Here is a 57671-nt window from a genome sequence, read left to right on the forward strand (position 1 = left end):
CTTAATGGCAGTGACGCAACGCGTGGGAACCAGAGAAACGGTGGGCAAATAAGCATTGCTCACCCTGGTTATGAGCATGATCATGATCAATTTTTAGCACTATCCAATAAGCTTTTTAACTCTGACACACAGGAGCCACAGCCGGTGCCGGCGCTCAAACAACTGCCAATATCGGCTACACTGGCAAGTTGATGTGTTTTGATGGCTTGCAAGATAGTCTTTTCGCCGACGCTAAAACAGGAACAAACCGTTCTTCCCACCTCAATTTCACCTTGCGGCGGCAGACCACTCAGTAGACTGAGACGCTCCTTGCGATTGAGTTCAGTTTTGGCAAACAGACTGCAGAGCCAGCCGGGCTCTGGCAGTTCGCCTTTATTAGTAATAAACACATAAGTCGATAACTGTTGAGCCTGTAGGCGTGCCAATCGATAATCACCCACATCGATATCCCTGAATTCCAACAAATCGTCTGCTTCCTCTGAGCAACCCGGAAAGTTTGCTCGACTCCAGTTGGGTAAATCGGCAATAGTTGTTTGCCCGGCCAGTTGATAACGCCAAAAGCCATCACCTTTAATTTTGACCTGATATTCACAACCTCTTATATCCAAGGGCTGCCTTGACAGAACTAATGCTTGCCATTTAGGTTGCCAAACTTCAATGCTAACAGGGGTTTGTTTGCTTTCTGGTTGGCCGGATAAGGGATCAACAACCGGATTAACCAAAGCGTTTACCCTGCCTAGACTGCTGAGTTGTGCTGTCCAGTGCATAGGCACAAACAAACTACCGGGCTGTTGGGATAGGGTGATATCCACCCGCGCCAGCATTTCGCCCCAGTGGCTTTTGATTTGCGCCAGCCCCAGATGCTTTAAGCCCAAGCGAGTCGCATCGTCCGGATGGATTTCTACCAGCGGCTCCGGGCGATGGCTATTGAGTTTTGCGGCTAAAGCCGTACGCGTCATGGTGTGCCATTGATCACGCAGACGACCGGTATTTAAGATAAAGGGATAGTCGATATCGGGCTGATTGACCGGACCTCGCGGAACAATAGCCATAAAACGGGCTTTACCTGTATCGGTATAAAATTGTCCATCGCCAAACAATCGCACGCTACCGGCACTAGAAGTTTTTGTTACCGGCCATTGTATGGGAGGCAAAGCATCATATTGATCTTGCTCGATATCAGCAAAGGCAGAAATATCAAAGCCGCGTTTGCCATATTCACTGTTATTTTCAAAACCGGATAATGCGGCGTGCTCTCTAAAAATATCGGCACTCGTTTGGTAGGCAAACCCGGCAAAACCCATGCGGCTGGCAACCTGGCTGATAATCCACCAGTCGGGCCTGGCTTCGCCGTACGGGTTAAATATTGGCCGCTGCCGAGAAATACGCCGTTCCAGATTGGTGACGGTGCCGTCTTTTTCACCCCAGCCACTAGCAGGTAACTTTACCTGTGCCAGCGCGATGGTATCGGTATTGGCGATGCAATCCGACACCACCACAAACTCGCATTGTTGCAAAGCTCGTTTCACTTTATCAGCATCCGGCATCGATGCGACTGGATTGGTCGCTATGATCCACACGGCTTTGATGCTGCCTGCAGCAATCGCATCAAATAAATCAACCGCCTTCAAACCTTGCTGGTTAGCAACCCGATCGCTGCCCCAGAATCGACCCACTCGATCGACATGCAGCGGATTTTCCAAATCCATATGCGCCGCCAAAGTATTCGCCAATCCGCCGACTTCCCGCCCACCCATGGCATTCGGTTGACCGGTAAATGAAAACGGCCCGCTGCCGGGCTTGCCGATTTTACCGCTAGCCAAGTGGCAGTTGATGATGGCATTGCATTTATCCGAACCGGAGCTGGATTGATTGATGCCCTGCGAATACACGGTTACCACTTTAGATGTACTGGCAAACCAGGCAAACAGTTGCGCCAGATCATGCGTCGCTAAGCCGCAGTTGGCGGCCAACTGTGCAAAATCGCCCGCACTGGCTTGTGCCGCAGCCAAGCTTTCGGCAAAACCTACGCAGTGAGTATTGATAAAATCTTGATCCAGCGTATCCGTTTCAGCCAAATACGCTAACAAACCGTTGAACAACAAGCCATCCATACCGGGCTTAATGGCCAGATGTAAATCGGCAATATCGCAACTGCTGGTCATCCGTGGATCGATGACCACAACCTTCAAAGCCGGATTTTGTTCCTTAGCCCGCCGAATACGCTGAAAGGCAATCGGGTGGCACCAAGCAGCATTGGAACCCACCAACACGATTAACTTGGCCTGTTCCAAATCTTCGTAAGAACATGGCACCATATCGGCGCCGAAAGCACGCTTGTAACCGGTGACCGCCGAGGACATGCACAGCCTGGAATTGGTATCGATATTGGCCGAACCGATAAAGCCTTTCATCAGTTTGTTAGCAACGTAATAATCTTCAGTCAGTAACTGCCCCGAAACATAAAACGCCACCGCATCCGGGCCATGTTCGGCAATGATACGGTTAAATCGTTGCGCAACCAGCGTCAGCGCACTGTCCCAATCGCTGCGCTGACCGTTAATTTCCGGATACAGCAAGCGATTTTCCAGACTCACCGTATCTCCCAAGGTTGCACCTTTTGAACACAGCTTACCGAAATTAGCCGGATGCTGATCATCGCCCTTGATGCTAACGATATGTTGTCCGGCATCCAGCACAGTCGCCTCAATGCCACACCCCACGCCGCAATAAGGGCAAGTGGTTTTAATGCTATTCGGATTCATCCTGGGGTCCTCAGGCAGCCAACTCGATCGGCTGAAAAATCAATTTATCGCGAATGGCGGTAACATTGATATTGTTTTTTATCAGCCTCAAATACCAGGCGCTATCACTAGTATCACCATACATGATCATGCCTACGATGATATTGTTTTTTAAAACAATTTTGCGGTACACACCTAACACATGATCAACCAGCACCTGCTGCTGACAATCTGCATCGCCTTCAAAGTCGCCAACCGAAAATAGATCAATGCCGGTGACTTTTAACATGGTTGCCGCCAGCAATGTTTGGTAAGCAGCGGATGCTTGTCCGGCCAATTGTTGCGCACAAATCTTGGCCTGTTCATACACCGGCGCTACCAAGCCAAATACTTCGCCGCGATGTTGTACACATTCTCCAATCGCATAAATTCTGTGATCGCTGGTTTGTAGATGATCATTGACGATAATGCCATGCTCGCAGGCTAAACCCATCTCCATTCCCAAGCGGATGTTGGGTTGAATCCCGGTGGCCATCACCAGGATATCAGCCTCTAAGAGAGTGTTATCGCTGAGCCTGACTTTGCAGATATGCTGGTTTGCGCTGATCACTTCTGTAATCGTCACCCCCAAGCGAAATTCTATCCCCTTACTTTCTAGTTCTCGCTTTAGAAAACCGGCGGCCTGAACATCCAATTGCCGATTTAATAGATGTCCGGCCCGGTTGACTACCGTAACCTGCATACCGCGTTGCATCAGACCGTTGGCCGCTTCCAGCCCCAGTAAACCACCACCCAGTATCACCGCGTGCTGTTTGGTCTGGGATTTTTCAATCATGGTTTCGACATCGGCAATATCGCGAAACCCCATGACACCTTCTACTTCTCGCCCGCGAATATCCAGCATTAATGGCAACGATCCAGTAGCAATTAACAGCTTATCGTATTCGGCCACAGTACCGTCTTGACTAATCACCCTGCGATTCACTCTATCCACTGCGACCACAGTTTTATCTGCCCCGCAATGCAGGCTAATATTATTGCGCTGGTACCAGGCTAAATCATGAATCATGATGTCGCTGAGGCTTTTAGCACCGAACAACACCGGCGTCAGCATAATGCGATTGTAATTTCCATGCGGCTCGCTGCCGAATACAGTGATGTCATATTTTTCCGCTGCGAGTTGGATCAACTCGTCAACCGCACGCATACCGGCCATACCGTTGCCGATGACGACAAGTTTTTGTTTCATGATGAGTGTACTCGAATGAAGATGAAGGACATGTAGGCGGGGCATAGCGAAACCCGGCACAAAAACTTTTGCATGCCGTGTTTCATGTCATTCAACCCAGCCCACCTCTAGAGCCATAGCCTAAAAACTCACATCCGCCTCTAACCAGATTTTCTGCGTATCAGTGCCAAAACTATCGGCGTTGTAATTAGCGTATTTGGCTAACAAAGAATAGTGCTTGCCGAATTTTTTCATCACAGAAAAATCCCATTCATTACCGTATTGCACCACGCCGGTATCATCGTAAAAGTCATGATAAACACCGGTAAAAATCAAACTGTCGTTCATCATTTTGTAGCTGGCGGTAGCAAACACATCGCGAATACCATTCGCAGGCGTAGTCAGAAACAAATCGGCCCAACCCTGGAAAGCATGGTTGGTACCTAAAGGCGTCTGGAACGATTTGTAGGTACTGCCATTATTCGTAACCTTATTATTGCTATAACCCAACCCATTCAACTGCTCCATCGCGCCCGACAGTGTCACGTTGTAAGCCGTTGCGCCGCCTAAAAATTTGAAACGATCAACCTGATAGTGATTCGGATTGTCGCCATAATTGGATTGATTACTCCATTCTGCATCATAGATAGCACTCACAGTGTCGAAGAATTTCGGGGATTTGCCCTCAAAACCCAGACCATAAGATTGCGATGATTTGGCGTAATTTTCCTGCTCACGAAAATCCAGCCAATAGCCGTAGCCAATCAAATTACCCCACTCCCCCACTTTGTAATTCAGATTCAAAATCGGTGAGTTCATCTTCTCCTTGGTAGAAAATATGGTGCGCGCACTATCAAAATATCCGGCCTTGACGGTCAGACCGGGAAGGCTCTGGTTTATCAGCAACACAGAGTCATAAGTCATCTCCATTTGTCGCCAGCCGACGTTACCAATAAAGCGATCATCATCCAGCTTGATACGTTGGCGACCCACTTTTGCCAAGGTATCCGGGATACCTTTATAGCTCAACCAAAACTGGTTCAGTTCACTCTTATCCGGATCGGCGACGACGGAGTATTGGGTACGGCCATTACGGGTACTGTTATAATCTTCCTGCATGGCATAGTTACCTTCGTATTCGGCAAATGCCTGCAAATCGTAAAATGTGGGTGTTAAATAACCCAAACGCAGACGCGCGGTATTGGCATTAGCCGTTTCCACTGTTCTGGGTGGATTAGATCCTGGAATAACAGGACCGGCATCCTGATTGACATTTTCCCAGCGATATCTCAAATCCATGTTTACCGCGCCTTTGTTGCCATTGTCATAAAAATTCAAGGCGTCTTCCACTTCCTTGGTAAAGTCGGCCTGTACCGGCATGCTGGAGGCGGATAACGACAGCAATGCTGCTGGCATTAGTCGTACCGATGTCTGAACGGTTTTTTTCGGCATAAAGCCCCCTTGAGAAGATAAAAATATGAGTTAAAACAATTAATGGCTGTGTTCGCACTCAGACAAAAAAGTCAGCAAACTTTCGCGGTAGCGGTAGTAGTCGGGGTGTTCCAGCAAAGCTTTACGGCTACGTGGCCGGGGTAAATCGATTTCCTCGATTTTGCCGATTTTGGCGTGCGGACCATTAGTCATCATCACCACCCGATCGGCCAACAAAATGGCTTCGTCAACATCATGCGTTACTACAATCGCCGTCACATGAGTACGTTCCCAGACATCCATTAACACTTCCTGCAATTCCCAACGGGTCAACGAATCCAGCATGCCGAAGGGTTCATCCAGTAACAATAATTTTGGTGACAAGGCAAAAGCGCGGGCAATACCTACCCGTTGCCGCATACCGTTGGATAGGTCGGCAGCTTTTTTGTACATTGAATCCGTCAAACCGACCCTGGTCAGATAGTATTCGACGATGTCATCGCGCTCTGTTTGTGAGGCGTGCGGGTAAACCTTGTCCACCCCCAGCATGACGTTTTCAAATGCTGTCAACCAGGGAAACAAACTGGGCGCCTGAAATACCACACCGCGATCCGGACCGGCGCCGTCGATTTCGCGGTTGTCAAGAATAATGCCACCCTCGGAAATTTCGTTTAATCCGGCCGTCATCGACAACACCGTGGATTTGCCGCAACCTGAATGGCCAATGATGGAAATGAACTCGCCTTTTTTCATTTTCAAATCAAAACCGTCCACCACTTTAACTGTGCTGTTACCGTCAGGTGTCGGATAGATTTTCGATAACTGGGTAAACTCCAGGTAGCGTGGTTTGCCCAAATCATTCGGCTTGGGCTTCAAGGCCGAAGTATCCAGTTTCCAATCGTTGCTGGTATTGGGCCGTACATCCGGCAATTTGATCTTATCGCTACTGTCTTCCTGCGTTTTCTGCATACCAATATCCATTAAATATCGGGTGATCTCGGCACGTAGATGTTTGAATTCTTCGTTATGATTCAGTGCAGTACGATCGCGTGGACGTTCCAGATTGATCACAAAATCCGGACCGAAAGTCGCATCCGGACCGGGGTTGAGCGGAATTACCCGATCAGCCATGTAGATGGCTTCGTCAACATCATTGGTAATCAGAATGACGGTTTTCTTATCTTGCTCCCAGATTTGCAGAATCTCATCCTGCAAGTTACCGCGAGTCAAAGCATCTAACGCGCTAAGTGGTTCATCCAGTAACAGAATGTCGGGGTTAGCCGCTAAGGCACGCGCCACATTGACGCGTTGCCGCATGCCACCGGACAATTCGCCCGGCTTTTTATCCATAGCCCGACCCAGGTTAACCATGTTGACGTATTTTTCGGTATGAGCACGGCGTTGCTCTGGCGTCCAGTCTTTGAAAATCGTATCAACCGCCAGCGCCACGTTTTCGTAAACCGTTAACCACGGCATCAATGAATAGTTTTGAAACACCACCCCACGATCAGGGCCAGGTTTGCTGATAGGTAGGCCATTTTTCAATAATTCGCCGCTATCAGCCTGAATCAAACCGGCAATCATAGAAATAAGCGTGGTTTTACCGCTACCGGAAAATCCAACGATGGCGATGAATTCCCCGTCTTTGATATCCAGATTAATATTTTTCAGAATCGAGGTTTTCTGCTTGCCTTCACCATAAGACTTGCAAACATCTTTGACTGTCAGCAAGGCAGGAGCCTGATAGTCAACTAGTTGAATTCTGGCACTTTCCTGCTTATGCACGGCCAGGTCGATAATTTTTGCTTGGGCTGCTGAGCTCATAAATTTCGCCTTAGATTTTGCTGAACGAGAACACGGCTTGTAACGACTGCATGATGCGATCGAGAATGAAACCAATGATGCCGATAGTGAATACCGCCACCATGATGCGACTCAGGGAATTAGAACTGCCGTTCTGAAATTCATCCCAAACGAATTTACCTAAGCCCGGGTTTTGCGCCAGCATCTCGGCGGCAATCAATACCATCCAGCCCACGCTCAGCGACAAACGCATGCCGGTGAAAATATAAGGCAGTGCCGATGGCAGAATGATGCGTTTGATTTGGGTAGGCCAATCCAGCCGTAACACTTTGCCAACATTGATCAAATCTCTATCAACAGAAGATACGCCAACAGCGGTGTTGATCAGCGTCGGCCACAACGAGCATAAGGTTACCGTTACCGCAGAGGTGATAAACGATTTGGCAAACCAGGAATCGTCCGTGGTGACATACAAAGCACTGACCACCAGCGTCACAATCGGCAACCAGGCCAGTGGCGATACCGGCTTGAAAATCTGGATCAATGGATTGATAGCCGTGTTGAATATAGGACTCATGCCACACAAAATACCCAATGGCACCGCCAGCACTGTAGCGATCAGAAAACCGGCGAATACGGTAACTAAACTGGTAATGATTTGGTCCAGATAAGTCGATTTACCGGTATAGGGACGAAACTTGATTTCTGCCTTTGGATCTTCAACCAGTTTTTTCTGATTACGCTCATCCTGACGTTGATAAAATTCGGCCTTTTTCAACCGTTCGGCAGCATGTTCGTCAACTAAGCCTTCCGCCTCATGCCAAACCGCCACCGGGCCAGGAATGGTGCCCAGACTGGTATTGATGCGGGCGGCAGAAACACTCCACAACCCCAGAAACAAGATAAAGGCAATAATGGGCACCCCCATGATTAACCACAGTTGGCGGATTTGTTGGCTAGGGTTTTCACCCGCAGCCATTTTGACCAACGGCACAAACCAGGTCAGGCCGGTGATATTGAAAAATTTAATTAGTTTGTTACTCATCGTGATTACCTATCTGTGTTTTTTGATGAAATCTGTTTGCATCCCTGGCCTTATTGGGTTTTATTCCCCTTATGCCGCGCCGAGCACCGGGGTGACTTTTATCGTTCCTACGCTCCGCGTGGGAACGCATCTTGAACCGCTTTGCGGTTAGGGACGCTGGAGCGTCCTCTAGTGGATTCCCACGCAGAGCATGGGAACCATAAAAATCACCGTAGCAAGTCGTCGAAACTCATAAAAAAGACACATCCCTGTATCAAATGAAATCCATTTTCAGAGCCTCCATCAGAGTTAGTTATTCCACAACCTTGCCGCCGGATACGGTTTGCTTGGCTTTCAAACCGATGGCGAATTTAGCCAGATAATCGTTAGGCTTGCTGGCGTCGTAGACGATGCCGTCGATAAAACCTGATTGTGGTGGCTTGATGCCGGATTCAGATTCAGCGGGGAAATCACTGGCTTTAGCTTTGCCTTCCGCCACTAATTCTTTAGCCGCTGCCATGTAAATATCCGGGCGGTAAACTTTTTTCACGGTTTCCAAATACCAGTTATCAGGTTTGAATTCGTTGATTTGACCCCAGCGACGCATTTGAGTCAGATACCAGATCGCATCGCTGTAATACGGATAGGTGGCGTTGTTACGAAAAAAGGTGTTGAAATCCGGCATCGGGCGTTTGTCGCCTTTTTCGTATTCGAAAGTGCCAGTCATACTATTAGCCAATACTTCTGCATCGGCGCCCACATACTGGCTTTGCGCCAAAATTTCCACGGCTTCTTTACGATTTTTGTTGTTATCCTCATCCAGCCACATCGCGGCGCGAATTAAGGCTTTGACTACCGCTTTATGGGTATTGGGATATTTGTCGGCCCAGACTTGACTGACGCCAAATACTTTTTCCGGATTGTTTTTCCATATCTCATAATCCGTCACCACCGGCACGCCTATACCCTTAAAAACCGCTTGTTGATTCCACGGCTCACCCACGCAATAGCCGTAAATGGTGCCAGCTTCTAAAGTCGCCGGCATTTGCGGTGGCGGTGTTACCGATAACAGTGCGTCGGCATTGATTTGACCACTAATATCTTGCGGTGGTGCGTAATAACCGGGCTTGATGCCACCCGCCGCCAACCAATAACGTAATTCGTAGTTATGTGTGGAGACCGGGAATACCATGCCCATATTGAATGGCTTGCCAGCCTTTTTATATTGCTCGACCACAGGCTTTAAGGCATCGGCTTTAATCGGATGCACCGGTTTACCAGCCTCCATCGGCAGATGCGGTTTCATCTGATTCCAGATGTCGTTTGAGACGGTGATGGCGTTGCCGTTTAAATCCATGCTAAAGGCGGTAATAATGTCGGCTTTGGTGCCAAAACCAATCGCGGCCCCTAAAGGTTGACCGGCCAGCATATGCGCACCATCCAACTCGCCATTGATGACCCGATCCAATAACACTTTCCAGTTAGCTTGAGCTTCGATTTGTACGAACAAACCTTCGTCTTCAAAAAAGCCTTTTTCTGCGGCTACCGCTAACGGCGCCATATCAGTGAGTTTGATAAAGCCAAATTTCAAATCTTCTTTTTCCAGTTTGCCGGCCGCGGTTGCATCAGGGGCTAATCCCAAGCCTGACATAAGTAATGTGGCTGACAAGGCCAGTAAAAGCTTGTTCTGAATACAGGTTTTGGTGTTTTTCATAGTGAAGTCCTAAAAGCAACAGAAAATAAAAAAGGCGTCGTTGTGAGACGGGTAAAACCCATACACAACAGACGCCTTTGTCTGGTTAGCTCTACTGCGAGCGAAAAATGTGGCTCCTACTTTGGAGCGTTGCAATATACAAAGCAAACTGAATGCCAAGTTGTAATTATTTCGGCACTCTATTTATATTTTATATGTAAATCATTACCTTGCATGCTCATTAGCTTGTAACTGATAGCACGATTTATTTTGCCATATCGAAATAAACTCAAACAACACGCCCAAAAATGAAACACTTTGTGGATTTTTTGCACTTGAGTGGTGCGATTAAGTGCTTAGGAGGGGAGAATAGAATTAAACAGAATTTGTTCTATAGCCTGAATTCAAGTCAAACCAAGAGCTATCTCGCAGGATGACTAATGTATAAGTACATTGGAAACTATCAATCAAAAACCCTCCAATACATCCCACATAAATATACTTGACCATGAATGTATATCTTCATAATATACAAACATGATGGATCTTACTAAAATTACGGCTTTTGATTGGGATGAAGGAAGCTTTCGCAAAAACGACAAACACGGCGTTTCAATGGCCGAAGCAGAGCAGATTTTCTTCAATGAACCACTCCTTGTAATTGACGATACCAAACACAGCCTTGCCGAGTGTCGCTTTCACGCACTCGGCAAGACAAATGAAGACAGGACATTGCATATCACTTTCACTCTGCGTAATGCTGGCGAAAAAATACGCGTTATATCAGCCAGAGACATGCACAGAAAGGAGCGTACTATTTATGAACAAACAACTTAAAACAGTTCCCGAATTTTTAAATGAAGCGGAAGAACAGGCATTTTGGGAAAATCATGACTCCACTGATTATCTGGATTGGACGAAAGCGCAGCGAATAGTGCTCCCGAACTTAAAGCCAACGACAAAAACGATTTCACTGCGACTTCCTCAGCACCTACTTGATTCGATCAAAGCAGCAGCAAATTCTCGGGATGTGCCATACCAGTCACTTATTAAAATATGGTTGCAGGAAAAACTACATAGCCAGTAATTGCGCGGCAAAAGCTATTAAGCCGCCTTAACCATGTAATGGTCAACAAAAACCGGACACTTATTCAGGCAGCGTGTTTAAAATATTCCCGTTCGAATTCAAGCGGGGATTGATAGCCCAGTGTAGAAAGCTAAATAATCGATCACGCTCAGTTTCGCTGTATCCTGGGTTTTGAATGTTTCGTAATGAAGCTGTTCATGTTTCAAACTACGGAAAAATCGTTCGGTTGGCGAATTATACCCAAGGGGCAGACCCTCCCAACAATTACCCTTGCGACTCATGCTTTGCTCCATGCCCATCACTGCCAAATGTTCTCGGTAATCGTGGCTGGCATACTGGCTACCACGATCTGAGTGATGTAGCAGGCCAGGTGGTGGTTTACGGCGCCAAAAAGCCACTTGTGCCCTTTGGGTATTTGCAAGGCCCTGACACAGAGCGAAGTCCGCACTTGTGCCCTCTGGCTATATGATCATCAATCGCCCAACCCACCACTTGGCGGGAAAATAAATCGATGACCACAGCCACGTAAAGCCAGCCTTGTAAGGTCCAGACGTAGGTGATATCCGTTGTCCAGACTGGGTTAGGTTTAGCAACCTTGAATTGTCGATTAAGCCGATTGGGCGAAATCGTCTCATCATGATTACTGTCTGTCGTTACTTTGAATTTTTTGGGGGGTCTGCCCCCTTGGGTATAACGTACAGCCAACTCTCGTTCTTGCATCAGACGTCGCGTTTTAAATCGCCCCACGGTAAAGCCTTGTTTGTTCAATTCATCGGATAACCGGCGTGAGCCATAAATCGATTTATGTTCGCTGAAAATCTGTTCGGCTTTGTCGGCCGGTATTTCGTCTCATCGGTTGTTTTTCTTTTTCTTGATACCACACTAGAGACAAGGCACTATCCACAGTTAAGCACAGCCATTCCTATTAAAAACCATCACTTTACTTTGCTTAACGCTTACATGCGCTAATGCCGACATATTTGCATACATCGACCAAAACGGTAACAGATATGACACGACCCAGTCGTGACAATGGCCGCACACAAAGCGGCAGGACATGTATATTAGTTTACAAAGTAAAAACAGAAGAAGAGATTGCAAGGAGCCAAGAGCTTGCAAAGCAGCAACTCAAGGAAAAAGAAAGCGCACACGCCAAGCGCATAGCAGTTTTAAGCGCAAAGATTAAGAAAGCAGAAAAAGAACGAAAAGAGGCTAATGAGTTACGATATAAGGAGGACGTAAAGGCAACTGCTCGCTTCTTGCAAGACGTAGAAAACGAGAGAGAAATAATCAGAAGCTCACACTACAAATAGAGCAAAGAACGTGTATACCATTACCTTTGTTTTTACCTCCTAAGTTACTGAAAACTAAGGAAACATAAGTGATGGTGCCGAGGAGAGGACTTGAACCTCCACAGGGTTACCCCTACTAGCACCTGAAGCTAGCGCGTCTACCAATTTCACCACCTCGGCATTCCCTCGTAATCGGGGAAGAACCGGCATTTTAAGGCTTTTTTTGGGATTGTCAATCCTTAGCCTTGTCCAATGACACATGAGCCTGAACAAAGGGCTGTATTTCCTAGCTGAGATGAGCCTGGATGCGTGGATATTGGAATCATGGCGGCATGAACGGACTTTACATACCCAACCACTGTAAACACAATGCGCAAGCTTCTCCAGTTCACTTACAAGAACAATCCTGCAGCCGCTTGCGGGTTGTACGGAAAATATAGATGCAGATACGACGCCTGCAACGAGCCGTCACGGTAAAACCCTTCGGCACGGCCTCGCGAACGTTGCGGTATAGACATTGTAAAAATAGCCATATCGGTTTCCAGTTGTGAATGATGAAAACTGTGACCACGGCTTTCACCATGCTCCAAATGCAGGCTGTGCATACCCAGATTTACCAATTTGCTTTGCATACGCGCACTACCCTGCAACAGACCCGCCATCTCGGCTGCATGGCCATCTTTGTCTACCAGACGACTCAGTAAATACAGAAAGCTGCCACATTCTGCGTAAATTGGTTTGTTCGCCATGTGATGCTCACTCAAAGCTTGCTTCATAGCCTTGTTATTGGCCAGGGTTTGCAAATGTAGCTCGGGGTAACCGCCGGGTAGATAGATACTGTCGACTTCCGGCAAGATTTGATCTGCCAGCGGTGAAAAAAACAGCAGCTCAGCGCCCAAGTCTCGCAGACAATCCAGATTAGCCTGATAGATAAATGAAAATGCCGCATCACGGGCTACCGCAATCCGTTTGCCAGCCAACAAACGCGGTAGTTGCACTATTTCGACAGGACTAAAAACCACCGGCTCAGGCAGCCGACAAGGAGTGTATTCCGTCAACAATTGCGCGGCACGTTGCAGGCGCAGATCCAGATCCAGATCGACGATTTCATCAGCTTGCAGTAACCCCAAATGACGGGACGGCAAGCCGACACCTGCATCCTTGGCCATAGCGACCAAAAAAGTCATGCTGGCGGGCAGCGCTTCTTGCAGCAATTGGGCATGACCAATGCTGCCAACCTTGTTGGCAATCACCCCGGCGAATGCCAAATGCGAGCGGTAATTCGCCAAACCATAGGCCACTGCAGCAAAAGTTTGCGCCAGATCGGCGCTACTGCTATCACCATCGTACAAGCCCATCACGCCTTCGATCAGAATCACATCAGCCTCGCTGGCAGCGTGATATAACAATTCGCGGCAATGCGCTTCACCCATCATCCACAGATCGAGTTGATACACAGAATCAGCTGATGCATACGCCAAAATTTGCGGATCAATAAAATCCGGTCCAGCTTTAAAGACTCGCACTTTACGATTTTGGCTGCGATGGTAATAAGCCAATGCCGCGGTAATTGTGGTTTTGCCTTGACCGGAAGCCGGAGCGCTAATCAACATAGCCGGACAACGCCTGTTTAACATAGGAATAGCCATGATTTATGGTTTTAGCTTTCGCAATTTAATAGGGTAATGAAAAACTGCGCCCAGGGGCTTTTAGTGCATAGCATCATTCAGACAACCCAATCGAGGAAAAAGTTAAGCTCAGAAACATTGCACTCAAGCTGGGTGAAAATATAGACGCCCAAATCGCAACGCTAGTAGCTAGGGTTTTCATGGTTGAAGTTCCAGAGTCTGGTTGATGGAATAGCGAAAGTAAATACAAAGCTAGCACTTTTATAGCCGCTGTATGCAAATATTGGCACAGCCCAAACCCAGGCTGTTGATTACAAGCCTAAACAAAAGGAATATTGCCGCTGTACTCGTTTGTAAATTTTATGGCTCATGGCTGTGACAACAGCGTTTGTGCTACGCTAAAGCCTCCAGAAAAGATTCACTGAAGGTAACTCTCATGCAAACCAAACCAGCTGTTAGCAGCGTTCCACTCCATGACATCATTGAGAATCGCTGGAGTCCGCGCTCTTTTGCTGCAGACAAATTTATAGACCAGCAAACAATAGATGCCTTGCTGGAAGCGGCTCGCTGGGCCCCGTCTTGCTTTAATGATCAACCCTGGCGGTTTCTTGTTTGCAATAAATCCAGTGACACCAGAGCCTGGGAAAAATTACTCGGCAGTTTGGGTGAAAAAAATCAGCTGTGGGCTCAAAATGCACCCATGTTAATTCTCTCAGTGGCCATGCATGAATTTGCTCATAATGATAAACCTAATCGCTGGTCATCATACGATACAGGTGCTGCCAGTATCAGTTTGTGCCTGCAAGCTACCGCAATGGGCTTGATCACACACCAGATGGGCGGCTTTGACGCCGAAAAATGCCGACAACTTTTCAATTTACCCGATAACTGTACGCCTATGTCGGTCATTGCAGTGGGTTACCAAGCACCGGCTGAGCAATTAAACTCCGAACTTATGCAAACAGAATTAAAAGAACGCTCTCGAAAGCCTTTAGAGGATCTTTTTTATTTTGGCGCATGGAAAGAATAAAGCGCTCTAAAATTCCGTCCACCTTTGTCAAACAGGTGGGCGAAATTTAGTGAGTATTGCCCAGAGAAAAACTCTACCGCCAACACCGGGTTCGAGCTTACAAAGCCTCTGCCTTATTGTCATCTTCTTCCTGAAAATTGCGATAATTGATTGAAATTTTCAACCCGGCAAAACGACCAGCCATTTTCTCTAACTCGGTAGTGGCTTTATCAAACGTCAACCTAACCTCACTCAAGGCTCTGTCTTCATAGCCTTCTTCAATATCCCGCACATCGAGGCGAAAATGATATTTATAAATTTCCTGCTTTTCCTCATCCGTGATTTCCAAAGGCTTACCCAGATGTGCAACTACAGCGGCTTTTTTCGGTAATTCAGCCGAAACTTTACCCACAAATTCTGCTTTAGCCCTTAACTGTCTTTTGCCTTCATTAATATCGGCTCCTCCCAAGGATCTAAATGAGGCTTCAAGAAACTCAGATGGGGCAATTTGCAAAAACATTTTTGAAAACGACATCTCGGTAACTTCGTCTTCCTTGTTAAAAACCAAATCCACATAAAAACTAATTTCCGGCTTCTCCAACTGACTGTTTTGGTCGAGTTTACGAAACCAATAGCGCCAATGCTTGCCATCTGGCGTTTGCTCTTCAGTGGTGGCATGCAACTTGGCTAAAGCAATAAAGTCGTCAGCATACAGCCTTGGTTCTTTAAAGTGCACGGTAAAGTCGTCTACTGCCGTTACTGTAAAATAGCGATCGAATTCTGCCATTTGCAAATAGGTCTGGTAGGCGTGCAACCATTCCAAACAACCCGTCTGTGTTATCAGAAATAAAGCCATTAGGCACAGACGAAAATAGCGTTTAATTTTATGCATGGCAACCTCAGTGCCGAGTCGATGAGTCGTTCTCAATGCTATCTGGATTAGTGAGCAGATTTTCCACGTCGACTTTATCAAACAGATACTGCTCGCCGCAAAACTGACAATCCACTTCTATGGTCTTACGTTCTTGCAATATAGCCTCCAACTCTGACCGCCCCAATGCTGCCAAAGTACTGCCGATTTTCTGCCGGGAGCAATTACACTTAAATTCAACACCTTCTGGCTCGTAAAGCCTAACCACTTCCTCATGAAATAATCGGTGCAGCAGTTGCTCACAATCCAGCGTCAATATTTCTTCTTCAGTGACGGTATTTGCCAGTATTTCGATATGCTGCCAATCGGATTTATCGTGATGCTCGCCCGGCAGTTCTTGAATGAACAAACCTGCGGCGCAGGTTTCATTAGCAAACAGCCATAAACGGGTATCGAGTTGTTCGGATTGATTAAAATAAGTCCGCAATGCGCCTGCCAAATCTTGCTGATCCAAACCAACAACACCTTGATAAGGCTGGGCATTTTCAGACTCCACCGTCAACACCAACCGGCCGCCCTCGCCTATCATCTGTTGCAGGTTAGCGCCATTAACTTGAACTTCACTTCGTACCAAGCCGCGTATCATGCGTTCGTTGGTGGATTGCGCCACCAACGCTTTTAATTCTCCGCCCCCCTGAATCTGCATGACCATAGACCCTTTAAATTTGATGGTCGCCGACAATAGTACAACCGCTGCCAACGCCTGGCCTAATTGCGATTCAACGGCAGCATTAACTAGAGTTTGATGCTGTTTAGCTTGTTGCCAGCTTTTTTCAAGCCGCACCCATTCACCCCGCACCCCTAGTTCTTCAAATAAAAAACGTATTAAACAGTCTTGTTGATTCATTTTGTTATGGCAAGTTTTAAGCAGACCAGGGATTATAATCCTCCTGCTCGCTTCATTCGACATCGGATCAATACACCATGAGTTTTTTATTTAATAAAACCACCCTACCCCAACCAGAGCAAGCCTTACCCGGCAGAGCTCAACCCATGACAACCGCCATACAGCATTTTGTGACCGGCAACCCTATCGTGCCGCCATTTCCAGCCCACATGCAACTGGCGCAATTTGGCATGGGTTGCTTTTGGGGGGCGGAGCGCAAATTTTGGCAACAAGCAGGAGTATTTAGCACCACGGTTGGTTATGCCGGTGGCTACACGCCCAATCCCAGCTATGCGGAAATTTGTACCGGCATGACGGGGCATAACGAAGTCGTGCGGGTTATTTTCGATCCGAACATTATCGGCTACCAAGATTTGCTACAGCTTTTTTGGGAATCGCACAACCCAACTCAAGGCATGCGTCAGGGCAACGATGTCGGCACTCAATACCGCTCCAGCATTGATTTTTTCGATGATGCGCAACAAGAGATTGCCCTAAAAACCCGCGAGCACTATCAGGCCAAACTGCAAGCCGCTGGCTTAGGCTGTATCACTACCGAAATCCGCCAGGCAGCCATTTTTTATTATGCAGAAGACGAGCATCAACAATATCTAGCCAAAATCCCGCAAGGTTATTGCGGACTAGGTGGCTTGGGGATAAATTTTGCTTAGCCCTCTGCCATTAACTTAAATGAACTGCTTGGCAAAATTCATCGAATCCCATACTTGTTACTAAATGCCACCAGATCACCATCTTGAACTTTGATCTCAACTCAGAAAATTAAGATAAACAACGCTAAAACCAGTAAATCTGTCATAAAAACTAGCACAATAATTCTGCCTGGCATTTAAGCAATGATTCGGTAAACTATTATTTGACCTGGACTTATTCGTAAACCGGGTCGGCACAAGCGTTATTCAGGTTGACTTTTAGGAGAAAATCCTTCAATTTACGCAACTGGTTTGGCTTTCCAACTGGGCACGGCGTCAGCCGATTAAAGACACAGAAGACTGTCATCCAACTCAAAGCTTTGAAAACTAATATTAGTCTTAACAATATAAAACGTACTCTGTCTTTCAGCAGATTACCGGGAGGAAACATATGAAGCCTGTAAAAAACTGGCTGCTTGCTTCAGCAGTAGCTACTTTACTTGCTGCACCAGTAGTATCAACTGCGAACAACGACGTAGAAAAACTGACTCAAGACCCTGCTAACTGGGCAACTTGGGGTGGCGATTATGCCGGTACTCGTTATAGCAAACTGTCAGAAATCAATACTCAAAACGTTAAAAACCTGCAACCTGCATGGTCTTTCTCTACCGGCGTTCTGCGTGGTCACGAGGGCGGTCCTCTGATTGTTAATGACGTCATGTTCATCCACACGCCTTTCCCTAACACTGTTTACGCGATCAACCAAAAAACCCAATCGGTTATTTGGGAATTCACACCGACTATGGATGCTGACGTTACCATTCCTGTCATGTGCTGCGATACCGTTAACCGTGGTTTGGCTTATGGCGACGGCAAAATCTTCCTGCAACAATCTGATACCGTTCTGACCGCTTTGGATGCCAAAACCGGTAAACGCGTATGGAGCGTGCAAAACGGCGACCCAAAATTGGGTATGACCAACACTAATGCGCCTATCGTCGTTAAAGACAAAGTCATTACCGGTATTTCTGGCGGTGAGTTTGGTGTACGTGGTTTCTTGGTGGCTTACGACATCCGCACCGGCCAACTGGCGTGGAAAGGCTACAGCATGGGTCCTGACAAAGATACTTTGATTGACCCTAAAAAATCCACTGCGTGGAAAGATGGCAAAGTCCAACCTGTGGGCGAAAACTCCAGCTTGAGCACCTGGGAAGGTGATCAATGGAAAATCGGTGGTGGCACAACCTGGGGTTGGTATTCATACGACCCTAAACTGAACCTGATTTACTACGGCTCAGGCAACCCATCTACTTGGAATCCAACACAACGTCCTGGTGACAACAAATGGTCTATGTCTTTGTGGGCTCGTGACGCAGACACAGGCGAAGTGAAATGGGTTTACCAAATGACTCCACACGATGAGTGGGATTATGACGGTATCAACGAAACAGTTCTGGTTGACCAAGAAGTAAAAGGCAAAATGCACAAAACTATCGTGCATTTCGACCGTAACGGCTTTGGCTACACCCTGGACCGTGAAACTGGCGAACTGTTGGTTGCTGAGAAATTCGACAAGTCTGTAAACTGGGCTTCACACGTCGACATGAAATCAGGTCGTCCTGAAGTTGTGCCTGAGTTTTCTACCGAGCACAATGGTGAAGACGTCAATACAGTAGGCACATGCCCTGCTGCTTTAGGTGCTAAAAACATGGCACCCGTGTCTTACTCACCACAAACCGGCCTGTTCTATATTTCAGGCAACCATTTGTGCATGGAGTACGAACCGTTTGAAGTGTCTTACACCGCAGGTCAGCCTTATGTAGGTGCTACACTGTCTATGATGCCAGCGGGCGCTGATGTACTGACTGGTAAAAAAGACGACAGCACTAACCTGGGTCAGTTTACTGCCTATGACGCTAAAACCGGCAAAATCGCTTGGTCTAACAAAGAGCAGTTCTCTGTTTGGTCAGGTTCGGTTGCAACGGCTGGCGGCGTGGTGTTCTACGGTACATTGGAAGGCTACTTGAAAGCAGTTGATGCTAAAACCGGTAAAGAATTGTACAAATTCAAAACCCCATCAGGCATCATCGGTAACGTCAATACCTGGGAATTCGAAGGCACTCAATACGTTGGCGTTCTGTCAGGTATCGGTGGCTGGGCAGGTATCGGTATTGCTGCAGGCCTGGATGACGGCTCCAACTCTACCAACTCAGAAGGTTTGGGTGCAGTAGGTGCATACAGAAGCTTAAGTTCCTACACCAAATTGGGTGGTACACTGACTGTGTTTGCACTACCTAAATAAATCTAGTTTTTTTAGATTTTAGCAACACAAGCCTTGGTCGAGCAATCGACCAAGGCTTTTTTATGTCACCCAATGCCAAAGGAAACTTCGATGAGAAAACTCCCATCCATTACAAAACATCTATTTTTGTGCTGTTTAGCTGGCTCTAGCTTCACTGCTCAAGCTGAAGAAAAGTTTAGAGTTTGCGCAGACCCATTGAACCCACCTTATTCCACCAAACAGCTAGATGGCTATGAAAATAAAATCGCCGCGCTGTTTGCCAAACAATTAAATCAGGAGGTCGAATACTTCTGGTTACCGGCCAGAATTGGCTTTATTCGCAACACCTTAAAAGCAGAAAACGAAAACGGCGACGGCTTTAAATGTGATGTTGTGATGGGCGTACCGTCCGGATACGATTTAACCGAAACCAGCAAACCCTATTTTCATTCCACTTATGCTTTGCTGATTGCAAAAGATCGTGGCTGGGATGATATTACCGCTGCTACGCAATTGGCCAACCTGCCGCTGCAAAAACAGGAATTGTTAAAAATTGCCATGTTCGACCGTGGTCCTGGCACAACCTGGTTACAAAAAAACGGCTTATTGGCACAAGGCATCCCCTATCAAAGCATGACAGGTGATAGTGAACACAACGTAGCCATGCAGATTGACAAAGACCTTCGTGCAGGCACGATCGATATGGTGATTTTGTGGGGACCTATGGCAGGCTATGTAAAGTCACAAAGCCCTAAAGACAGTTATATTGTCATACCGATGGAATCCACGCCTGACATGAAGTTTGATTTCTCTATTGCTATGGGTGTGCGTCATGGTGATAACGCCCGCAAACAACAATTGAACGATTTGATAGACAAAAACATGCCTGAAATTCAGAGCATTATCGGCAGTTATGGCATTCCGTTGCTGCCTATTCCTGCGCAAGCGGTAAAAAAAGACGACGATGATTAAGCTATGAAGACTTTTGGGGTGCTGCAGTTCGGGCACCCCAAAACTATTACAACCGGCCTTTTTATTCGTGTCTGTTAAACATACCGATAAAATGCGCAAAACGACCGGCATTTTCTTCGGTCAATTGGGACCACTCGAAGCGCCAGCGCCAATTCCCTTCAGTAGTGCCTGGGGTATTCATGCGATCGGCAGAACCTAATAACAGAATATCCTGCATCGGTATGACTGCCAAATTTGCCGGCGACCCCAACACAGCATGCACCAACGCACAAGGCATAGGCAGTGTTGACCAACCCAAATAGTCGTAAACTCGTTGTTTTTCCGCATCACCCAGACTTTCAAACCAGCCTAGCGTAGTATCATTATCGTGGGTACCGGTATAAGCCACACTATTGTGGTCAAAATTCATCGGTAAATACGGATTGTCAGGATGCCCATCAAAAGCAAACTGCAAAATTTTCATGCCAGGTAGATTAAAGTCATCTCGCAGGGCTTCCACTTCCTCGGTAATAATCCCTAAATCTTCTGCGATCAAGGCCAGGTCCGGAAACTCCTTTTGTATCGTTTTTAACAGCTCTGCGCCCGGTGCCGTGACCCATTGACCATTGATAGCGGTATCTTCATCTGCAGGGATCTCCCAAGCTGCTTCCAGACCTCGAAAATGATCAATCCGCAGAATATGAAACATTTCATTCTGACTTTTAATCCGATCCAGCCACCAGCGATAGTTGGTTTTGCGCAAGAACGTCCAGTCGTAATGCGGGTTTCCCCAACGTTGGCCGAATTCGGAGAAATAATCTGGCGGCACCCCAGCGACAACATCCATTTCACCCGCTTGGTTTAGTTTAAATACTTCCCGATTAGCCCAGACGTCAGCACTATCATAAGAAACAAAAATCGGAATATCGCCAAACAACAACACACTTTTCTGTTCAGCATAGGCTTTTAATTCGTGCCATTGCTTAAAAAACACAAATTGTTCAAACTTGATACCCTCAATCACCACCTTTAACAACTGCCTTGATTCCTTTAACGCCTGTGGTTGACGTTGCTTTAAGGCTACCGGCCACTGATTCCAACATTTATGCCCAAACACATTCCGCAAAGTAATAAACAAAGCAAAATCATCCAACCAATCGGCTTTTTCTTTACAAAACGTTTTAAAATCCTGTTGATCGGCTTCACTGGCAACTGTTTGAAAACCATAAAAAGCTTTAGCTATTAAGCAGCTTTTCCAGAATAAATGCCCACCGTGACATTCACTGCAGTTTTCTGCAGACGGCAACCAACCTTTTTGCTCTAACCACTCAATACTGACAAAAGCAGGATTACCTGCATGAGCAGAAAGACATTGATACGGAGAACCGTCACCGTGCGGCATACCTAATGGTAAAGTCTGCCAAACAGTTGCACCTACATCATGCAGAAAATTAACAAAATTGAACGCCTCTGGCCCCAGGTCGCCAGACTCATTTTTTCCAGGTAAGGAGCTAATGTGCAACAACACTCCGGCACGGCGTTTATCTAAGAGAACACTCATATTTTCCTGTTAAATTAAATTTCATTTCCACGTCGCATGGCACCGCCCATGACAGGCGCTCCCGAACCTTGAGTAAACGCCAAAGCCAGATATGCGGGTGGCTCTTCGCCTAAAAGCCGATAAAGATTAGTCAAATTCAAACGATATTGCCTTTCAAAATCACTGACAGCCTCACCTGGATTGTAATCACCAAACCACCAAAACCAATCTGAACCTTCGCAGATCGCTAACTGCTGTTCGGCAACCGCTTGTTGATACTCAGATATCCGACCTTCGGAGACCACTCTATCGAAAGCTTTTTTCACATCCCCTAGCATATCCCAGCCGCAGTTTTTATCGGCATCGCCTATCCAGGTAGAAAATGAACCATACACCCAACTACCAGCAACCAGCTGCGACAAAGGCTTTATCGGCACTTTGCTTTCCAAACATGCAGAAAAAGTGGTTAATTCTATCAGGGGATGGTCGGCCAATCGCTGGTATAAAGCCGTTAGGAAATGATAACCGTTATCAGGAAAATATTCCCAGGCATTTTCACCATCCATAATGATGGAAACCACCGATCCGGGCTCAGTCAAATCGGAAATGTTTTCCAAATGCTGAATCAAATCGGCAACGGCATCATCCGCATGCCATTTTGAATATTCAAAACCAATTAAATCCGATAACCCATCGTCACGAAAAAAGCAGGCTATATCGGTTGATGCTAGCTTAAACGGGTGATGTAAGGAGCCGACATCATTAAAACCAGAGGCCTGCAAACTATTATGCAGTACATTGCCGCCACTCGCCGCCCATTTAAAACCGAAATCGGATAATGTCTTTAGGGTTGCTGCACTTATACCACCTTCCGAAGGCCAGCAACCTTGCGGTTCAAAACCGAAGAAATGCTTGAAAGTTTCGACACCTTTAGCCAAATGCCATTGCACCCGCTGCTCACCGCCCGGATAAGCTTCCAATACCGGCATCAAGGCCTGCGGCGTAGCATCCAAAGCGCTGTTCAGATCAAGCATCAATGGCATAATGGGGTGCGCATAGGGTGTCACCGATAATTCAATCCGACCTTTTCTGGCAAGAGATTTATAGCGATAGAGCACCTTGGATAGCAAATCACGAATAATCTCAAGGATCTCGATGCGGTCATGCAGGGAAAAACCACTACCCTTTTCTATCAGGCGCTGCACCCGAGTATCCGTTAATTTGACGGTTTCCCCCATCCATGCCAAATGATACCAGACCAAAATATCAGTGATAAATTGTGAGTTAACATAATTTATCGCATCTTGATGAGACTGTATCCACTCAGCCATTTCCGTGAGCTTACGAAACATCGGGTAACGATTGATCTGCCGCTCTCTGCTGGCTTTACGGCAATCATGTACTAGTTTAAGTCGTTTTTCAGGATCAGCAGAAATGCTGGGGTCAACCAGCGCCGCTAATAGAGGATCTTTGATGCCGATACGGTCTTGCAGAAAAGCACTAACTTGATTGGAATAATCTTCGATTTGCTCCAACAGTATGGGCGCAAAATTGACGACTGCCTTCGCTGTAGGCACAGCCTCCAAGTGCGCCACCATGTCGACATAGTCTTTGATGACATGTAAATATGTCCAGGGTAATTTGAATTCGCCGCTGGATGTGTCCCTGTACTCAGGCTGGTGCATGTGCCAACACAGCACCAGCTTCAGGGGTTTATCTGACATAGTGCCGTTTTTGCCCTAACATCTCCGGGGTCACCAACACCACCCCGCCCTCGCTGACATAAAATCGTTTTTCATCGTCAGCTCTATTCTCCCCGATCACGGTACCTTCAGGAACTTGACAAGCCTTTTCGATAATCGCCTTGTTGATCCGACAATGTCGACCAATGTTAACTTCAGGCAAGACTACCGAATTGTTTACTTCGCTGTAGGAATTGACCCGCACTTGTGAAAACAATAATGAATGACGCACTACGGATCCTGAAATGACACAGCCACCGGATACCATAGAATCGATGGCTTGGCCGCGTCTATCGTCATCATCAAATACAAACTTGGCGGGCGGTGTTTGCTCCTGATAAGTCCAAATAGGCCAGGTATTGTCGTATAAATTCAGATCCGGCTTGACCCCAATTAACTCCATGTTAGCCGACCAATAGGCATCAATGGTACCGACATCGCGCCAATAACTTTGTTGGCCACTTTGCAAATCAAGAAATGGATAGGCATTAAGGCGGTATTTATCAATAATCGCAGGAATGATATCTCTTCCAAAATCGCGGCTGGAACCTTTTGTATCTGCATCTTTAATCAGTTGCTCGAACAGAAATCCGGCATTGAAAACATAAATCCCCATAGAGGCCAGTGCAGTATTTTCCCTGCCTGGCATTAACGGTGGGTTTTCCGGTTTTTCTACAAAAGCCCTGACCCGTCTATTGTCGTCAACATCCATAACCCCAAACGCTTTGGCTTCTTCCAGAGGTACTTCTATACAACCAATAGTCAAGTCGGCTTGGTTAGCAACATGATCGGCAATCATGGCTGCGTAATCCATTTTGTAAATGTGATCGCCAGCCAGTACCAGAACAAACTCCGGATTACGCGCACGCAGAATATCAATATTTTGGAACACCGCATCGGCTGTACCTTGATACCAGGAATGTTCGTCATGGCGCTGTTGAGCAGGCATCAAATCGACATACTCACCGAACTCACCGCGTAAAAAGCCCCAACCTTGCTGGATATGTCGAATCAACGAATCAGCCTTATACTGTGTCAAAATACCAATTTTACGAATATCAGAGTTGATGCAGTTGGATAAGGGGAAATCGATGATGCGGAATTTACCCCCAAACGGTACAGCCGGTTTGGCACGCCAATCGGTCATTTGCTTAAGTCTAGAGCCTCGTCCACCTGCCAAAATCAGGGCAATGGTATTGCGAGTTAATTCATTGATCCTTCTGGGCGGTTGCTGATTGTTGTCGACTGACATTTTATTCTTCTCCAAAATTAGCTTTTTTATGCTGTTGAAAACGGACTATAAAACAATTTTCAACAGATTTGTTTTTAGTTCTACTTGCCGCGCTGGTTCATTATCGTTACTCTTGACTAAAAAGTAAAAACCCAAACGCTGTGATGTGGCCACCCCATCATCTTTAAGGTTCCTGCTCCCTTCTAATAACTAACTATAACTGAGGCGCTGTAAAATGAACAAGCCAAGTAAACAAGTCACGCTTGATTCTGATTTAACAAGAATTATTGAAGCCAAACATCACGACCCTTTCTCCGTTCTTGGTCGACACGTAGTAAATGGAAAAACTGTCATCCGTACTTTTCTGCCTTATGCAGAAAACGTGCGTATCGGTAAAAACGGCCCATTGATGAAACGTATTCCCGACAGCGATTTTTTTGAATATTACCCCGCTTTAAACGAAGTCGACGATCATCACCAACTATTTTGGACAGACAAAGAAGGCAACGATCACCTGGATTATGACCCCTATACCTTTTTGCCTGTGCTGTCGCAATTTGATCAGCATTTATTTGCCGGGGGCAGCCACTGGCACATTTATAAAAAACTGGGCGGTCACTTACACACTGTTGATGGTATAGACGGCGTTTATTTCGCAGTTTGGGCCCCCAATGCCGAGCGAGTAAGTGTTATTGGCGACTTTAATCGCTGGGACGGACGCAACCACCCTATGCGTAGTTTGGGCGGCAGTGGCATTTGGGAAATTTTCATACCCGGACTGACTGTCGGCTGCGTCTACAAATTTGAAATCCGCAACCATCACACCGGACAAGTATTGGTAAAAACAGACCCCTATGGTCAGCAATTCGAATTCCGTCCACAAACCGCCGCTATCATTGTTAATGAAGATAACCATGCTTGGCAGGATATGGAATGGATGGAAAAGCGTCCGCAGCACGATTGGTTGCATCATCCGATGTCGATTTACGAAGTGCATCTAGGCTCCTGGCAGCGTGACAGCCGCGGCAACTTCATGAATTATCGTGAGTTAGCGGAAAAATTAGTCGATTACGTCAAAACCATGGGTTTCACCCATATCGAATTATTACCGATTACCGAACATCCGCTTGACATCTCCTGGGGTTACCAAACCACCGGTTATTTTGCCCCCACTAGTCGTCACGGCACCCCGGATGATTTCCGCTTTTTCGTCGATCATTGCCATCAAAACGACATCGGTATTATTTTGGACTGGGTACCTGCGCATTTTCCAAAAGACAGTTTTGCCTTGGGCCGCTTCGATGGCACACCATTATACGAACATGAGGACCCGCGCAAAGGCGAGCATCGCGATTGGGGTACTTTGATTTATAACTATAGTCGCAACGAAGTGAAAAACTTTTTGCTGGCCAGCGCCTTCTTCTGGCTGGAAGAGTTTCATTTAGATGGCTTGCGCGTCGATGCCGTGGCCTCGATGCTGTATCTGGATTATTCACGCGAAGCCAACGACTGGATACCTAACATGTACGGCGGCAATGAAAATCTGGAAGCCATAGACTTTCTACGCCACATGAATTCGGTTACCCATGAACAGCATCCCGGCACAGTCATCATGGCGGAAGAATCCACTTCCTGGCCGCAAGTGACTCGTCCTACCTGGACTGGCGGGCTGGGTTTTTCCATGAAATGGAATATGGGCTGGATGCATGACATTTTACATTACATGCAAGAGCAACCCATACATCGTTCCTACCATCACGACGAACTGACCTTTGGTTTGTTATATGCCTTTACCGAAAACTTCGTGTTACCGTTCTCGCATGATGAAGTGGTGCACGGCAAACAATCGATGATCAACAAAATGCCGGGCGACGAATGGCAGCGGTTTGCCAATCTGCGTTTGTTGTACACCATGATGTTCACCTATCCAGGCAAAAAACTGCTGTTCATGGGCTGTGAATTTGCCCAAGGCACCGAGTGGAGCGTCAATCGTGATCTGGATTGGTATGTGCTGGATTATCCTCTGCACCAGGGCATGCAAACCCTAGTCAAAGACTTGAATCACCTGTACAAAAAACATTCCGCGTTGTATCAATTTGACTTTGATCATCAAGGTTTTGAATGGATAGACTGTCACGACTACCAGCAGTCCATCATCAGTTATCGCCGTAAATCAGCCAACGAAGATTTAATTGTAATTCTAAACTTCACCCCGGTACCGCGCGAAAACTATCGTATCGGCGTGCCTCACGAAGGCGTTTATAATGAAATATTCAACTCCGACTCGGAATATTACGCCGGCAGTAATTTGGGTAATGCTCATATCCAGTCGGAACCACAACCCTGGATGAACATGAATCATTCCATTACGGTAACCTTGCCGCCACTGGCCGGGGTTATTTTAAAAATGTGAAGTTCTGTTTTGACTAGATTCGCCACGAACGACCAGTTGTTTAAAGCCTGCTGCTGCTTCTTGCTGGGTCTATTAAACTATTCCGATTCGTGATGAATCTGCTTTTGGTTTGCAAATTCGCCGAGAAATAACACTTTTTACTATGAAAAAAATTCTCTTCGCCAGTAGCGAAACCCAACCCTTAATCAAAACCGGCGGTTTAGCCGATGTCGCCGGCAGCTTGCCTATTGCACTCACTGAGCTAGGCCAGGATGTGCGCATTATCATGCCCAACTACGCATCTATTAAAGACTGTGATCCAGGCCGTTACTTATGCACAGTGCGGGTAAACAATGCCGACGTCAATCTGCTGGAAACCCGCTTACCGAATAGCAATGTCATTATCTGGCTGGTGGATTACCCGGCGTTTTTTGGTCATCCCGGCAACCCGTATAATGACGAAAGCGGCAACCCCTGGCCCGATATAGGCGACCGTTTCGCCTTGTTCTGTCGCATAGTGGTCGAAGTCGCCATGGATAGGGCCTATCTGGACTGGAAACCGGATGTCGTGCATTGCAACGATTGGCAAACCGGCTTGGTGCCTGCTTTGTTATCGCTGGAAGAATATAGACCTTCTACTGTATTTACCATTCACAACATGGCCTATCAGGGCATCTTTCCCAGCAACACTTATACCTTGCTGAATTTGCCAGGCCAGCTCTGGCATACCGATGGTCTGGAATATCACGGCATGCTGTCGTTTATCAAAGGTGGCTTGAGTTATTCCGACTGGATCACGACTGTCAGCCCAACCTATGCCCAGGAAATCCAGACCCCGGAATTTGGCTATGGCCTTGAAGGTCTTTTGGGGCACAGACAACACACCCTGTCCGGCATTATCAATGGTATCGACAATAATGCCTGGGATCCGCAAACTGATCCTAAGATCGCCCAAACCTACTCCAACAGAACTCTGAGCAAAAAAGTTATCAACAAGACGGCTTTACAGGCAAGACTGGGATTACCGGTTACCCCGGAACTTCCGATGCTTAGCTTAATAGGCCGCTTGGTTGACCAAAAAGGTATCGATCTGGTTCTAAGCTGCCTGAAAGAAATGGCGGGTATGCCGTTGCAATTTGTCTTATTGGGCAGCGGCGACACCAGCATACAAGTCCGCTTACAAGATTTTGCCCGTTTATATCCGGACAAGATTTCCATTACCATCGGTTACGATGAAAACCTGGCGCATCAAATCGAAGCGGGTGCCGACATGTTCCTGATGCCTTCGCGCTTCGAACCTTGCGGCCTCAATCAAATGTACAGTCAGCGCTACGGCACCCTGCCTATAGTACGTAAAACAGGTGGTCTGGCGGATACTGTAGTCGACACATTGCCTCAGTCACTGGCTAACGGCAGCGCTAGTGGCTTTGTGTTTAAAGACGCCGTGCCCGGAGCTTTGATGGAAACCATTAAACGCGCACTGGTGTTGCATGCCAATCGGCCACTCTGGCAAAAACTGCAGCGCAATGCCATGGGCAAGGACTTTTCCTGGGAAAATAGCGCCAATCAGTATCTGGCACTTTATCGTGAAATCTAAAAAAGCTTGGCTTAGCCACTTCTTCTGGCCGCTGTATCAGCTAGAAGCAGTGCTGCGAGCTTTTTGCTTGCTGCTTAAACTTTGCTGCCTAGCTTACTTAACGATAAATTGTGCTATGGCCAATACGGTTATGGAAGTAATTCCCTTGCACAATCGTCCGGCTGAAGAAATACAACCTCTATTGATGCCGCTGCTGGAAGATGGCGACATCATCAACAGCATTGGTTTTAATTTAATTGTAAAAACCAGCCCGGAAAGACTGGAAAACTTCCGCAGCCTGATCGAAAAACTCGATACCCGCCGACATAACCTGACGATCTCTGTTCTGCAAAACAGCCATAAAACAGCCGAGCAACTGAATGCCGAAGCGGCTATTCTGATCGCACCACCCGCAATTCGGATGCAAGGTATGGTAGCTGATACACGCAACGTGGGCAGACAAAATACAGCCCATCAAATTCGCACTCTAGAGGGTCAAGCAGCGCATATTCAAACCGGCCAACAAAGACCGATTGAAAATGTCACGGTCTACGATTCGGGTTATGGCTATCCCGGCGTCGTCAGCAATCAGCAATTGCAAGAGTCCAGCAGCGGTTTTGCCGCCATTCCTCACCTGATAAACCAAGATGAAGTTGTCATCGACCTTGCACCTTGGTCTGATCAATTTTTAAACAACGGCGGCCTAGCAACGCAAAGCATAGACACTTCAGTCAGAACACGGCTGGGTGAATGGGTAGAAATCGGCGGTACTGTCAACCAACAACAATCAAACAACCAAGGCTATACTGGCCTGAATCACACCACCCAAAATCAAAACTTAAGAATCATGCTGAAAGTCGAACTGGCTGATTAACAATATGCTGGAAAAAAAACAGCAAAAAACAGGCTTTGCGCAAACACTGAATGGTCACAACTAATCAATACTATTCCAGCATAAAACCGGCAAATGCATCTGCGCTTAAGGGCCGAGAAAACAAATAGCCCTGGGCGTAATCGCAATCGGCCAGCTTTAGTATGTCGCCTTGCTGCTGGGTTTCTACACCTTCGGCAATGACTTTCATGCCCAATCTATGCGCCATGGTGATAATAGCTTCGCACAACACGCGATCACTGGAATCCGGTGTCAGATTACGTACGAAAGATTGATCGATTTTCAGATAATCAATGTCGAATTTTTTTAAATACGATAGCGACGAATAGCCGGTACCGAAATCATCAATGGCCACTTGAATACCGGCATCACGATAGGCCAACAATTGCCGCGATACGGTTTCACTGGCATCGAGCAATAACCCTTCGGTAATTTCAACCACGATACTATTCCCCTCCAAGCCCATGCGATTCAAATCGCTGGCCCAGTGAGCACTGCTCTCGCCATGAAATTGCACTGGCGACTGGTTGATACTGATCTGAAAATCTGAACCATAAGCCGTCTGCCAACAAGCCACTTGCCTGGACGCCTGCTGAAACACCCAATTACCAATGTCTATAATCAGATGAGATTCTTCTGCGATCGGTATAAATTCGGCTGGGCTAATGATGCCATGCACGGGATGCTGCCAACGAATTAAAGCTTCGGCCTTATGCACTTTCCCACTTTCCAGTTCTACGATGGGCTGATACTGTAAATAAAACTGGCCCAAGGCTAAAGCCGAACGCAAATCGGCGACCGTTCGAGAGCGTATTTCTGCTGCTTTCTGCATGGCCGGAGTGAAATATCGCCAACGATTGCGGCCCTCGGCTTTGGCGGCGTACATTGCCTGCTCAACATATTGCAACAAAGTTTCTATGTGTTGTGCATCATCGGGATACAAGGTAATACCAATACTGGCCGAAACATAAGCCAGCTTGCCTTCCAGATCAAATGGTAGAGAAATTTTTTCTAGAATTTGATCGGCAAGTTGTTCGATATCATCGCTATCGGTAACATCATTTAAAATCAACATAAATTCATCGCCACTCAAATGGGCCAACAAATCAGTTGCACGCGTATTGCTTAGCAAACGGTTGCCGGCAGCTTTCAGTAAGGCATCGCCAGTGGCATGCCCAAAAGAATCATTGATTTCTTTAAACCGGTCCAGGTCAATCGACATCAAGGCAAGTCGTTGCCCATTGTGGGCGGCAATTTTTATATCCTGTTCCAATCGATCATAGAATCGATTTCGGTTCGACAGGCCAGTCAGCATATCAAAATTGGCCTGCCGCCAAATCACTTCCTCAGCCTGCTTCTTTTCCGTGATATCCAAAAACACTGCCAAATAATGTGTCACCCGATCATGATTATCCATAATCGCGGTGATACTCAACCACTGAAAAAACAATTTGCCGTCGCGCGTTTTATTACAGACCTCACCTTGCCAATGGCCCAAGCTGTTAATGCTGTGCCACATATTTTGATAGAAATCTGCTTCATGGTGACTGGATGCTAACAAAGAAGGATTCTTACCAACAACTTCATCGGATTCATATCCCGTGATACGGGTAAATGCTAGATTCACCGAAACAATAATATTATGGCTATCAGTGATCATGATGCCTTCGGTGCTGTGTTCGAACACCTTGCCGGCTAAATGCAGTTGCTGATTGATATGCCGCTGCTCCAGCACAATCCCTATGATGAAAGAACCGATTTCCAATAATTTACGGTGGAATGATCCTGGCATGCGGTGCTCAAAACTGGACAAAGCAAACGAACCTATCACCCGCCCGCCCTTGCCACGAATGGGCATGGACCAACAGGCACAAATATTAAAATCGATGGCTATCTGACGAATATCCCCCCAGCGTGAATCGGTAAAGGTATTGCCAACAAAAACAGGTGCTTGACAATAGAGCGCATTCCCGCAAGAACCTGCGGTGGGGCCGGGTTGCAGACCATTAAGCCGAATAATCGCTTCTTGCGGAATGCTGGGCGCGACATACACGTTCAATTGCTGCTCGGCTTCATCTAACAGCATTACCGAGGCTATCGAGTTGGGCAATAGCTGCTCTTCCAGTAAACAAAGTTTCTCACAGACTTGATCACAATCAGAACCCAATGCCACTAGCTTTAACACATTTTGTTGAAACTGCAGAATTTTGGCTTGCTCTGCTAAAGTAAGCTCAATGTATTCAACCGTCTGATCGAGAGGGTCGCAGGCTTCTTCAAAAATCTCCTGATCAATTTCCATGCTGGCTTATCGCTGAACTCATCATAGTTATCCTCATAATCGTGTTAACCGTGCCGACAATTAAATCCGAGGATACAATTTTAGTCACTGTTTAAACTTATGCCAGATATTTTGTAACCAGCAGATAGGTGATTAACAACAATAAACCCGTACCACTTGCCTTAGCCTGCCAGCCACTTCCCTGCAGCATCCGTGCAGACTCTACGATCGGAGTTAAATCTTCGACTTGATACCCCAGCACCACAGCCGTCAGATTATCCTGGCCGAGCTTGTTTTTCTTTAATACCGCATCGCACAATCCCTCAGCCGCCAACATAGGTGTTGCATGCAAACAATCGACTATTTCGTCTGCCGACAACACACCATCAACGCCATCGGAGCATAACAACAATTTATCGCCAGCCAGTAGTGGCAAGGGATATTGATTTCGGGCTATCTCAGGCAAAGGATTTAAGCCGACGAAACATTCCAGAGCATACCGCTCAGGATGATTATCAGCTTGCTCCTGAGTGATCAAACCGTCCCCAACTTGCACTTGTAACCGTCTTGCGAAGTTATGATCGACATTAAGCTGGCTCAAACGTCCATCCCGACATAAATACAGATGGCTGTCGCCCACAGTACGCCAGTGCAACTGGTTTTGATGTATGACTACCGCCACCAAAGTTGTGCCCATTTGTTCGGGGCAATAATTCTCCTTTGCGGCAGCATATACCGCTTGATTCGCAGTTGCCAAGGCATTATCCAGCGCCTCGCTAACCTTGATTTCACTGGGTTTGGCTAAATACGATTCAACAAACTGACTAGTGGCAATATAAGCCGCTTCGGCGCCATACAGCAAACCACCGATACCATCGGCCACCACCGCCAGATAACCGCCATGCGCTATAAAATCATTATCGGCAAAATCGGATAAGGCAAACATATCCTGCTGTTGTGATCGCTGGCCGATATGACTGGCGTTACCGGGTAATACGAGCATCAGCGTTGGCCTAAAATCTCGATCCGCATTTCAGTGCGACCCAATAGAAGTAAATCACCATCACGCAACGGGTAATCATTATGAATCGGCACACCATTGACCAGAGTGCCGTTAGTGGAATTCAGGTCACGCGCAATGAGTTTGCCAGCCAGTCGTTGTAGCAAGACATGCTGACTGGAGATTTCCACATCATCATCCAGCATTAAATCGCAACTCTCGGCTCGACCCAATGTTGCCCTCTCGGCAATTTTAAGTTGAAAAACCTGGCCTTTATGTACGCCGGCTATTACTGTCAATTTGACAGAAACACTAGTATTGGCGGCTTGCAATTCCACTACCGGCTTATCTGTAATGGCATCAGTAACTTCATGCAAACTGTCGTCTTTAGATTGCATCAGACGCTGCCTGTAAACCAGTACTAAACCGACTATAAACGCTAAAAAACCTATTGGAAAAATGATTAATTGCATAGGTATACCCTGCGTATCCTGTTTAACCATTTTAGGTTTATTAGTGCTTGATTTAGGCAATAAGCGCATATCGAAACCATCGCTGAGGGTTTGCTGACCGTCGTTCCAGCTTAAACTCAAACGATATAACTGACCATCCGACTGACAGCCTGAACAATTCAGCTGCAAGCGATAAGCCTGCATGATTTGCTGCTGCTGTTGTGCATAAGCGCTATCCAATTCCGCGGCTTGGGCTTGTACAAAATAACCGCCCGATTGCCGCGCAAGCATACCTAGCACTTTCAAACCCTGGCGCTTAGTATCATTAACCGGTGAGGTGGCGAAACCAATGCTGTAGATCGGCACTCGGTACTCCTGGCTTTGTTTAAACACCTCATCCTCGGTGACACCACTAAGGCTATCGTCAATACCATCACTCAAGATCACAATAGCCCGTCGGGCTGGTAAATTATCAGCCTGACGTCTACCCAAATTAATGGCCTCTAGTAAACCCCGATATAAACTGGTTTCCATGTCGGTGGCTGCCAGGTTATCGATAGCCTGGTTTAATTTGTCATGATTGGCGGTAAACGCTAAATTTTGTTTAACATCGCGGCCAAATGTTAGTAAAGCGGCCTGATCCTGCTCCCCCATGCCATCCAGCCAACGCTGTAAGGCCGTTTTGATTTGCTCGAACTGATGAGGCGATAAGGATTTAGAAATATCCACCAGAAAGATATAAGCAACGCCCTCGCCAGTTTGTTGAGAACTTTCGATAGCGGTCACCATTGCGGGCTGCTTACCGATGCTGATACTGAATTGTTCCGGCTTAAGCACACTTGAAGTCGGTAGATTCAGCCACAAAGTGATGGCCGGTAAATCCGCTTGGGCTTGGATTAAACGTAAGTCATCAAATTCCTCAGCCTCGGCAAGCCCAACAACCAGTACAAGTAAAAACAGGTAAACAGAACGCATGCTTTATTCTCCCTGAATTTCCCAATTGAATTTTTCACTGCACAAAGGCAGGAACAGTAAGTGTGTCTGCCCCAGCTCGATGCGATCGTAAGCTTGTAACGGCATCGGCACATCGACTTCCTCACCATTCAAATAAGTCATACCGCGACTGTCACCTGGCGCGATACGAAAACTCGCCTTGCGTGGATTAAAATTAATATAAGCATGATTCTCGCGTGAAATAGCCTCATCGCCACTGATGCAAATCGCCATGTCCGCACCACGACCGATAGCGTTGCGCTCACTGCGCACCCGATAATCACGGCCTTTTTCCGGGCCTTCAATGCAGACTAGCCAGCCTACAACCGGGTCGATACCGATTTTTTTGCGTACCATGGCAACCGTCACCCCTACATCCGCGACGCCACTAGCCTGCCCACGTACTTGGGTCAGCATCGCTTCGGGCTGGGTCTTCGCGGATTGGACCTGCTCATTGTTCTGTATAGCCAGTCCAGTTACACCGCAAGAGGGACAGCGTGTGTGTTGCTGGGAGTCGTAATAATGGCCACGTTCGCAGCGTATCAGCTTCATAGCGTTCACCGGTTCAATTTAAAAGGATTTTGGCTGGCAAAGTATTTATTGAAAATCTTTACAGTCCATTGTAGCCCCCCATTCATCACAGAGGCTACGCAAATGCTCTTTTTGTGTCGCATCTAATGATTTTGAACCTTGCTGTGCCGGGGCTGATTCTTGGCGCTGTCTTTCTTCGAAACGTTTAAGCGCGGCTGCTTGTTGCTGTTTTAGCTCTTCAGAAGCCTGGCGCTCTAATTCTCGCTGCCGGCTTCTATCAACAAGCTCATCATTGTTAGATATTGGCTCGGGTGCACTCATTTGCAGTGATGGTCCAGACCCTTTTGCCACCGGTACCGGTTCAATGCGTGGATTTTTATCTTTTGCCAACTGAAAAATAAAAATCAACATCATCAGCGACAGGCTACCGATAATTAGCCAACGTTGCCCAGAAAAAAAATAACGGTTCTTTGACGCTACAGGATAGGCGAATTTACTTTTTAGCTGTGGATTTACATGAATATTGGTCCGAGTATCCAGCCCCACTGCCGGATTGGCAGGTAGATTTAAAAACTGCTGTTGTAGCGTCTCTATGCTTTGCGGACGCTGGAATGAATTGACCGCCAGCGCGTTTAGCAACGCCTGTTCGGCTGCCGGCGGCATCAGCACCCCATAGGCGGAGGGTAGTTTAAGTGTGTCTTGTTTTAACCTTTCCAGTGCATCAGGCGGCGCTTCACCGGTCAGGCAAAAATACATACTGGCAGCAACACTGTATACATCACTCCATGGGCCTTGTTCGCGCGTATTGCGATATTGTTCTTCCGGTGCAAAACCGGGTTTGACTATCACCGTTTGCGACTGAGTGCTTTGCACTGAGCCAATACCATCCAACTGCGCAGCGCCAAAATCAAGCAATTTTACCCGGCCATCGCTGCATATATAAATGTTATCCGGAGCAATATCCCTATGTAACAAACCGGCTTTATGCACAGCACGAAGAGCATCCATAATCTGTATAAAAATATCCAGCGTTTGTGTCCAGGCTAACCGACCGTAAAGCTGCAGATAACTTTTTAAAGTCTGGCCTTCTACGTATTCCATTACCATATAGCCAGTGCCAAAGGCAGGAAAAAAAGACAACACAGAAACAATGCCGGGATGCTGCTGAAATTTGGCTAAAGTGCGGGCTTCGGCAAGAAAGTTATTCAGTCCGGTTTGAAAATGTACTTGAACATCCGACGAGTTGGCAACCACCTGCCCTGCGTTAGCATCACGATGAGCCCATTCACGCGGCAGGTATTCTTTAATGGCCACTTTAATTTGCAGATTGGCATCCCAGCCCAGATAGGTAATACCGAAGCCACCGTGCCCCAACACACGTGCCACTTGATAGGGTGGATTAAGCGTGCTACCTGGCGCAAGATATTGTGGATCAGTAGTCGAGCTTGTTTTATTCCACCCGCAATTCGCACAGATCGACAATCCGGAGTCGGGTTGCAAACAGGCGGGGCAAAACGAATGGGACATGCGCTCTCGTATATTGGCTGCTAATCGGCTATAAATCTAGCCTTAAAATAGCAAACAAACTGAACGCTTACTGGCTATTTATTGGGTTATGGTTTCAGCCAGCTCGGTGATGGCTTCAATTTCATCGTGCAGATTATCAAGCTCTTGATGTGCCAGCTTAGAATCCAGCTGAAGCGTGGCCCAAACCTCCTCTGAGCAGATCTGGTTGGCGGCATCGCCGATGCCGATTTGACCCAACAAATAATCATTTAGATAGGTCAGCAAATTTAACTGATAATTTTCACCCCGATAAAAAGGGTTATGGTGGTGATAGACAATATCGCTAATCAATTTTGGCATGGACCAGGCATTCATGAGCCATGTACCTATTTGAGCGTGGTTGACACCAAAAGCAAAGGTCTCAAGATTATAAATAGACAAATTCGGGTTAACTCTGATCAATCTTTCCAGATGAAAAAATTCATCCGGAAATTGATACCCGAGTAACGGAAAACCAATATTGTGCAACAAAGCCGCCAGGAAAACTTCCTGCTGTTTTAAACCTAACTCAGCCGGCAGTTTTGTTGCCAATTTCATCATCAAACGGGAACTAGCCAGCGCATGTATCCAAAACATACGGGTACCTATGACACCTGTTTTGGGGGCTTTTAACGGTGCCATAACGGCCAAACCCAAAGCCATGTCAAATACAAAGTTAAACCCTAACACGCGAATAATGGCCTCGCGTATCGTGGTAATTTTGCCACGATAACCATAAAGCGACGAAGTAGACCAACGCATAATCTGCGCTGTCAACAATGGATCCATTTCAATAATTTCCGCCAACTTATCAACATCCGCTTTGGGATCAGAAATTAAATTGATAATCCGCACCGCACTTCCGGGTAAAGGTGGTAGCGACCTGATTTGGGAGATAGTATCCCGCATATCCAACGGCGGTGTAAAACCGTTGATCTGCGGATGAATTGCATTGAGTGTCCAGTTCATTAATGTCGACTGCATGAGTTTGCCTAGTTCAAATTAAGCCGATTAAGCTTGCGATATAAGGTTCTTTCGCTGACATTCATCTCAGCGGCAATTAACTTTCGGTTACCTTGATATTTCTCCAATAAACCGGCAATAAAACTGGCTTCGTATTGCTCCAGTACGGTCAACGATCTCATTGATTCATGAACAGCAAGCGACTCATCAACTGGCACTTTCGGCACTTCCACAGCATCACCCACCCTACGCATGAAATGAATACTATCTTCGTCTATCGTGTTGCCCTGACTTAAGCCACAGGCTAACTGCAGGCAATTTCTCAATTCACGGATATTGCCTGGCCAAGCATGCTGTATCAACTTGACCAAACCAGCACGACTGATGGTCAACGGATTGCCACGCAGGCTTCCCAATTGCTGCAAAAAGAAATCAACCAGCAATGGAATATCCGGTTTTCGTTCACGCAAAGGTGGAATATCGATAGGAAAAACCGACAATCGATAAAACAAATCTTCTCGAAATTGACCTTGCCTTACCATTTCAGCCAAATTTCGGTGCGTAGCACAAACCACCCTGACCGTTGCCTTTAGAGTGGTGGTACCACCCACGCGACGGAATTGCCCACTTTCAAGCGCACGCAGTAACTTGGGTTGCTGAGAAAATGGCAATTCGCCGATTTCATCCAGAAACAAAGTACCGTTATCGGCCAGCTCGAATAAACCTTTTTTACTGGAAGCTGCCCCAGTAAAAGCACCTTTTTCATGACCAAACAATTCGCTTTCAAATAAATCTTCACCAAACAGTGTGCAATCTGCAATCACAAATTCTCCTTGAGCAGACTGCGAATGGCGATGAATAAATTCGGCTGCAAGTTCCTTGCCAGTTCCTGTTTCACCTAGCAATAAAACGGGTGCAGGCATCTGGGCAGCTTGTTGTAATTTGTTTTTTAGACGTAAAAAACTCTCACTATTTCCGACCATTCCGGCCTGCTGAGGTACCGATCCGCTTTTATGTAACAAGCTTTGCGACTCGCCCAAATATAAACGACCATCGGCGTCCAGTAAGGGATAGCCACGCACATTGAGTAGTTTTTTGACATTATCCTCGCCCTTCGCCTCAAACATTCCGGCATAGGGTTCCAAAGATTGAAACAGCTGCTGATGTCGGCAATTACCTTGATGATCGCAACAAGGCTGGCCGATATGCTGATCACGCGTAATCCCAAATGCCGTTTCCCAGGCCTGATTGACCGCCAACACATGCAAATCGGGGCCAATCACTACAAACGGTTGTTCGTGGGTTTCTAGTAATGATTCAAGCTTAAAAATACTTTGCGACATAATCCTTGTTAATAAAATTCTGCTACCCGATTTTCATGACATTCCGCCGACTCTGTCAGTTGGATATGACAGTTATGACAGCATTCTACTCAGCATTTTAGCGGTAAAGTCATATTTTCCAAGACAAAGAAAGTTGGCATCATAATTGCATTTATAATACTAACAAAAATGGAGCCCTTTATGACACTTAAAAAGACCCTAATCTCATTCGCCCTAAGCTTAAGCATTATGCCAGCCGCCCAGGCGACCAGTATTACTGTTGATGGCAATCTGTCTGATTGGGGCTTACATACCAATGGCAATATTAATGACTGGACAGCCTCGACTTCATTAGGGGCAACTTTGAAATCTGCTATAGATGACGTTTATATCTCACCAAATGGTTATCTGAATCCAGGTTATGGCGGCCAAGCCTACGATGCAGAAGCTTTATATAGCTTTTCGGACGGCACCAATTTATATGTTGCCCTGGTTACCGGTCTGAATCCCAAAACGCCAACCAATCCAAGACAAAATACTTATGGCCCTGGCGACCTTGCTATCGATTTTGGTAACAATGGCAGCTTTGAATTTGGCATCCAAACCACCGGCTCCGATAAAGGCAACATATACCAAAATGTATCGTGGGGCTTGGGATTATGGGATGTAAATGGTAGAGAAACCAGACTGTCCGGATTGGCTGCCGACCCCAATCTCCCCACATCAATCATTGATGGTACAGGTAACTTGGTCGGGGCAGCTATTTTGGAATATAACAATAACGCAATTCAAAACATGGGGATATATAGCGGCAATCATTATGTGCTCGAAGCCGCTATCCCATTACTGGCTTTTAGCGGCTTTTCGGGAGAATTTGTTTTGCAGTGGACCATGAATTGCGCTAACGACGCCATTAAATTAATCTCTTCATTACCTGAATTTGGATCAACTACTCATAACAGCACCAGCATACCGGAACCCGCCACGCTTGCCTTGATAGCCTTAGGCATGCTGGGATTAACAGCTTCACAACGTAAACGCGCGACAGCACTTTTGACATAGGCAGCCAAACGGTTGAATTTTCCTTTAGCAAATTCAACCGCTCCTATTTTCGCAACTACAATCGCCGTAAAACCCGCATTGGTGATTGATTAACCACCTCGCGCACCCCCCAAAATCCGGCTATGCCGACCAATACTGCGCCAATTACCGGCAAAAACAACCATGTATTTACCGTCATTTGAAAAGGGATATGCATCACTCGGCTGTACAAAACATAAAGAATTGCCTGCGAAATAGTTGCCGCCAGCAAACCGGCAACTGCACCCAGTAAACCAAACTCTATGAGATGGGTTTTCCTCAGCCAACCGCGTCTGGCACCCAAGGTACGCATCAACGCACCTTCGTGAATACGATTATCCAGCGTGGCATAGACAGCGGCAAACAATACGACAAAGCCAGCCGACAAGGCAAAGTAAAGCAACAGATTAATGGCTTGAGTCAATTGTTTAAGTATGGTTTTAAACTGCTTAAGAATCTGATCCACCTCCAATATCGTGGTAGCCGGGTAGGCTTTGAGCAACTGATTTAACAGGCTTTTGCCTGCCTCCGGCAAATAAAAACTGGTCAGATAAGTCGCTGGAAAATCATCCAGCGTGCCGGGTGAAAAAATCATGTAAAAATTGGGCTTCATGGTATCCCATTGCAAGCTGCGGAGATTCGCCACCCGCGCACTGACTTGCGCACTACCGACTGTAAATATCAGCTCATCCCCCAACTTAATATTTAGATTATCCGCCAGCTTTTGCTCCACCGACACCAAACCAGGCTCATTCTCGGCCCAGCTTTCGCCGTTGGTAATAACATTATCGTCCGGTATGGTTTGAGCCCAGGTTAAACTCAATTCGCGCTGAGTGGCAGCTTCACCTCGACTATCCTTGCTAACCCGTTTTTGCACCGCTTCATCATTAATTGCCACCAACCGTCCTCTGACCACCGGATAAAACTCACTGCTGCCAATGCCGGCCTGCTGCAAATCATGTTTAAAGGCCTGCTGATGTTCCGGGATAATATTCATCGCAAAGTGATTGGGTGCATGATCCGGCAACTGCGCCTGCCATTGATCGATCAAATCACTACGCACCGTCAGACTCAAACTCATTGCTGCCAAGGTAATACTAAAAGCCAGAATCTGACTGACACTGGCGCGATTGTTACGCATCAATCCCTGCACACCAAAGCGCCAGGTTACTCCCAGGTGTGGCAGTAAACGCCTAGAAAACTGCAACAAACCGGCAATCAACATTCCAAGTAATAGCAACACCACCAAGCCGACTCCGAGAATGCTAACAGTCATTTGCCAGTCATTACTATAGCGCCAGATTAATACAGACATCACCGCAATCGCCAAACCATAAATCAACCAGGCTTTGGTCGGCATCGGCTCCAGTTCGCGACGCAATACCCGCAACGGTGAAACTCTTTGCAAACGCAATAAGGGCGGCAAGGCAAAACCCAGCAATATCGCCATACCGGTAATAAAGCCAAAAACAATTGATAGCAGACCGGGATTAGCAAGCTGCTGCGGTAACAAGGGCTTTAATATGTAAAACAAGCCCATCTGCCCCAGCCAACCCAGCAAACAACCTGCCGCACTAGCCACAACGCCCAAGACTAAAAATTGCACCGCATATAGCCAGATGATTTCCGTTTGCTTACACCCCAGGCAGCGCAATAACGCCGAGGCATTGAAATGGCGCTCGGTATAACGCCCGGCTGCCATGGCAATCGCCACACCGGCGATCAAAATCACTACAATGCTAGATAAGCCTAAATAACGTTCGGCACGTTGCAAGGCAGAACCCAGCTCGGGCCTGTCTTCATGAATATCCAAAATACGTTGAGACGGATTGAGTTGCGCTTTTAGGTCATTTTTAAATGCTGCCAACTCGGCATCAGCACCTGAAAACTGATAAAAATAATGCACATGACTGCCGGGCTGAATCACACCGGTGGCGGCTAAATCTGCTTGATTGATCATCACCCGTGGTGAAAAGCTGTAAAAATCACCGCGTTTATCTGGCTCGTAACTTAATACGCTTTGCACCAATAGCGGTTTTTCACCCACGATTATCGTATCACCCAAGTTTAAATGCAAAGCGGATAACACCCGCTTTTCCACCCATGCCATACCCGGCTCGGGGCCTTTATAAACAGCTCGCTCTTCCGTCGCATCGGTATCCTGGACTTTCAAAAATCCGCGCAATGGATAAGCCTGGCTAACAGCTTTAATTGAAGCCAGCAGCATCTGCTCATTTTCTAAAAGTACACTGCTAAATTCCGTCGTCTGCGATTGAGCCAAACCTGCCGTTTCAGCATGCTGCAACCAGCTATCATCAACGGGTGCTGAACTGGCCAGTACTAAATCGCCTGCTAAAAATTCGGCGGCCTGAAAAGTCAAAGTGCGTTGCAAGCGATCTGCAAATAATGAAATGGTGGTTGCGCTGGCAACTGCAATCAGTAGCGCCAGCACCAATAAAGTCAATTCGCCGGAACGGCCATCCCGTTTCAGTAGCCTTAGCGCCAATTTAAAGCGGTTCATACCACGCTCCCGGCATCTAACTTAATCACGCGTTCGCAACGCGCCGCCAATGTCGCATCATGAGTGACAAGTACTAACGTGGTGTGCTTTTCCTGATTCAATTCAAATAACAAATCAATGATATGCCCACCGGTTTTACTATCCAGATTTCCAGTTGGCTCGTCGGCAAACAATATCGCCGGCTGGGTAACAAACGCCCGTGCCAACGCCACTCGCTGCTGCTCACCGCCTGAGAGTTGTTTCGGCGTATGCTCGAGTCGCTTGGAAAGCCCGACGCGCTGTAGCAAATCCTTAGCCGCAACTGCCGCATTGATATCACCGCTCAGTTCCAACGGCAGCATCACATTTTCCAAAGCCGTCAACCCGGGTAATAGTTGAAACGACTGAAATACAAAACCAATCAGTTCATTGCGCATTACTGCCCTGCCATCTTCATTCATCAAGGTAATATCGCGACCCTTAATCGAAACCGAGCCAGTACTAGGTGTATCCAACCCAGCCAGCAAACTCAGCAAAGTGGTCTTGCCGGAACCGGATTCACCGACAATGGCAATACTTTCTCCCGATTTGATAATGACATCCACGGATGACAGGATATGTAACTCTCCTTCTGAAGTCGGCACCGATTTACCCAAGTTTTGAGTTACGATGATAGGTGTGTTTGATTGTTCATTACGAGTTTGCATGATGTATAGCCTTGTCCTTGCCTTAATTTTGGGTTTAATGCCCGTGGCCGCGATGGCCAAATCGATTGTTGTCTTGGGTGATAGCATCAGTGCCGGTTATGGCATTGATGTCGCTCAGGGTTGGGTGAATCTGCTGCAAAAAAAGTTCAACCAGCAGCACAGCGATTATGTTATCAGTAATGAAAGCATCAGTGGCGACACCTCTGCAGGCGGACTCGCGCGCATCAATCAACTGCTAGCCCGGCACAAACCGGTCATTGTAATGATAGAACTGGGCGCCAACGATGGCTTGCGTGGTTTGTCGCCACAGGAAATGAAAAGTAACCTGAGTGAAATCATTCAACGCTGCAGAAAAGCCGGCGCAAAAGTCATGCTATTAGGCATGAAAATTCCGCCCAATTACGGCAAACGCTACATAGCCATGTTTTACAACATCTACCCGCAGTTGTCGGCAGAATTAGATGTGCCACTGGTGCCTTTTATTTTGGAAAACGTGGCCTTAAATCCAGCTATGATGCAGGCAGATGGCCTACACCCCAACGCCTTGGGACAACCGCTAATTACAGAAAAAGTATGGCCTTATTTACAATCTTTATTGCCAAAAGCCCACGATTAAAATGATTTGCACATGCAAAAAAACCATTTGATTTCATAAACGCCTAGCCATGAAAAAATACTACGCCCTTTTAGCCACTATCGTCCTCAGCAGCTGCATGTTTTTGCAGCCGGATTATGTGCAGATGATTAGCGCAACTGATTTAAATAAAGCCATGAAAAATCAGGATATATTCTTGGTTGACGTGCACATACCTGAACAGCAACATATCAAAGGTACCGATGCTTTTATCCCATTTAATGATGTTCAGGAACATCAGGATAAAATTCCTAGCGATAAAAGCACCCCAATCTATTTATATTGCGAAGGTGGGCCTATGGGTAATGCTGCAGCCAGATCGCTACACGAATTAGGTTACAACAATTTAATCAATCTTGAAGGTGGTGCCAACGCCTGGAAAAAAGCAGGTTTTGAGTTTGAATAATCAATCATCCAATGGGGGACTTAACTTTCAGTTTTTTGCTGTTTCAGCAAACATAATCCCCCTTTGGTCGCAAAAAAGGTTGTCACTGATTCTGCGCATCACTACGCCCCTGCTCATAAGCTTGTTGCTCTGATTCCTTATGCTTTCCATACAAAAACCCTCCTGCGGTTCCGACAAGCGCGCCAATAGCAGCACCCATACCCGCATTACCGGCAATTGCACCAATTGCCGCACCACCTGCAGCCCCGGCTAATCCTCCGGTAACCGTGCGCTGTTGCGTTGCGGACATGCCGGCGCAGCCTGCCAGAGTTAACGCCAACAAACATGCCAGCACTATAGTTGAAAATCGTTTCATGTTAAGTTCTCCTTTTTGGATTATTTTTTGCAAGGCCATTTTTCAGTTAAAAACCTGAACTCTGTGTCTACCGGTATTTCGTTCATAAACTCCGGGTGTTGCTTTGCCCAGGTGACAAACATTTCAATGGCTTGATTACGTGATGGTTTGGGGTCAGTAAAACAGACTAGCTTTACTTCCGGCCTATCGGCCGCTTGAGCTTGATCAAATTGATAAGCGCCCACCAAATAGCCCTGACAAAAATGAATAGCCTCCCGATACTGTGGATCTTGCGGCGATGCGGTACATAAATTAATCAAATTTTGCGTCGTCTTGGCAACAAAATCGTCTTCTGTCACATTGGCCTGCGCAGATCCCGACAACAATATTGCCGATAGAAAAAGGTAATTTAGCGGTTTCATTTGCATGACAATCTCCTGATTATGTTAATTTAATTTGGTAATTATTCTGTGAATCAGTCAGCTGTAAACTCGTCAGCCAGACGACTTCCCCCTGAATAGCCCTCACTTTTTGAGTGATTAAGTTTATCTGAGTCGAGTTAAAAAATCCTTACTTTCCTCCTCCATGATTTTTAAATATTTCAATATCATACGATGCATTTAATAATACCTCAGCATCAAAACTGTAGATACGAATTATGCTAATTTCATGGCATGAAATTATTTTGACTTGCACAAAACTTAGTTTATAGTCAGTTTCTCTTAAAACATGAACTTAGTTACTCATATGGATAATTCAATACTATCTTTGGAAAAGAAACGCAACAATTCCGGCAAAGTAAAATCAATTTTAATCGCCAGTACGCTGATCATTGGGTCTGCTGCACAACCCGCTCAAGCGGCTTTGAGCTTCACATTTAACTATCTTAGTCCAAGCCAAGGCTTTGATGACCCTACTTCCGGCGCCGCTAGAAAAACAGCGTTGAACGAAGCAGCTGATTTGTTGGGTGCGTATTTCAGCAACTACACTGCAAATTTAACCTATGACGTTAAATCATTCAGCAACAATACATCCACGCTAGCCTCGGCGGGTAGCAGTATGTTCCTGATACCCGGATCCTTTCAGCAAACAGCCGTACAAACCAAAATACTCAGCAATGGTGCAACAGATATCAATGGTGCCACTGCCGATGGCACCATAGACTGGAATTTTTTCAAAGCCTGGGGACTGACCGATAGCGTATCAAACTCCGAATTTGACTTTAAATCAGTCGCTATCCATGAGCTATTACATTCATTTGGCTTTAGTGGCAACGGTCACGCTGATGGCTCAGGTCTAGCGGGCAAAACGCCCGGCACTGCAGATACCTGGTCTATCTTTGATCAATTTTTAACCGATGCGTCAGGAGAAACCCTGGTTAGTCCTGGTGGCATCTTCGATACCAGCAAGCTTGCTGCTCTGACAGGAGGTAGTGGTAGCGTATTGTTTAGCGGCGATAATGCCAAAGCGGCAAATGGTGGATTCGGGGTAAATATGTACGCGCCTGGCACCTACAATGAAGGCAGTAGTATTTCGCATCTTGATGACAACACTACAGCGTTTTCTCAGATGATTATGACTGCGTCGGTATCTAGCGGACTAAAAGCGCGCGCACTATCCGCGATAGAGATCGGCATACTGAAAGACATTGGTTATACCCAAATAGCCGCACCTGTTCCCGTTCCAGCTTCAATCTGGTTCATGCTGAGCGGTTTAGTGAGTTTGCTGGGCGTCAGTCGTCAACGTAAATCTGTCTAATTTTTTGCAGTTTTGAAAAATCACCTTGGGGCTCTTCGGCAGGAGCCCTATTGTTTATGACTTCGCACTTAAAAACCCATGCAATCCCTCTTAAAGCTATCTTTATTATTCCTAGGGATTTCCTTCATGACCAATAATGCGCAGGCCACCGATGCTCCTAGTCCTCCATTACAATACCTGCTGACCCAGACTAGCATTTTGGTATTGCATCAAACAGGACAGGGTATATCCGGTGGATATGAGATCAGCATTAACGGCAATGGAAATGCCACTTATGTGTCAAACGATCCTCCGCAAACCACAATATCCACTCGTTCTATATCCAACCAGAGCCTGACCGAACTCATCAACGCTTTTTACCAAATTCATTTTTTTGAATTTGTAGATAATTACTCAGTTCAAAAGCAAGTAATACTTCAAGACAATGGCACGCTGGCGACGGTCGCCAGAAAGATACTCGATACTGCCAGCCATAAACTATGCATTAAAATCGCAGACTATCAAAAATGCATCACAGTAATTGATAATCAACCCGCCGTAGCAGCTCAACTGGTGAAAAAAATCGAAGCTTTGTTTCCAATTGGCAAGTCTGAAGTCAGACCTTAACGGCTATCACGGAAATATTGTCTCTACCGCCCCTGCTTTCTGCTTCCTGAATCAGCTTATGGGTAATCTCTTCAACCGAACCGTTACTGCAAAAACCGGCAATATCAGCATGTGACAATTCCTTATCCAGCCCATCGCTGGATAAAATAAATAAATCCCCTGGCAGCACTGCACCCTGACCAAAATCCAACCGCAATTGCGCATCGGCTCCCACTGCCCGGGTAATGATATTGCCACGACCTTCTTCCAAACTACCATCCATAGGCGACAGCCCCTGACTGATAGCTTCGTTATACAACGAGTGATCCAGCGTCAACTGTTCCAGTTCACCCTGGCGATAAAGATATAACCGGCTGTCGCCCGCCCACAGGTACCGAAACTGCTCACCGGCAATTAAAAGCACGACGACCGTGCAGCCAATAATATTTCCATTACCACGACCTTTTGCCATTTGCTGCAACTGTCGATTAACCGCCTGCAAGTTTGATGCAACCTGTTCGCTGTAATACTCCAAATCATCGAATGGCCGAATCTTCTCTAATGCTGTCACCAAAGATTGGCTGGCGACATCTCCAGCACTATGCCCGCCCATACCATCAGCCACCGTCCATAAACCGATATCGTTGCGCAGCAAAATGGCATCTTCATTCAGTTTGCGTTTTAAGCCGACGACACTCAAGCCATAACTTTGCCATTTTTCCATTAGGTCAACCTTTTCCTGCAAATTAGTATCTTCTGTAATCGCTGGCCGGTTAATGTCAACTGAGGTAGTTGCCATCAACAGCTGAATCGAACTTTCATTCATCGACTTGCTGTACTCGGATGTATCAGTTAAGACCGGCGTTTTCTTTGCCACTTGGGAGCTGGAAAATTGCCATCCATGCTGCGGCCAGTCACCATTCAAAAATCCAACATAAGCACTCAGTGGTGGCAAACCATCGCATAACAACAAGCTCGCCGATTTATCATCGCCGGCAGAAGAGCGCCAAATACTAGAGTGGGCCAAAAAGCGATCTGCTAAAGTTTCGCCCAGTTCGACAAAAGCCTGTGACGTTTCCTCATCGCTATGCAACTTAAATTGAAACGCCAGTTTCGCCGAATTACTTATTGAAGGATTAACAGGCAACTGGGCCGATTGATCGCTGAGAAAATCGCGCAGACAAAGTCGCTCCAAATCCCTATCAAATTGCTGCAGGTCAAATTCGTATTCCAGCGAAGACAACGCCAATTCTGCCAGCGCATCAAACCAACCACAGGCCGGGTCGAATAATGACCTTAACTGCTGGGCATCGACTTTGGCTGCCAAGGTCAACGGAAAGTATCGCCCGACTTTGTCCACGCTAGGCATCATCACGCCAGCCCAGGCATCTTCGCCGCATAATCCGGGCGCTAAACCGAACTGCCAAATCGGGCTGAATAAAAACGTGTCTAACCAGCGTTTACCCAATTGTTCACTACTGGTGGCAATACAACCTTGCAACCATTGATCCCAGGGCTCAATGAATTGCCGGGGTAATCGACGGGATAAAAAATCGCCATGGCTAGGGAGTTTGCCGTAAAAGCCGGCCACATTATCCGATCTGCTCATAGCGAATCCGGACAGCGGAAACTTTGCAATTCTCGCAAATTGAAAGGATTATTCACACTGGCTGCACGCAGGGCATAACTGGCGCTCATGCCTTGTAATTGAAAGGTAAGGGTAAATTGTTCCGGTGCATTGCCCTGGATAATGGTAGCTTCGTCCAGTAAACGAAAAAATGCCCAGGTGCCCTCTTTACTCCGGCTAACCTGACGTCCATCCAGGGTTTCAAACACCATACGCACGCCTTGGCTGGAATTCGGCCCCGGCCATTTCATACTGATCGATTGCTCCGGTCCATGTCGATAAACCGCTTCCTGACCCTCGACTTGCAAGCGAAAGCTGCCAACCGTGTTATCCAGGAATTGTGGTTTTAATTCAAACTGTACTTGAGGCATATTACCGACAGCAAAAAATGCGTCCCGAATTTTTGAGGCCAACTGAAATTGCCGAATTGAAGCCTGCGATAAACCCAAAGGTTTCTCCGATGACATTTCCGTCCAAACCGGTTTGCTAGTATCGACAAAGGGTTTTAGATTGGTTTGAAAAAACTGATCGATTAAACCGTTTGGTGCGAAAAGCTTGGCAAAATCCGCCAATAACACGTCTTGCTGGGATGCTCCGGAAAAAGGATAGCGACCATTCAATGCAGCCTGGCAAGGGGACGCCACGCCGGTTTTAACCATCTCGCTTAACTTGGCTTTAGCCGCAGAAGACAGTTTGTTTCCGCCGCTATTCACGATAATCTGAAACCAAGCTTTAAGCGGGTCTGGTAAACGGGCAAATTCCAGTTGCGCCTGTTTCAGTACATCCATACCGGCGCCACTAAATAAATTGGCCTGATTTTGCAAAGCCTGGCCTCCGGTATTGGCACTGCTAAGCTGCAAAAAATAATCCCGCAAACTTTTTAGCTGCTGTAACACCGGTTCTAAAGCACTGGGTTTATCCGGTCCACCATTAACCAGATCACGCAAAGGCTCGAATTGATCATCCACCGCCTGCACTGGATCAGGCCCACTATCCAGGCCCGCAGCAGCCTCGGCCTTTGCCAGAATATCACTGCCTTTGTCGCTGACTGCCGCCTTAGCTTTATCGGCAACATTTGCCAGCCCATCACTCAGTTGCTTGCTTAAACGACTCAGAGCAGTATTTTCATCAATACTCACCAATAAAGCATGTAAAGGCCCATCCGGTCGGGACAGAATATCCAAAATTTGCGCGGTCTGACTGGTTGTCACTGCTGATTGTAATTTAAGCTTTGCCAACAGATCAGACCAGGCAGCCTGATATTCGTTTAAATAGAGTTTTTTTAATTCGTCATGCAATTGCTGGATTTGCAGAACTTCGACTTTGGCCTGACTACCCAACACCCAATTCTGTTCGACCGCATCTTTAACAAATTCCCGACTCTTTTTTAGGAATAACTCGGTGTAGCCATAAGCCGTAAACAATCCCGGAATGGTGTAAGTCGATACATCTTGTCCATCGGACATCACAAACACCCGTTTGGCATCCGGGCCTAAGGCTTTACCTAATATAAAATCATGACTCTTATCGATTAAAGCTTCAGTTTTAAAACGTGAATATATCTGACCAATCAGAGGTACCTGAGTTAGTTTGTTACGCACTGCATTGACGAAATTTTCGTCAATTTGTATAGGATCGAGTTGCAGTTTTAATAAATTATCCAGATGCTGGACCAATTGCCCCAGGGTCTCCGGATCGGTAGTATATTGCCTGTCCCAATCGGCGCGTATCCAGGCCATTGCTGTAACTGTATCCAGTTTATCGGTTTGATTGAACATTAAATACACTTTGAGCAACTGATACAACACATCCAGATCATTGCCTTCCTGACTCTGCATGCGTTCTTTCAAACGCATCTGAATGGCGGGTAAAAAATAATTTCTCAGCAATTGCTGGTAACTATGCTGAGCGGCAGCTTGAATTTTATCGGCTTGCGACAAGCCAAAACCAGACAATATGCCGCTCTCTTCATAGGAATCCTGTATCGCCAGCAGAATATTCAAGCGCGGCAACAAGGCATTGAAATTACCTTGAGTGTCGTTACCAGTGATATTGATAGCATGGTACTGAGCAATCTGCGCCTCAACATTATCGAGCGCAGCCTGATTGTTGAAATAACTGACAGTCCATAACCCCATCACCAACAAAAACAACACCCCGGCGCCAATGTAAGCCGCCATTTGCATCAATCGATTGCGTTTTGCCAGCTTGGGATCTTGTCCGGCCAGCTCAGCCTCGGGAAACAACACATCTTTTAACAAACGGGTGAGGAAATAGCTTTTGCCTTGACCGCTGTACATCGGCGTAGTTTGCCTATCCAGATGGAAAGCGCTGGCCAAAATCCCTAACACCCGGTCAATCGGGGTACCTTCTTGGGTACCGCTAGTGAAATAGACTCCACGCAATAATACCGCTTGTTCGTAGCGATTAACCGCAAAAGCTTCCTGCAGAAAACTCATCATGGCCGGTTTTAGCAAAGCCATCTGCTGGGGAAAATCCAGAATGGCCGCCCGCCGTTGAATATCGCGTTCATCCTGTATGCGTTTGAGTGTACGTGTTTGCAGACGTTGCAGTAATTCTCCATACGCGTCACCAAATTGTACTTCCAGATCATGGTCGCCCTGCAATGTCGCAGCGGAAAAGGTTTCACCCCATACTTGCGCTCGTTGCTCCGGAATTAAATCCGCAAAAAAATCACTAAACCCTGCAACCAGATCAGCCTTGGTAAATAACAAATAAACCGGCAGACGCACACCCAGTTGTTGGTAGAGTTCGTTAATGCGTGTACGGATAGCCTTGGCGTGTTGTGCCCGCTCCTGTTCCGATTGCTGTAGCAGATCGGAAATACTGGTAGCCACGATGACACCGTTCAAAGGCCGCTGCGGTCGATGTTTTTTGATCAGATTTAAAAAGCCGGTCCAACCGGCCGCATCTACCGCCTGATGACTTTCCTGAGTGGTGTATCGGCCGGCGGTATCCAAAAACACTGCGTCGTCGGCAAACCACCAATCACAATTACGGGTGCCGCTAACACCCTTTACTGCATGCTTACCCAGCTTTTCCGCCAACGGAAAATGCAAACCGGAATTGATTAAAGCTGTGGTTTTACCGGAACCGGGCGCGCCAATAATGACATACCAAGGTAACTGGTAAATAAACTGACTGCCTTTTTTAGCTTCTGTACGGGATTGTTTTAATACTATCAAGGCTTCTTCAAAGCCTTTGCGCAGGATGTCTACTTCGTCAGCAGATGCCATGGCAACTTGATCGACATCGTTGGCAACCAATTGTTCAACCAGTTGTTTTTCGGTATTTCCAGCCCGAATTTGCATCAGCATGCGAAAAATCAGCCAAACCACGAACAAGGTGGCGATCACTAAAATCCTCACCAGTTCCGATTCCAGCGGTACGCTGCCGGCAATCGCAATTAAAGGCCCGGCCAACCAGATCAAAATACTGAATGCCAGCAATCCTAGAAACTGGATGACCCATTTGTTGGTAAAAAATGCTATGAGCTTAGCCATGTTGCGCTCTCACTGAATCAGTAAATCGACACGGCGATTAATCGCACGATGTTCGGGAGTATCATTTGGCACCAGCGACTCAGTGTCAGCTCGACCTTCAGAACGGATTTTTCCTTGCAGCGCCGGTGCTATCTTCAATAGATCATCACTGACCGATTTGGCTCTAGCGGTGGATAAATGCCAGTTGGATGGAAACCGCGCGCTTCGAATCGGCACATTGTCCGAATGGCCAGTGACTAATAGTCGATCATTACCTGCCACTAGTTCGTCAGCAATTTTTTGTAACATAGGCTCGAATTCCGGCTTGAGCTGATCGCTAGCAGAAGCGAAGGAGTTGCGTACACGCAGCAATCTGTCATCTACTACTTCCACCATATCAGCAGCAATTTCATTAGCCAGTATTTGATTGAAGCGTTCCCGTCTTGCCGGTACCGGTGGTTTAATCAGCGGTGCAGGCATCGCGGCCTGGGCAATTTCGACCGGTTGCTTGGCCAGATCAAATAGCTCTGTGAAGAGTTGATCCGAACGGGCATTCAATGCCAGCACAAAACCGATAAACGCCAAAATCAAAGCCACGCCCAACACGGCGCCGACCACCCACAACGGCACGTAACGCACCAGTGCATTGCGAACATCATGTAAGCCCTGCCATCGTGGCGACAGTTCGCGTTCATAATCGCCCTTCACTCGTTGAATCAGTTGATACAACTCCAGACGATATTTTTCCAGCTCGCTCAAACCATTGGTCAGCACGCGGAATTTGCCTTCAAAACCCAAACTAAGAAACAGATAAGCCAATTCGATTAAAGCCAGATTTTGTGCCGGCTGTTTCACCAGCACGTTCAGCATATCGAAAAACTTCTCCCCGCCCCAAGCTTCCTTATGAAACGAAATCAGCAAGCTTTGGTGACCCCAGTTGCTTTGCGCACCCCAGGGTGTGTTGAGTATGATTTCATCCAGAAAACTACATAAGCCGTAACTGGCCATACGAGTATGATCAGCGCTGATTCCGGATTGTAATAAACGATTTTCAAAGCCACTGACTTCCGCTGACAAACGCTGACGCAATTCATCCACCGCCGGATATACCGCCGATTGCCGCAACCGACTGGCCAGCGACAGCATCGATAGCGCCCCAGCCACCATGGGGTTTTCTTGAAATTCTGTGGTCGGCAAAGCCACCGGCGCCGATGGATTAAAGCCCGGCGAAACCGAGGGTGGTGGATTGAATGCAGGAGTTTGAAAGGCTGGCGGATTACTACTCCGTTTACCGCCCGGCGTTGGCCGAATTACCGTGCGATCGTTGTCATCAAAAGGGCCGAAGGGATCATTCGGATTATCGTTTTGGCTCATAAGGTTCAACCTTTTCTAATTGCCCAAAATTCGAGTTCTAATTCCGGAAAACTGCCACCGATATGAATGGCAAAACCGCCTGAAGCCGACATTTTGCCCCATAACTCGCTTTGCTTGTTCAGTTCAAAATACGAATAACCGGCATGATACGGAATTTGCCGTGGTGCGACCGGCAAGGCCTGAATGGTAATACCGGGCAAGGCGGACCTGACCAGTTGTTGAATGTCTTCCACCGGGCCGATTTTGACTTGCGGCGGAAAATGCGACCGAATCAGTTCCGATGACACTTGCGCTTTGGCTGCCAACACGAAAATCGCCCCGTCCAGCAAGTTCAATTCTGGCCGTTTGGCTACATAAACCCCTGGCTTGACTTCTGCCAGCGGCAACTGCACGGCATTCTGTTCCAACACCATGCTCAGCAAGCTACGCAATTCATCAATCAAAGGTATGAAACTGGTTTTTAAATCGTCGTGCTTGTAGTCGGCAAACTCCATCGGCCGTTTGCCGGGACGATAAAACGTGGATAATTCACCTGCCAGTTGCAAACACAATTGAAAAAATTCTTCCGGGTGCATGTTAGACGCATTAGCCAAATGCGCCAGCAGTGGCTGATAGCGATTGATCATTTGCAGCAGCATGAAATCGGCAATTTCCGCTACCCCGCCCCCCTGACCACTACCGGCCACTCGCGCAGCCAATGCCTCGCCTCGGGTATGAAACAAGCCTTGTAACTCTCTGGCAAAGCCAGCAAGGATACCGGCACTGGAACAATGCACGGCGGGCGGAATGTATTGATCATCTAAAATCACGGTTTTATCGGCACGCACCTCGACAATCCGCGCCACACCCAGACAGATGTAACCGGAGCGTTCCTGGCTATCGCACATTAATCGCGGCTTTAAACTGCCGATTTGTACATCGTAGCGGCCGTCGGCACCACTATTATGATCACGCACTTGCCGCTCACCCAAGCGAAAACGCGCCATATTGTTGGGGTAGGATGCGCTATCCACTTCCGTGGCATCCGAGCGCCTCAATGGTAATGCCAGGTAAACCACGCTGGCTTTCTCGTTTTCAGGCACTTCCAGTGGCAAGGGTAAATCATCATCCTGCGGTAAAGTAAACGGCGTACCATCCGGAAACACGCCACTACATTCGCTTAAACCCAGCTTACCAATGGCTAAACAGGTTTTATCCAGCTTTAAACTGGAAAATCCCCAGGCATAGGCACGAATTCCCAGTGACACCCCCCGCAATTGGCTTTCAAAATAGCGATCATGCTGTTGAAAATGTTGAGGACGCAGAAACATCCCTTCAGACCAGACTACTCGATTATTTTCTGACATATTTTTGGTTCTCAGCCCGAAAGCGATGGCAATTATGGGTTTTTGGTAGCCCGACTCAATAGCAGCATTTGTTTTTCATAGGCATCGGCAAACGCGTCACCAAAAAACTCTTCCTTTGCAACAGCTTTAAGTTGCGGGTATTTTTCGACGTAATATTCCCAGCATTTGGCCTTTTTTTGGAATAAAACCCCTTCAGCTTGATTTTTTTCTATCAATTGTGGGTCAAATCCGCGCAAAATTTCCGCCAAAGCGGCTTGGATACCGGCAGTCATGGCAATCTGGTGATTCATGATGTCACTAAAACCGCCCTTAACTGCTTGCTTGGGCGGTAGAAATCCAGGATTAGTCGGTGCCAGGATTAAACGCATGGCATCATCGACATTAGGGGTGAATTTGAGTGGATTGTTGTCGATGGATCGCATGGTGGTCACTGAAACCCGAAACTGACTTTTCAATTCAGCTCTGGCTCTAAGTACCTGCATTAAACCTTCCACCATGCTGCGTAATAATTCGCCGGAGGTTCTCATCAAAGCCGGCCATTGCTCGGCGGGTAGAAAATTGGGATCGGTAATCCCGGCTCCGGCTAAAAATTCCCGTAACAAAAAATCATCTGCGGGCATAGTTGCAGCAGGTACCGGTGCAACTTGGGCTGATGATATTGGCTGGGGTGCATTCGGCTGCTCTATAACTTCTTCAGCAGCTTCGAAAGGAACAACCGCGGGTTCAATGGTCTTAAAAACCGGGATTTCCTCAGTAGCAAACACATCAGGTTGATTGAATACATCAGCGGGCTCTGCATCAACTCCGGGTTCTAAATGCGGCGTTACAGGTTCAATGCTTTCCTCTGCAGGCGTCGAGGCGGGCTGTTCAGGTATAAACTGATCTTCGGCAAAAAAATCATCGGGTAATACCGGCAATTCGGCCGATTGAAAACTACTACCTTGGCTGCTAGCACCTGGCAGCGCATCCAGTTTGGATAACAAATCGCCAAAATCCAGCTCATCCTCCGCTGGATTGGCTACTGTTTGGCTCACGTTAGGCGGGGTAAAGCTCTCATGAGCAATGGATGACTCCGGTTGCTCATGAAAGCTAGAGAAAAAATCCGGTTTTGCTTGCGCGGGTTGAATCGACGCAAACGGACCATCCATGATGCTGTTGTCAGCCAAATCCAGCTGACGCACAGGTGTTTCTATCACCCGCCCAAAACCAGCTGTTGCACTGTCTAAAATTGAAACCAGTAATTCATATTCGCCTATGCGTAGTTTTTCACCATTATGCAAAGGTGCCCGGCCTTGTTGTAAAGGTGTTTGGCTGTTATTCAGATAAGTGCCGCCGGTGCTGGAATCCTGAATAAAGTACTGACCCGCTTCGAATACGATGCTGGCGTGCAATCTGGAAGTAAATTTCTCTGGGTCAGGTAATACCAAATGATTATCAGGCGCCCGCCCTATCGTGCCACCTTTAGCATCAAATTGAGCACTGATATCCTGATTAGGCGGCAAACCTTTATAGCTCAGGGTTTTTAAAATTAATGTCATGATCTATACCAGCAATTCCACTTATCAGGCCTCAGGTACGAAAAAGAACGGACTACCTTCGTGGCCGGCATGTTGCAACGGCGCATATTGTGGCGTTTGCTCAAAACCTGCCTTGGCCGCCGATGATCTCACCTGATTGGCAACATTTCGAAAAATATCATAATCCTCAATCACGCGTTTATTACCGCGCAATACCTTTAAAAAGGCATTGGCAAAAACCGAATGAGAACCGCCACCCTGATCCATCACAGGCTGGACTCCGCCGGATGTTAGTACCGTACGTGCCTTACGACTATTCATAGCTTTCAACCAGCGTTCGCGCTTCGCGGCATCCATGCCATCCGGCAATTTAGCCACTGCGGAACCTGTTAAAGCGCCTGAGTAGCAGGAGTCAGCCACTACCATGATATGCCGAGCCGGCATAATACTTAAAAATTCTGTGATACTTTGACTGGAAATCCAGTTGGCAGTATTGCCTGTTTCAGCATCGACCGGCAACCAATAAGCACTCTTGGATTTTGCATCGATTTCGCCATGTCCGGCGTAATAGATCAGCAAGTTATCCTGCTCAGTCAACTTTTGATTAATTTCATTCAGCGCGGACATAATGGAATGACGATTAGCATTCAACAAAATTTTAGTTTTAAATCCATAACGCTCACGCAACAATACTTCTAAGCTTTTTGCATCTGCAATCGGCGTTTGTAGCCCTGGATAGGCTTTGTAATCATTATTACCTATGATCAGCGCATAAAATTTGCCGAATTGAATATCACCCACCTGGCGTGTTTCTGCAGCATTGGTACTGGCATAACTGACCTGCTCAGCGGCTCCCGAGGCCAATAACCGTAAACTCAAATCGCTAGTTTGATTACGTTTATCGGTGGCCACAATCCGAACCAAGGTTTCTTGCCCCTCCAAAGCAACGTTGGTCTCAAACTGACCATTGGCATCAACTGCCAGCGGTTTATCGTTGAGGAGCAGTGTTGTCAGACCGGCTTTGGCATCAATGCGGCCGACCAAGCGTTTGCTGGCTTCACCCGAAGAAAACTGAATACTGGGAATACCACGCGTGACGGTTACCGAAGGTTCTATCACTTCGATATTAGGTCCATTACCCGAGGCCAACTGAGTAGGGGTCTGTTGTTCTAATTTTTCCTTCAGTCTGGCAATTTCATTAGCCT

The 57671-nt window shown here is 46.9% G+C and carries 46 protein-coding genes and 1 tRNA gene (1 of these 47 running past the window's edge); 15 read left to right on the forward strand and 32 right to left on the reverse strand.

Features of this window, described 5'->3' with window-relative positions:
• Nucleotides 1–86: 86 nt before the first annotated feature.
• The 6 genes from A1359_RS06490 to A1359_RS06515 all read right to left on the reverse strand — a co-directional run bounded on the left by A1359_RS06490 (nt 87) and on the right by A1359_RS06515 (nt 9944).
• Nucleotides 87–2765 carry a nitrate reductase gene (locus A1359_RS06490; RefSeq protein WP_066979816.1) on the reverse strand — a complete coding sequence of 893 codons (2679 nt, stop codon included), beginning with the start codon at nt 2763–2765 and terminating at the stop codon, nt 87–89.
• Between the two features lie 10 nt (nt 2766–2775).
• The gene (locus A1359_RS06495; RefSeq protein WP_066979819.1) at nt 2776–3993 is read right to left on the reverse strand and encodes an NAD(P)/FAD-dependent oxidoreductase; all 1218 of its coding nucleotides are present in this window, start codon (nt 3991–3993) and stop codon (nt 2776–2778) included.
• A 120-nt stretch (nt 3994–4113) separates the two neighbouring features.
• Nucleotides 4114–5424: an alginate export family protein gene (locus tag A1359_RS06500; RefSeq protein WP_066979823.1), complete on the reverse strand. Its 1311-nt coding sequence runs from the start codon at nt 5422–5424 to the stop codon at nt 4114–4116.
• 39 nt (nt 5425–5463) lie between these two features.
• Nucleotides 5464–7227 (reverse strand): ABC transporter ATP-binding protein, encoded by a 1764-nt coding sequence (locus A1359_RS06505; protein ID WP_198159284.1) that lies wholly within the window; start codon nt 7225–7227, stop codon nt 5464–5466.
• Between the two features lie 10 nt (nt 7228–7237).
• Nucleotides 7238–8251, reverse strand: coding sequence for an ABC transporter permease (locus A1359_RS06510; protein WP_066979827.1), 1014 nt, complete (start codon nt 8249–8251; stop codon nt 7238–7240).
• Nucleotides 8252–8543: 292 nt separating this feature from the next.
• Nucleotides 8544–9944: a CmpA/NrtA family ABC transporter substrate-binding protein gene (locus tag A1359_RS06515; RefSeq protein WP_066979829.1), complete on the reverse strand. Its 1401-nt coding sequence runs from the start codon at nt 9942–9944 to the stop codon at nt 8544–8546.
• Nucleotides 9945–10460: 516 nt separating this feature from the next.
• Between A1359_RS06515 and A1359_RS06520 the strand changes: the two genes are divergently transcribed.
• Together A1359_RS06520 and A1359_RS06525 are read left to right on the forward strand one after the other, a co-directional pair.
• The gene (locus A1359_RS06520; protein WP_066979832.1) at nt 10461–10760 is read left to right on the forward strand and encodes a BrnT family toxin; all 300 of its coding nucleotides are present in this window, start codon (nt 10461–10463) and stop codon (nt 10758–10760) included.
• Nucleotides 10744–11010, forward strand: a complete 267-nt coding sequence (locus A1359_RS06525) for a BrnA antitoxin family protein (protein ID WP_066979835.1) — start codon at nt 10744–10746, stop codon at nt 11008–11010. The genes A1359_RS06520 and A1359_RS06525 overlap by 17 nt, the downstream gene beginning before the upstream one ends.
• A gap of 98 nt (nt 11011–11108) precedes the next feature.
• On the opposite strand, the gene A1359_RS23615 is transcribed toward A1359_RS06525, so the two are convergent.
• Both A1359_RS23615 and A1359_RS06535 read right to left on the reverse strand, forming a co-directional pair.
• Nucleotides 11109–11408, reverse strand: a complete 300-nt coding sequence (locus A1359_RS23615) for a DDE-type integrase/transposase/recombinase (protein ID WP_066979838.1) — start codon at nt 11406–11408, stop codon at nt 11109–11111.
• A complete protein-coding gene (locus A1359_RS06535; protein ID WP_332310069.1) occupies nt 11389–11853 on the reverse strand; it encodes an IS3 family transposase in 465 nt (154 codons plus the stop codon). Before A1359_RS06535 ends, A1359_RS23615 begins: the two co-directional genes overlap by 20 nt.
• Nucleotides 11854–12020: 167 nt before the next feature.
• Between A1359_RS06535 and A1359_RS06540 the strand changes: the two genes are divergently transcribed.
• Nucleotides 12021–12323, forward strand: coding sequence for a hypothetical protein (locus A1359_RS06540; protein ID WP_066979844.1), 303 nt, complete (start codon nt 12021–12023; stop codon nt 12321–12323).
• A 72-nt stretch (nt 12324–12395) separates the two neighbouring features.
• Here A1359_RS06540 and A1359_RS06545 read toward each other — a convergent pair.
• Nucleotides 12396–12482: transfer RNA gene (locus A1359_RS06545), tRNA-Leu, on the reverse strand.
• A gap of 212 nt (nt 12483–12694) precedes the next feature.
• A complete protein-coding gene (locus A1359_RS06550; RefSeq protein ID WP_232322139.1) occupies nt 12695–13951 on the reverse strand; it encodes a cobyrinate a,c-diamide synthase in 1257 nt (418 codons plus the stop codon).
• Nucleotides 13952–14366: 415 nt separating this feature from the next.
• Between A1359_RS06550 and A1359_RS06555 the strand changes: the two genes are divergently transcribed.
• The gene (locus A1359_RS06555) at nt 14367–14960 is read left to right on the forward strand and encodes a nitroreductase family protein (protein WP_066979849.1); all 594 of its coding nucleotides are present in this window, start codon (nt 14367–14369) and stop codon (nt 14958–14960) included.
• A gap of 97 nt (nt 14961–15057) precedes the next feature.
• Here A1359_RS06555 and A1359_RS06560 read toward each other — a convergent pair whose 3' ends face one another.
• Both A1359_RS06560 and hslO read right to left on the reverse strand, forming a co-directional pair.
• Nucleotides 15058–15831: a hypothetical protein gene (locus A1359_RS06560; protein WP_066979852.1), complete on the reverse strand. Its 774-nt coding sequence runs from the start codon at nt 15829–15831 to the stop codon at nt 15058–15060.
• Between the two features lie 7 nt (nt 15832–15838).
• Complete coding sequence (hslO, locus tag A1359_RS06565; protein WP_066979856.1) at nt 15839–16717, reverse strand: Hsp33 family molecular chaperone HslO; 879 nt, start codon at nt 16715–16717, stop codon at nt 15839–15841.
• A gap of 77 nt (nt 16718–16794) precedes the next feature.
• On the opposite strand from hslO, the gene msrA reads away from it, so the two are divergent.
• From msrA to A1359_RS06580, 3 genes are all read left to right on the forward strand, one after another.
• Nucleotides 16795–17427: a peptide-methionine (S)-S-oxide reductase MsrA gene (gene msrA / locus A1359_RS06570; protein ID WP_066979858.1), complete on the forward strand. Its 633-nt coding sequence runs from the start codon at nt 16795–16797 to the stop codon at nt 17425–17427.
• A 430-nt stretch (nt 17428–17857) separates the two neighbouring features.
• Nucleotides 17858–19708: a methanol/ethanol family PQQ-dependent dehydrogenase gene (locus tag A1359_RS06575; protein ID WP_066979861.1), complete on the forward strand. Its 1851-nt coding sequence runs from the start codon at nt 17858–17860 to the stop codon at nt 19706–19708.
• Between the two features lie 90 nt (nt 19709–19798).
• On the forward strand, nt 19799–20659 hold the full coding sequence (locus A1359_RS06580; RefSeq protein WP_066979864.1) for a quinoprotein dehydrogenase-associated putative ABC transporter substrate-binding protein: 861 nt from the start codon (nt 19799–19801) through the stop codon (nt 20657–20659).
• 61 nt (nt 20660–20720) lie between these two features.
• Here A1359_RS06580 and malQ read toward each other — a convergent pair whose 3' ends face one another.
• From malQ to glgC, 3 genes are read right to left on the reverse strand one after another with little or no spacing between them, the layout of a single operon-like run.
• Nucleotides 20721–22199, reverse strand: coding sequence for a 4-alpha-glucanotransferase (malQ, locus tag A1359_RS06585; RefSeq protein WP_066979867.1), 1479 nt, complete (start codon nt 22197–22199; stop codon nt 20721–20723).
• A gap of 14 nt (nt 22200–22213) precedes the next feature.
• Complete coding sequence (locus tag A1359_RS06590; protein WP_066979869.1) at nt 22214–23902, reverse strand: glycoside hydrolase family 57 protein; 1689 nt, start codon at nt 23900–23902, stop codon at nt 22214–22216.
• A complete protein-coding gene (gene glgC / locus A1359_RS06595) occupies nt 23892–25172 on the reverse strand; it encodes a glucose-1-phosphate adenylyltransferase (protein WP_066979872.1) in 1281 nt (426 codons plus the stop codon). The genes A1359_RS06590 and glgC overlap by 11 nt, the downstream gene beginning before the upstream one ends.
• 214 nt (nt 25173–25386) lie before the next feature.
• Here glgC and glgB point away from each other — a divergent pair, with 214 nt between their 5' ends.
• From glgB to A1359_RS06610, 3 genes are all read left to right on the forward strand, one after another.
• Nucleotides 25387–27564 (forward strand): 1,4-alpha-glucan branching protein GlgB, encoded by a 2178-nt coding sequence (glgB, locus tag A1359_RS06600; RefSeq protein ID WP_066979875.1) that lies wholly within the window; start codon nt 25387–25389, stop codon nt 27562–27564.
• A gap of 142 nt (nt 27565–27706) precedes the next feature.
• On the forward strand, nt 27707–29140 hold the full coding sequence (gene glgA / locus A1359_RS06605) for a glycogen synthase GlgA (RefSeq protein WP_066979877.1): 1434 nt from the start codon (nt 27707–27709) through the stop codon (nt 29138–29140).
• 115 nt (nt 29141–29255) lie between these two features.
• The gene (locus A1359_RS06610; RefSeq protein WP_066979954.1) at nt 29256–29993 is read left to right on the forward strand and encodes a hypothetical protein; all 738 of its coding nucleotides are present in this window, start codon (nt 29256–29258) and stop codon (nt 29991–29993) included.
• 70 nt (nt 29994–30063) lie between these two features.
• On the opposite strand, the gene A1359_RS06615 is transcribed toward A1359_RS06610, so the two are convergent.
• The 7 genes from A1359_RS06615 to A1359_RS06645 all read right to left on the reverse strand — a co-directional run bounded on the left by A1359_RS06615 (nt 30064) and on the right by A1359_RS06645 (nt 39116).
• Nucleotides 30064–32310: a bifunctional diguanylate cyclase/phosphodiesterase gene (locus A1359_RS06615; protein ID WP_083960531.1), complete on the reverse strand. Its 2247-nt coding sequence runs from the start codon at nt 32308–32310 to the stop codon at nt 30064–30066.
• Nucleotides 32311–32407: 97 nt separating this feature from the next.
• Nucleotides 32408–33292, reverse strand: a complete 885-nt coding sequence (locus tag A1359_RS06620; protein ID WP_066979880.1) for a PP2C family protein-serine/threonine phosphatase — start codon at nt 33290–33292, stop codon at nt 32408–32410.
• Nucleotides 33292–34716 carry a VWA domain-containing protein gene (locus A1359_RS06625; protein WP_066979883.1) on the reverse strand — a complete coding sequence of 475 codons (1425 nt, stop codon included), beginning with the start codon at nt 34714–34716 and terminating at the stop codon, nt 33292–33294. Before A1359_RS06625 ends, A1359_RS06620 begins: the two co-directional genes overlap by 1 nt.
• A gap of 3 nt (nt 34717–34719) precedes the next feature.
• A complete protein-coding gene (locus A1359_RS06630; RefSeq protein ID WP_066979888.1) occupies nt 34720–35286 on the reverse strand; it encodes an FHA domain-containing protein in 567 nt (188 codons plus the stop codon).
• 45 nt (nt 35287–35331) lie between these two features.
• Nucleotides 35332–36792 (reverse strand): protein kinase domain-containing protein, encoded by a 1461-nt coding sequence (locus A1359_RS06635; RefSeq protein ID WP_083960532.1) that lies wholly within the window; start codon nt 36790–36792, stop codon nt 35332–35334.
• A gap of 78 nt (nt 36793–36870) precedes the next feature.
• The gene (locus A1359_RS06640) at nt 36871–37779 is read right to left on the reverse strand and encodes an HDOD domain-containing protein (protein WP_232322140.1); all 909 of its coding nucleotides are present in this window, start codon (nt 37777–37779) and stop codon (nt 36871–36873) included.
• Between the two features lie 23 nt (nt 37780–37802).
• Entirely contained in the window at nt 37803–39116 is a 1314-nt protein-coding gene (locus A1359_RS06645) for a sigma-54 interaction domain-containing protein (protein WP_066979896.1), read from the reverse strand.
• A 180-nt stretch (nt 39117–39296) separates the two neighbouring features.
• Here A1359_RS06645 and A1359_RS06650 point away from each other — a divergent pair, with 180 nt between their 5' ends.
• Nucleotides 39297–40157 (forward strand): PEP-CTERM sorting domain-containing protein, encoded by an 861-nt coding sequence (locus A1359_RS06650; RefSeq protein WP_198159285.1) that lies wholly within the window; start codon nt 39297–39299, stop codon nt 40155–40157.
• 55 nt (nt 40158–40212) lie between these two features.
• On the opposite strand, the gene A1359_RS06655 is transcribed toward A1359_RS06650, so the two are convergent.
• On the reverse strand, nt 40213–42696 hold the full coding sequence (locus A1359_RS06655) for an ABC transporter permease (protein WP_066979902.1): 2484 nt from the start codon (nt 42694–42696) through the stop codon (nt 40213–40215).
• Nucleotides 42693–43382 (reverse strand): ABC transporter ATP-binding protein, encoded by a 690-nt coding sequence (locus A1359_RS06660; RefSeq protein WP_083960534.1) that lies wholly within the window; start codon nt 43380–43382, stop codon nt 42693–42695. Before A1359_RS06660 ends, A1359_RS06655 begins: the two co-directional genes overlap by 4 nt.
• A 1-nt stretch (nt 43383) precedes the next feature.
• On the opposite strand from A1359_RS06660, the gene A1359_RS06665 reads away from it, so the two are divergent.
• Nucleotides 43384–43998 (forward strand): arylesterase, encoded by a 615-nt coding sequence (locus A1359_RS06665; protein WP_066979905.1) that lies wholly within the window; start codon nt 43384–43386, stop codon nt 43996–43998.
• Between the two features lie 49 nt (nt 43999–44047).
• On the forward strand, nt 44048–44422 hold the full coding sequence (locus A1359_RS06670; protein ID WP_066979908.1) for a rhodanese-like domain-containing protein: 375 nt from the start codon (nt 44048–44050) through the stop codon (nt 44420–44422).
• 82 nt (nt 44423–44504) lie between these two features.
• Here A1359_RS06670 and A1359_RS06675 read toward each other — a convergent pair whose 3' ends face one another.
• Both A1359_RS06675 and A1359_RS06680 read right to left on the reverse strand, forming a co-directional pair.
• Entirely contained in the window at nt 44505–44777 is a 273-nt protein-coding gene (locus A1359_RS06675) for a YMGG-like glycine zipper-containing protein (protein WP_066979911.1), read from the reverse strand.
• A 20-nt stretch (nt 44778–44797) separates the two neighbouring features.
• Nucleotides 44798–45184: a Rap1a/Tai family immunity protein gene (locus tag A1359_RS06680; RefSeq protein ID WP_066979914.1), complete on the reverse strand. Its 387-nt coding sequence runs from the start codon at nt 45182–45184 to the stop codon at nt 44798–44800.
• A gap of 301 nt (nt 45185–45485) precedes the next feature.
• Here A1359_RS06680 and A1359_RS06685 point away from each other — a divergent pair, with 301 nt between their 5' ends.
• Together A1359_RS06685 and A1359_RS06690 are read left to right on the forward strand one after the other, a co-directional pair.
• Nucleotides 45486–46514 (forward strand): VPLPA-CTERM sorting domain-containing protein, encoded by a 1029-nt coding sequence (locus A1359_RS06685; protein ID WP_232322141.1) that lies wholly within the window; start codon nt 45486–45488, stop codon nt 46512–46514.
• A 126-nt stretch (nt 46515–46640) separates the two neighbouring features.
• The gene (locus A1359_RS06690; protein ID WP_066979923.1) at nt 46641–47120 is read left to right on the forward strand and encodes a hypothetical protein; all 480 of its coding nucleotides are present in this window, start codon (nt 46641–46643) and stop codon (nt 47118–47120) included.
• Here the strand turns inward: A1359_RS06690 and tagF are convergent.
• The 6 genes in view from tagF to A1359_RS06720 are tightly spaced (at most 32 nt apart) and all read right to left on the reverse strand, a layout consistent with a single transcriptional unit that may run on beyond the window.
• A complete protein-coding gene (gene tagF, locus A1359_RS06695; RefSeq protein ID WP_066979926.1) occupies nt 47110–48708 on the reverse strand; it encodes a type VI secretion system-associated protein TagF in 1599 nt (532 codons plus the stop codon). The two genes, A1359_RS06690 and tagF, sit on opposite strands and share 11 nt — an antisense overlap.
• Nucleotides 48705–52250 carry a type VI secretion system membrane subunit TssM gene (tssM, locus tag A1359_RS06700; RefSeq protein WP_066979929.1) on the reverse strand — a complete coding sequence of 1182 codons (3546 nt, stop codon included), beginning with the start codon at nt 52248–52250 and terminating at the stop codon, nt 48705–48707. The genes tagF and tssM overlap by 4 nt, the downstream gene beginning before the upstream one ends.
• Before the next feature lie 9 nt (nt 52251–52259).
• Nucleotides 52260–53603 (reverse strand): type IVB secretion system protein IcmH/DotU, encoded by a 1344-nt coding sequence (gene icmH, locus A1359_RS06705; protein WP_066979932.1) that lies wholly within the window; start codon nt 53601–53603, stop codon nt 52260–52262.
• 5 nt (nt 53604–53608) lie between these two features.
• Entirely contained in the window at nt 53609–54949 is a 1341-nt protein-coding gene (gene tssK / locus A1359_RS06710; protein WP_066979935.1) for a type VI secretion system baseplate subunit TssK, read from the reverse strand.
• 32 nt (nt 54950–54981) lie between these two features.
• Complete coding sequence (gene tagH / locus A1359_RS06715) at nt 54982–56487, reverse strand: type VI secretion system-associated FHA domain protein TagH (protein ID WP_066979938.1); 1506 nt, start codon at nt 56485–56487, stop codon at nt 54982–54984.
• Nucleotides 56488–56511: 24 nt separating this feature from the next.
• Nucleotides 56512–57671 carry the 3' portion of a caspase family protein gene (locus A1359_RS06720; protein WP_066979942.1) on the reverse strand. 1129 nt of this gene lie beyond the right edge of the window, so 1160 of the gene's 2289 nt are visible here — the last part of the coding sequence; its start codon lies off the right edge, out of view — the gene reads right to left on this strand; it ends in the stop codon at nt 56512–56514.

The organism is Methylomonas lenta (assembly GCF_001644015.1).
GTDB lineage: Bacteria > Pseudomonadota > Gammaproteobacteria > Methylococcales > Methylomonadaceae > Methylomonas > Methylomonas lenta.

Coding starts and splice junctions, on each gene's coding strand:
- A1359_RS06660 (WP_083960534.1), bottom strand. CDS start 43,382: ATGCAAACTCGTAATGAACAATCAAACACACCTATCATCGTAACTCAA.
- A1359_RS06655 (WP_066979902.1), bottom strand. CDS start 42,696: ATGAACCGCTTTAAATTGGCGCTAAGGCTACTGAAACGGGATGGCCGT.
- A1359_RS06575 (WP_066979861.1), top strand. CDS start 17,858: ATGAAGCCTGTAAAAAACTGGCTGCTTGCTTCAGCAGTAGCTACTTTA.
- icmH (WP_066979932.1), bottom strand. CDS start 53,603: ATGAGCCAAAACGATAATCCGAATGATCCCTTCGGCCCTTTTGATGAC.
- A1359_RS06680 (WP_066979914.1), bottom strand. CDS start 45,184: ATGCAAATGAAACCGCTAAATTACCTTTTTCTATCGGCAATATTGTTG.
- A1359_RS06490 (WP_066979816.1), bottom strand. CDS start 2,765: ATGAATCCGAATAGCATTAAAACCACTTGCCCTTATTGCGGCGTGGGG.
- A1359_RS06635 (WP_083960532.1), bottom strand. CDS start 36,792: ATGTCCCATTCGTTTTGCCCCGCCTGTTTGCAACCCGACTCCGGATTG.
- msrA (WP_066979858.1), top strand. CDS start 16,795: ATGAGTTTTTTATTTAATAAAACCACCCTACCCCAACCAGAGCAAGCC.
- A1359_RS06495 (WP_066979819.1), bottom strand. CDS start 3,993: ATGAAACAAAAACTTGTCGTCATCGGCAACGGTATGGCCGGTATGCGT.
- hslO (WP_066979856.1), bottom strand. CDS start 16,717: ATGAATCAACAAGACTGTTTAATACGTTTTTTATTTGAAGAACTAGGG.
- A1359_RS06665 (WP_066979905.1), top strand. CDS start 43,384: ATGTATAGCCTTGTCCTTGCCTTAATTTTGGGTTTAATGCCCGTGGCC.
- tssK (WP_066979935.1), bottom strand. CDS start 54,949: ATGTCAGAAAATAATCGAGTAGTCTGGTCTGAAGGGATGTTTCTGCGT.
- A1359_RS06675 (WP_066979911.1), bottom strand. CDS start 44,777: ATGAAACGATTTTCAACTATAGTGCTGGCATGTTTGTTGGCGTTAACT.
- A1359_RS06620 (WP_066979880.1), bottom strand. CDS start 33,292: ATGCTCGTATTACCCGGTAACGCCAGTCATATCGGCCAGCGATCACAA.
- A1359_RS06505 (WP_198159284.1), bottom strand. CDS start 7,227: ATGAGCTCAGCAGCCCAAGCAAAAATTATCGACCTGGCCGTGCATAAG.
- glgA (WP_066979877.1), top strand. CDS start 27,707: ATGAAAAAAATTCTCTTCGCCAGTAGCGAAACCCAACCCTTAATCAAA.
- A1359_RS06640 (WP_232322140.1), bottom strand. CDS start 37,779: ATGAACTGGACACTCAATGCAATTCATCCGCAGATCAACGGTTTTACA.
- A1359_RS06555 (WP_066979849.1), top strand. CDS start 14,367: ATGCAAACCAAACCAGCTGTTAGCAGCGTTCCACTCCATGACATCATT.
- A1359_RS06525 (WP_066979835.1), top strand. CDS start 10,744: ATGAACAAACAACTTAAAACAGTTCCCGAATTTTTAAATGAAGCGGAA.
- A1359_RS06645 (WP_066979896.1), bottom strand. CDS start 39,116: ATGTCGCAAAGTATTTTTAAGCTTGAATCATTACTAGAAACCCACGAA.
- A1359_RS06550 (WP_232322139.1), bottom strand. CDS start 13,951: ATGGCTATTCCTATGTTAAACAGGCGTTGTCCGGCTATGTTGATTAGC.
- A1359_RS06590 (WP_066979869.1), bottom strand. CDS start 23,902: ATGTCAGATAAACCCCTGAAGCTGGTGCTGTGTTGGCACATGCACCAG.
- A1359_RS06670 (WP_066979908.1), top strand. CDS start 44,048: ATGAAAAAATACTACGCCCTTTTAGCCACTATCGTCCTCAGCAGCTGC.
- tagH (WP_066979938.1), bottom strand. CDS start 56,487: ATGACATTAATTTTAAAAACCCTGAGCTATAAAGGTTTGCCGCCTAAT.
- A1359_RS06510 (WP_066979827.1), bottom strand. CDS start 8,251: ATGAGTAACAAACTAATTAAATTTTTCAATATCACCGGCCTGACCTGG.
- A1359_RS06520 (WP_066979832.1), top strand. CDS start 10,461: ATGATGGATCTTACTAAAATTACGGCTTTTGATTGGGATGAAGGAAGC.
- A1359_RS06610 (WP_066979954.1), top strand. CDS start 29,256: ATGGCCAATACGGTTATGGAAGTAATTCCCTTGCACAATCGTCCGGCT.
- A1359_RS06580 (WP_066979864.1), top strand. CDS start 19,799: ATGAGAAAACTCCCATCCATTACAAAACATCTATTTTTGTGCTGTTTA.
- A1359_RS06560 (WP_066979852.1), bottom strand. CDS start 15,831: ATGCATAAAATTAAACGCTATTTTCGTCTGTGCCTAATGGCTTTATTT.
- tssM (WP_066979929.1), bottom strand. CDS start 52,250: ATGGCTAAGCTCATAGCATTTTTTACCAACAAATGGGTCATCCAGTTT.
- A1359_RS06500 (WP_066979823.1), bottom strand. CDS start 5,424: ATGCCGAAAAAAACCGTTCAGACATCGGTACGACTAATGCCAGCAGCA.
- malQ (WP_066979867.1), bottom strand. CDS start 22,199: ATGAGTGTTCTCTTAGATAAACGCCGTGCCGGAGTGTTGTTGCACATT.
- glgB (WP_066979875.1), top strand. CDS start 25,387: ATGAACAAGCCAAGTAAACAAGTCACGCTTGATTCTGATTTAACAAGA.
- tagF (WP_066979926.1), bottom strand. CDS start 48,708: ATGAGCAGATCGGATAATGTGGCCGGCTTTTACGGCAAACTCCCTAGC.
- A1359_RS06615 (WP_083960531.1), bottom strand. CDS start 32,310: ATGGAAATTGATCAGGAGATTTTTGAAGAAGCCTGCGACCCTCTCGAT.
- A1359_RS06515 (WP_066979829.1), bottom strand. CDS start 9,944: ATGAAAAACACCAAAACCTGTATTCAGAACAAGCTTTTACTGGCCTTG.
- A1359_RS06650 (WP_198159285.1), top strand. CDS start 39,297: ATGACACTTAAAAAGACCCTAATCTCATTCGCCCTAAGCTTAAGCATT.
- A1359_RS06630 (WP_066979888.1), bottom strand. CDS start 35,286: ATGAAGCTGATACGCTGCGAACGTGGCCATTATTACGACTCCCAGCAA.
- A1359_RS06625 (WP_066979883.1), bottom strand. CDS start 34,716: ATGCGTTCTGTTTACCTGTTTTTACTTGTACTGGTTGTTGGGCTTGCC.
- glgC (WP_066979872.1), bottom strand. CDS start 25,172: ATGTCAGTCGACAACAATCAGCAACCGCCCAGAAGGATCAATGAATTA.
- A1359_RS06685 (WP_232322141.1), top strand. CDS start 45,486: ATGAACTTAGTTACTCATATGGATAATTCAATACTATCTTTGGAAAAG.
- A1359_RS06540 (WP_066979844.1), top strand. CDS start 12,021: ATGACACGACCCAGTCGTGACAATGGCCGCACACAAAGCGGCAGGACA.
- A1359_RS06690 (WP_066979923.1), top strand. CDS start 46,641: ATGACCAATAATGCGCAGGCCACCGATGCTCCTAGTCCTCCATTACAA.